The sequence below is a fragment of the Streptomyces sp. So13.3 genome (assembly GCF_005860785.2).
In the GTDB taxonomy this organism is placed as follows: domain Bacteria; phylum Actinomycetota; class Actinomycetes; order Streptomycetales; family Streptomycetaceae; genus Actinacidiphila; species Actinacidiphila fildesensis.
Genome location: NZ_CP048835.1, coordinates 3,659,403 through 3,716,023 on the forward strand (window position 1 = coordinate 3,659,403; position 56,621 = coordinate 3,716,023).

Sequence of the window (56,621 nt, forward strand, 5' to 3'; positions counted from 1 at the left end):
GGCCGAGCCGGACACCCCGCAGGCCGAGCATCGGGTTCTGCTCGTGGAGCTTGTGGACGGCCTGCAGCAGGCGCAGATCGTTCTCGTTGGCGTCCTTGCGGGACTCCGCGAGCGCCACCCGCACCGACAGCTCGGTGATGTCGGGCAGGAACTCGTGCAGCGGCGGGTCGAGGAGGCGCACCGTCACCGGCAGGCCGTCCATCGCCTCGAAGAGCTCGATGAAGTCGGCCTTCTGCAGCGGCAGCAAGGCACCCAGTGCCTCGTCGCGCTCGCTGTCGGTGTCGGCGAGGATCAGCCGCTCGACCAGCTCGCGCCGCTCGCCGAGGAACATGTGCTCGGTACGGCACAGGCCGATGCCCTGGGCGCCGAAGCGCCGCGCGCGGTTGGCGTCCTCGGCGTTGTCGGCGTTGGCCCGTACCCGCAGCCGGCGGACCCGGTCGGCGTAGGCCATGATCCGGTGCACGGCCTGGACGAGTTCGTCGGCGTCGTCGGCGCCCGCGTGCATCCGGCCCTCGAAGTACTCGACGACCGGGGACGGGACGACCGGCACCTCACCGAGGTAGACCTTGCCGGAGGAGCCGTCGATGGAGACGACGTCGCCCTCCTCGATGACGATCCCGCCCGGCGCGGTCATCCGGCGCCGCTTGGTGTCGACCTCCAGCTCCTCGGCGCCGCACACACAGGTCTTGCCCATGCCGCGGGCGACGACGGCGGCGTGCGAGGTCTTGCCGCCGCGTGAGGTCAGGATCCCCTCGGCGGCGATCATGCCGTTGAGGTCGTCCGGGTTGGTCTCGCGGCGGATCAGGATGACCTTCTCGCCGGACCGCGACCACTTGACGGCGGTGTACGAGTCGAAGACGGCCTTGCCGACGGCCGCGCCGGGCGAGGCGGCGATGCCCCAGCCGAGCCGCGTGACCTTCGAGTCCTCCTCGAAGCGCGGGAACATCAGCTGCGCGAGCTGCGCTCCGTTGACCCGCTGCAGCGCCTCGGCCTCGTCGATCAGGCCCTGGTCGACGAGCTGGGTGGCGATCCGGAAGGCGGCCGCCGCCGTGCGCTTGCCGACGCGGGTCTGCAGCATCCACAGATGGCCGCGCTCGATGGTGAACTCGATGTCGCACAGGTCCTTGTAGTGCGTTTCGAGCGTCGTCATGATCTGCATGAGCTGGTCGTACGACGCCTTGTCGAGGCCTTCGAGATCGGCGAGCGGCACGGTGTTGCGGATACCCGCGACGACGTCCTCGCCCTGCGCGTTCTGCAGGTAGTCACCGTAGACGCCCTGGTGGCCGGTGGCCGGGTCACGGGTGAAGGCGACGCCGGTGCCCGAGTCGGGGCCGAGGTTGCCGAAGACCATGGAGCAGATGTTGACGGCCGTGCCGAGGTCGCCGGGGATGCGCTCCTGGCGGCGGTAGAGCTTGGCGCGGTCGGTGTTCCACGAGTCGAAGACCGCGCGCACGGCGAGGTCCATCTGCTCACGCGGCTCCTGCGGGAACTCGCGGCCCGTCTCCTTGAGCACGATGCCCTTGAACTCCTCCACGAGCTGCTGGAGGTCGGCCGCGTCGAGCCCGAGGTCGCTCTCGGCGCCCTTGGCGCGCTTGATCTCCTCGAGGGCCTCCTCGAAGAGCTCGCCGTCCACGCCCATGACGGTCTTGCCGAACATCTGCAGCAGCCGGCGGTAGGAGTCCCACGCGAAGCGCTCGTCCCCGGCCTGGGCGGCGAGCCCGGCCACCGAGGCGTCGGACATGCCGATGTTCAGGACGGTGTCCATCATGCCGGGCATGGAGAACTTGGCCCCGGACCGCACGGACACCAGCAGCGGGTTGTCCGGCTGCCCGAGCTTCTTGCCCATCTTCTGCTCGAGGGCGTCGAGGTGCGCACTCACCTCGTCGCGGAGCTCCGCCGGTTCGTGGCCGGAGTCCAGGTAGACCTTGCACGCCTCGGTCGTGATGACGAAGCCCGGAGGGACGGGCAGACCGAGGTTGGTCATCTCGGCGAGGTTCGCACCTTTTCCGCCGAGCAGGTCCTTGAGTTCCTTGTTGCCCTCAGTGAAGTCGTAGACGAACTTCTGCGATACCTGTTCCGACACGGGACTCGACTCCTCGTGAGGTCCCCCCGGACAGGGTCTGGGGGAGGGATGCCCTGACGGCGGGGAGCGTACCCATTCCCAAGGCTTTGCAGCACGTCCATCACCACATCAGACGGCCGTAACCACCCGTCTGCCACTAGATCGAAAGTAACGCGCCCCGGTGATCCACACCGGATTCCGTTCACTTGTCGAATCGACGACCGCGCAGCGTGGTGCGATCACCCATCAGAGATCACCCTGCGTGAGAAATCGTTGATCAAGTGGAGAAGCCGGGATGGCACTGAGTGCCATCCTTTGGAGAGATGCAGTCAGGCATCCGCGCTCATTTGAGCGCAACCCCCATCAAACGTGGCGTGAATCACGCGGTCCCGGAGGCCCCGCTGGACGCCCCATCTCACCTTTCGGACGTCCGAGGACGGCGAGGACGTCCGGCGAGGACGTCAGCCGCCCGACGTGTCCAGTTCGGCTTCCGGGCTGACGGCGGCGCAGTCGTACGGGTCGTTCAGCCAGCCGTCCGGGAGGACGACGCGGTTGTTGCCCGCGGTGCGGCCGCGCGGGCCCTCGGCGCTCTCGGGCCAGGGCTGGTCGAGGTCCACGGCGGCCAGGTGCTCGTCCAGCTCGGCGAGGGAGGAAGAGACGGCGAGGCTGCGGCGCAGCTGGGAGCCGACCGAGAAGCCCTTGGTGTACCAGGCGACGTGCTTGCGGAAGTCGATCACTCCGCGCTCCTCGTCGCCGATCCACTCGCCGAGCAGCTCGGCGTGCCGCCGCATGACGACGGCGACCTCCTTGAAGGTCGGCCGGGCCTGGGCGTCCCCGCCCTCCATGGCGCTGACCAGGTCGCCGAAGATCCAGGGGCGGCCGAGGCAGCCGCGGCCGACCACGACGCCGTCGGCGCCGGTCTCGCGCATCATGCGCAGCGCGTCGTCGGCGCGCCAGATGTCGCCGTTGCCGAGCACCGGGATCTCCGGGACGTGCTCCTTGAGGCGGGCGATGGCGTCCCAGTCGGCGGTGCCGCCGTAGTGCTGTGCGGCGGTGCGGCCGTGCAGGGCGACCGCGGTGACGCCCTCCTCGACCGCGATCCGGCCCGCGTCGAGGTACGTCAGGTGGTCGTCGTCGATGCCCTTGCGCATCTTGATGGTGACCGGCAGGTCGCCCGCGTTGCCGACCGCCTCGCGCAGGATGGAGCGCAGCAGGTTCCGCTTGTACGGGAGGGCCGAGCCGCCGCCCTTGCGGGTCACCTTGGGGACCGGGCAGCCGAAGTTGAGGTCGATGTGGTCGGCCAGGCCCTCGTCCGCGATCATGCGGACGGCCTTGCCGACGGTCACCGGGTCGACGCCGTAGAGCTGGATGGAGCGCGGCTTCTCGGTCGCGTCGAAGCGGATCAGCCGCAGCGTCTTGGAGTCCCGCTCGACGAGGGCGCGGGTGGTGATCATCTCGCTGACGAACAACCCCTTGCCGCCGGAGAACTCACGGCACAGCGTGCGGAAGGGCGCGTTGGTGATGCCGGCCATGGGGGCGAGCACCACGGGCGGCCACACCGTGTGCGGGCCGATCTGAAGTGGCATGGTGGCGTCAGCGGTCATGGCCCCATTGTCGCGTACGCCGGACGGGGATTTCGATGTACCGTTCACGTATATGTGTGCCCTTGGCCACGAGGGCGGAGAACGGCCGATCCCAGGAGGCCCAAGTGCCGGAACTGAGCCCCCGGCGCCGCATGCTCGTGCTGGCGATCTGCTGCATGAGCCTGCTCATGGTCAGCCTCGACAACACCATCCTCAATGTGGCGCTGCCCTCCCTGCAGAAGGAACTGCACGCCTCGGTCTCCGGTCTGCAGTGGACGATCGACGCGTACACGCTGGTGCTGGCCTCGCTGCTGATGCTGGCCGGCTCGACGGCCGACCGGATCGGCCGCCGCCGGGTCTTCCAGACCGGTCTGGTGCTCTTCACCGCGGGCTCGGTGCTCTGCAGCCTGGCGCCCAGCCTCAACTGGCTGGTCGTCTTCCGGATGGTGCAGGCGGTCGGCGGCTCGATGCTCAACCCCGTCGCGATGTCGATCATCACCAACACCTTCACCGACCCCCGGGAGCGCGCCCGCGCGATCGGGGTGTGGGGCGGCGTCGTCGGCGTCAGCATGGCGGCGGGCCCGGTGCTCGGCGGACTGCTCGTGCAGACCGTCGGCTGGCGTTCCATCTTCTGGATCAACCTCCCGGTCGGACTGCTCGCGCTGGCCCTGACCGCCCGCTACGTGCCCGAGTCGCGCGCCCCCAAGCCGCGCCGGGTGGACCCGGTCGGCCAGCTGTTCGTCATCGCCCTGCTCGGCTCCCTGACGTACGCGATCATCGAGGCGCCGGACGCGGGCTGGACGTCGGCGCTGATCCTCGGCTGCCTGGCGGTCGCCATCGGCTCGCTCGCCGGGCTGCTCAGCTACGAGCGGCGCCGCGTGGACCCGCTGATCGAGCTCGGCTTCTTCCGTAGCGCGCCCTTCAGCGGCGCGACGGTCATAGCGGTGAGCGCGTTCGCGGCGCTCGGCGGCTTCCTCTTCCTCAACACCCTGTACCTGCAGAACACCCGCGGTCTCTCCGCCCTCGACGCCGGGCTCTACATGCTGCCGATGGCCGTCATGTGCCTGGTCTTCGCCCCGCTGTCCGGGCGGCTGGTCGGCAACCGGGGGCCACGGCTGTCGCTGGTGCTCGCGGGTACGGCGATGACGATCAGCGGTGTGATGTTCGCGGCCCTGGACGCCGAGTCCTCCAACACACTGCTGTTCACCTCGTACGTCCTCTTCGGCATCGGGTTCGGTCTGGTCAACGCGCCGATCACCAACACCGCCGTGTCCGGGATGCCGCGCTCGCAGGCCGGGGTGGCCGCCGCCGTCGCCTCCACCAGCCGCCAGGTCGGGCAGTCGCTCGGGGTCGCCGTGATCGGCGCCGCCATCGCCGCCGGGCTGCACACCACCGCCTGGTGGATCATCGCGGGCTGCGGCGCCGTCGTCCTGCTCCTCGGCACGCTGACCACCGGCCGCTGGGCCGCCGGGACCGCGGAACGGGCCGCGGCGCGGTTCCGGGAACCGGCGCCCCTGACCGTCGGGACCGAAGCGGTCACGAACTCCTGACTACGACCGGCCCGCCGACGCGAGAACGGGCCGCGCGTCACTCGCGGCAGGGCCGCACAGCTCGTACAGCCGCTGCAGCCGGGTACGCGTCACCTCGTCCGCCGGGGTGTACGTCACGAGCCGCGGCCCGGAGCGCGGGCCGAGCCACAGATGGGTGAAGTCGAAGGTGAGCAGCCCGACCTGCGGGTTCAGATAGCGCTTGGAGCGGTTGTCCGGCTGGAGCACCTCATGGCGGTCCCACGCCTCGCAGAACTCCGGTGACGCCTGCTGGAGGCGCTTGAGGAGCGACTTCCAGGCCGGCTCCGCCAGGTGCTCGGCCATCGCCGACCGGAATTTGGCGGCCATCAGCCGGATCACCTCTTCCCGGTCGATCAGCGCCTCGCGCCAGGCCGGGTCGGTGAAGGCGAGCCACATGATGTTGCGGTCCTCGAAGGGCCGCGCGTCCAGATCGTCGACCAGCCGCCCGTAGGTGCGGTTGTACGCGATCACGTCGTGCCGGCTGTTGGCGACGAAGGCGGGCAGCGGTTCCAGCTGCTCCAGCATCAGACGGATCTGGTCCGACATGCCGGGGCAGTCCGCGAAGGGGCTGGGGTCGGCGACCCCGGCGAGGGTGAACAGGTGCACGCGCTCGTTCGGATCGAGCATCAGGGCGCGGGCGATCGCGTCCGCGACCTGCGCGGACACCTGGATGTCCCGGGCCTGCTCCAGCCACGTGTACCAGGTGACGCCGACCGCGGCGAGCCCCGCGACCTCCTCGCGGCGCAGCCCGGGCGTGCGGCGCCGCCGCCCCGCCGGCAGTCCGACCTGCTCGGGAGCGATGCGCTCGCGGCGGCTGCGCAGGAACGAGGCGAGCTCGCGCCGCTTGATGTCGGCGTCCGACTCGTGCTGCGCGGGGGGCGTCGTCGTAGGCATGCTTCCAGCATGCCGGATCGCGGAGCCAGTTGCGTGGTGGTTCTTATACCTGGATAAACGCTCTCTGGTACCACCCTGAAAACCGGCGCATGGTTGCTCACGTGACCCCAATGGAACGTACTCCCGTCCTCCCCTCCCGCGCCCTGGTCCTGCCCCGGGTGACGCGCATCGGCACTCCCCCGGCCACCACGGGCCCCGCCGCTCCGGCCGGTCCTGTACTGACCGCACTCGGCCTGTTCACCGTGCTGCTCGGCGCGGCCCTGCCACTGATCGACTTCTTCATCGTCAACGTCGCGCTGCCGACCATCGACCGCGACCTCGCCGCCGGACCGGCCCTGCTGGAGCTGGTGGTGGCCGGCTACGGCACCGCGTACGCCGTGCTCCTGGTGCTCGGCGGGCGGCTCGGCGACATGTTCGGCCGCCGCCGGCTCTTCCTCGCCGGGATGGCCGCCTTCGGCCTGACCTCGCTGGCCTGCGGCCTCGCGCCGGACGCCTGGACGCTGGTCGGCGCCCGGGTGGCGCAGGGCGCCGCGGCCGCGCTGATGCTCCCCCAGGTGCTCGCCACCATCCAGTCCTCCACCGCAGGACCGCGGCGCGCCCGCGCGCTCAGCCTGTACGGCGCCACGGCCGGCCTGTCGATGGTCGCCGGGCAGATCCTCGGCGGCGTCCTGGTGGCCGCCGACATCGCGGGCACCGGATGGCGCGCGGTGTTCCTGGTGAACGTGCCGGTCGCCCTGATCGGCCTGGTCCTGGCGGCCCGCACCATCCCCGAGACCCGCTCCGAGCGCCCCACCCCGATCGACGTCCCGGGCACCGTCCTGCTGGCCGTCTCCCTGGTGACGCTGCTGGCGCCGCTGACCGAGGGCCGCGCCTCCGGCTGGCCGCTGTGGACCTGGATCTCGCTCGCCGCCTTCCCGTTCGCGGCCTACGCCTTCTACGCGGTCGAGCGCCGCGCGGACCGGCAGGGCCGCACCCCGCTGGTGCCGCCGAGCCTCTTCCAACTGCCCGGCATCCGGCGCGGACTGCCGCTCGTCGTCCCGTTCTCCATCGGCTTCGGCGGCTTCATGCTGGTGATGGCGGTGGCCCTGCAGCAGGGCCTGGCCTTCGGCCCGGTCGCGGCCGGCATGGCGATGGCGCCGCTCGCCGTCACGTTCTTCGCCGCCTCCCTGATGGGCCCGCGCCTGGTCGCGCGGTACGGCAGCCGGGTGGTCACGGTCGGCGGCCTGATCCAGGCACTCGGCCTCCTCCTCCTGGTCGCCGCGGCCCTGCACGACTGGCGGCACCTGAACGGCCTCTCCCTCGCCCCGGGCATGGCGGTGGCCGGCTTCGGCCAGGGCCTGCAGCTCCCGGTGCTCTTCCGCATCGTCCTCGCGGAGGTGCCCGCCGAGCGCGCGGGCGTCGGCAGCGGCGTCATGGTCACCACCCAGCAGTCCGCCCTCGCCCTCGGCGTGGCGACGCTCGGCACCCTCTTCCTCGCCCTGATCCCGTCGGCCGGCATGCGGAACGCCCTGGTCATCACCCTGCTCGTGCAGCTCGGCGCGATCGCCCTGACGATCCTGCTCAGCCTGCGACTCCCGCGCCATGTCTCCTAAACTGAATGACAAATATTGAAATCTGTCACTCCATATGCCATGCTTCAGTCACCCCCTCGTCCAAGGAGCACCCCGTGCTGAAGCGCACCCTCGGAACCACCGGCCCCTCCGTCTCCGCCCTCGGCCTCGGCGCCATGGGCATGTCGGCCCTCTACGGCGTCAGTGACGACGCCGAGTCGACCGCCACCATCCACGCCGCACTCGACGCCGGCGTCACCCTCATCGACACCGGTGACTTCTACGGCATGGGCCACAACGAACTCCTCATCCGTGACGCCCTGCGCAGCAGCTCCCAGGGCCGCGACCAGGCCGTCATCAGCGTCAAGTTCGGCGCGCTGCGCGACATCGACGGCGGCTGGTCCGGCTACGACGGCCGGCCCGCCGCCGTGAAGAACTTCCTCGCCTACTCGCTCAACCGCCTCGGCACCGACCACATCGACATCTACCGGATCGCCCGCGTCGACCCCGACGTACCGATCGAGGAGACCGTCGGCGCCATCGCCGACCAGGTCCAGGCAGGCCACGTCCGCCACATCGGCCTCTCCGAGGTCGGCGCGGACGCCCTGCGCCGGGCCGCGGCCACCGCTCCGATCTCGGACCTGCAGATCGAGTACTCGCTCTTCTCCCGCGGCATCGAGGCCGACATCCTGCCGACCGCCCGCGAACTGGGCATCGGCGTCACGGCCTACGGCGTCCTCTCCCGAGGACTGCTCAGCGGCCACTGGACCCGCGAGCGCTCCGCCCGGAGCAGCGCCACCGGCGACTTCCGCGGCATGAGCCCGCGCTTCTCCGGCGACAACCTGGACCGCAACCTCGACCTCGTCGAGGCGCTCCGCAAGATCGCCGGGGCCAAGGGCGTCACCGTCGCGCAGGCCGCGATCGGCTGGGTGCTGGCGCAGGGCCCCGACATCGTCCCCCTCGTCGGCGCGCGCCGCCGCGACCGCCTCACCGAGGCGCTCGGCGCCCTCGACGTCACCTTCGACGCGGCCGACCTCGCGGCCATCGAGGCCGCGGTCCCTGCGGGAGCGGCAGCGGGCGCGCGCTACCCGCAGGCACAGATGGCCCACCTCGACAGCGAGAAGTAGCCCTCCCGCCTCCGGCGGTGGTGCGGTGACCTCGGCGCCAGCAGCGCCGTTGCGCCTGCGGCGGGCATCCCCACCCTCCCCCAACCTTCGGCCGGGGGTGCCCCCACCACCGCCGTCACGAATCCACGCCACAGACACCACCCGCACCCCCGCAAGTACGTCGGCCCCTGCCACACCATTGCGCCTGCGGCGGACTTCGGGCGCCGGGCCGGACGGACCTGTTGTGACGTGAGGGGGACGGGGCCGCAGGGGGAGGGGTCCGAAATGCTGCCGTGTATTTGTGAGCCGCCAGGCTCGTAAATATACGATTTCGGACCCCTCCCCCGGAGGGCCCGGTCCCCGCACCCCCCACACTGGGGACGTAGCACCCCGTACCGAAAGGCCCCCCATGCCGCCCCCGCCCCGGACGCTCACCACCGACCGCATCCTCGAAGCCACCGAGGACGTGCTCCGCCGCTACGGCCCCGCCAAGGCCACCGTCGTGGACGTCGCGCGGGCCCTGGGCGTCAGTCACGGGACCGTCTACCGGCACTTCGCCAGCAAGGCCGCCCTCCGCGAGGCCGTCACCCAGCGCTGGCTGGACCAGTCGCACGCCACGCTCGCCGCCATCACCACCGCCCCGCACCCCGCGCCCGAACGGCTGCGCCAGTGGCTGACGGAGCTGTTCGCGGCGAAGCGCCGCAAGGCCGGCGGCGACCCGGAGCTGTTCGCGACGTACCTGGCACTCGCGAGCGAGGCCAGCGCCGTGGTCGCCCAGCACGTCGAGGACCTCGTGGGCCAACTCTCAACCATCGTCAGCGGCGGCCTCGCACGCGGCGAATTCTTCCTCCCCGAGTCCACCGACCCCTCCACCATCGCCCGCGCCATCTGGGACGCCACCGGCCGCTTCCACGACCCGGTGTACGCGGCCGAGTGGTCGCAGCCCGGCATCGATACCGCCTTCGACGCGGTCTGCGACCTCCTGCTGACCGGACTCCGCCCTCAGGACGCTCCCGGAACCTCCGGTACCCCACCCACATAGTCGACATCCACCGACCCCGACCCCGCCGTCGCGTCGATGATCCGCGGCGACGTGCTCTCCTCCAGCCCCGCCGCATACTCCCGCGACCCGCTCCCGCTGCGCCCGACCACCTGGTAGTGGGAACCCGGCGGGACGCCGATCGTCACGGCGCCCGAGCCCACCTTCGCCGTCACCTTGTCCGGGGCCGAGGTGAACGCCAGGTCCAGCGAACCGGAGTTCGCCCCCACGTCCGCCGTCCGGGAGGAGAGCCCGGTGCCCTCGAGCGCGCCCGATCCGGTGCGGGCCCAGATGGTGCCGCCGACGTCGGTCAGGGTCGTGGACCCTGAGGTGCTCGTCAGGTCCAGGCGGCCGGTGGTGCCGCGCACGTCCGTGGATCCCGAGGTGCCCACGACCTGGATCTCGATCTCCGGCGGGACGTCGAACTCCAGCTTCACCGAGCAGTCCAGGCCGGTCAGCGACCACCAGCCGGGGCACTCCGCCTGCACCTTCAGCACGCTGCCGTCCCACACCTTCCTGACCTGCGGCTTCGTCGTCGACCAGATCAGCGTCTGGCGGACCCGCACCTGACCGGCAGGACCGGGCCGCACCGTCACCGACGCGTTGCCCGCGTCCACCTGCAACCGCTGGACCCGCCCTCCCCCGGGCGGGACCTCGAGCGACTCCGTCGGTCCGGGCCGGTGCCCGCCGAAGTACGCCCAGGTCTCCACGGCCATCGGCGACACGATGAACAGCGCGCTGATCACCGCGACCACCAACCAAGCCGCACGATGCTTGCGGGGCTTCCGGGGATTCGAAGGGCTCCCCTCCGGGACCGTCACGCCCCCTCCAGGAACCGCAGCACAGCAAGCACCCGCCGGTGATCCCCGTCCGCCACCGGCAGATCGAGTTTCGCGAAGATGTTGTTGATGTGCTTGGCGACCGCGCTCTCGCTGACCACCAGTTGCTCGGCGATGCCCGCGTTGGAGCGCCCCTCCGCCATCAGCGAGAGCACTTCGCGCTCGCGCGGCGTCAGCCGCTCCAGCGGGTCGGAGTTGCGGCGCAGCAGAAGCTGCGCGACGACCTGCGGGTCGAGCGCGGTGCCGCCGTTCGCGACGCGGCGCAGCGCGTCGATGAACTCCTCGACGTCCGCGACCCGTTGCTTGAGCAGGTAGCCGATACCGCCGCCGTGGGACGACAGCAGGTCGGCCGCGTACCGCTCCTCGACGAACTGGGAGAGCAGCAGGACCGCGGTGTCCGGCCACTGCCGGCGGATCATCAGGGCGGCCCGTACGCCCTCGTCGGTGAAGCCGGGCGGCATCCTGACGTCCACCAGTGCCAGTTGCGGCCGGTGCTCGTCGACGGCCGTCAGCAGGGCCTCGGCGTCGCCCACTTCGGCGGCGACCTCGAAGCCCGCGGTCTCCAGGACCTTGACCAGTCCGATGCGCAACAGGATCGAGTCCTCGGCGATTACAGCCCGCACGGCAACTCCACAGTGATGATGGTCGGGCCCCCGGCGGGGCTGCTGATTCCGATGGATCCGTCGACGGAGCCGACGCGCTGCGCGAGCCCGGCCAGGCCGGTACCGCCCGCCACGTCCGCGCCGCCGATCCCGTCGTCGGTGACGGTCACCCGCAGCACGTCCCCGCGGCACCGCACCTCGACGTCCACCCGCTCCGCGCGGGCGTGCTTGGCGACGTTCGCGAGCGCCTCGGAGACCACGAAGTACGCGACGGCCTCCACGGTGGGCGACGCCCGCCGCTCCATGTCCACCTTCAGATGGACGGGCAGCGGCGCCCGCGCGGCGACACCCGACAGTGCCGCGTCCAGGCCCCGGTCGTCCAGGACGGCCGGATGCAGCCCGCGCACCAGGTTGCTGAGTTCCTCGATGGCTTCCTTCGCCTCGCGGTGCGCCTCGTCGATCACCCGGCGCGCCTCGGGCGGCAGGTCCTTGAGGGTGGCGCGGGCCAGGCCGAGGTTCATCGCGAGGGAGACCAGCCGCTGCTGCGCGCCGTCGTGCAGATCGCGTTCGATCCGGCGGCGTTCGGCGTCCGCGGCGTCCACCACTCCCGCCCGGCTCTCGGCGAGGTCCTCGACGCGGCGCCGCAGTTCCCCGGCCCGGTTGGGCCCCAGCAGCGCGGCGGCGGCCGAGGTGTCGAGCCGGGTGACGGCGGCGGCCAGGAAGGGCGCCACGAGCAGCAGGACGACCCCGGCGGCGGTGACGAGCGTGTACCGCTCGGTCCAGCCGGGCAGCCGGTCCTCGGCCGGCAGCGCCCACACCCAGGAGAAGACCAGCGCGCCGAAGATCCCCGCGACCCAGGAGCAGACGACGAGCACCGCTCCGGCCGCCGCCAGCGGGGCGGCCAGCAGGTGGTAGCCCAACTGCCGCCAGGTCGCCTCCGAGCGCAGCCACCGCCAGGCGCCGCGCGGGGTGTACCAGGGGCTCGCCCGCGGCACCCGGGGGACGGTCAGCCCCAGCAGCGACCAGAACCGGCTGCGCTGCAGCATCGTCAGCGGGCCGCACACCAGGGGCAGCGCGGGCAGCAGGATCACCGACCGCCAGTCCGTCACGAGGTCGAAGATCAGCAGCGCGCTCACCCCGGCCAGCGGCACGCCCGCCGTGACGAACGCCGTGTTCCGCCATGCCCAGGCCGACCACGGGGCGTATGCGGCGGCCTGCTGGAGTGCACGCCGCAGCGGCCCTGTTGATGCCATGCGCTCACCGTAGAGCCCCAGGTGGGGTGGTGTGCATCCCGTAGGGGTCCGTTCTCGGGGTATGGCCAGCACCACCACAGGTCGGTCCCGGGCGTTACTGACCTGCGCGGGTCCGGCGACGAGGCTGGTTCCCGTACCCGACCGCCGGGTCCGGAAGGAGTTCACCACCATGTCCGTCCTGGAGATGCCGGCCACCCGGATCCGTCCGACCGCCACCGTGCACGGCGGCACCGGCGCCGAGATCATCGAGTTGTACGCCGTCCCGGAGCCGGAGCCGCGCCGCCCCAGACCGCTCGGCTACGTCCTGATCGCGCTCGGACTGGCCCTGGTCCCCTGGCTGTTCATCCTCGCGACCTCGCTCCCGGACACCGCGCAGGCGTCCCACTGGTCGACCGCCTGGGTGGGCCTGGACGCCCTGGAGGCCGTCGGCCTCATCGGCACCGGCCTGCTCCTGCGCCGCCGCGACCACCGCCGCGGTCTCGCGGCGGCCGCCACCGCGATGCTGCTGGTCGTCGACGCCTGGTTCGACGTCACGACGGCCGCCCCTGGAGCAGATATCGCATCCGCGCTCCTGATGGCGGCCTGCCTCGAACTGCCGCTGGCCGCGCTGTGCGCGGCACTGGCCGTACGGGCGTCCGCACGCACGAACTCCCCCAGCTGACGCTGGGGCTCAGTTCATGCGTCCGCACACGCAAACGCAAACGCCGGCGGGGCTGGAATTTCCAGCCCCGCCGGCGTTTGCGGCGAACCTTGTGCAACCCGCCCTAGCAGCCGAGCAGTCGGCCACCCAGGTACGACTGGATCTGGTCCAGCGACACGCGCTCCTGCTTCATGGTGTCGCGCTCGCGCACCGTCACCGCGTTGTCGTCGAGGGTGTCGAAGTCGACGGTGACGCAGAACGGCGTACCGATCTCGTCCTGACGACGGTAGCGGCGGCCGATGGCACCCGCGTCGTCGAACTCGATGTTCCAGTTCTTCCGCAGGTCGGTCGCCAGGCCCTTGGCCTTCGGCGAGAGCTGCGGGTTGCGGGACAGCGGCAGGACGGCGACCTTGACCGGCGCCAGGCGCGGGTCGAGGCGCATGACCGTGCGCTTCTCCATGACGCCCTTGGCGTTGGGCGCCTCGTCCTCGTTGTACGCGTCGAGCATGAAGGCGAGCATGGCGCGGTTCACGCCCGCCGCCGGCTCGATGACGTACGGGAACCAGCGCTCGCCGGCCTCCTGGTCGAAGTACGAGAGGTCCTGGCCGGAGGCCTCGGAGTGCGCCTTGAGGTCGAAGTCGGTGCGGTTGGCCACACCCTCCAGCTCGGAGAACTCGTTGCCGCCGAAGTTGAAGCGGTACTCGATGTCAGTGGTGCGCTTCGAGTAGTGGGACAGCTTCTCCTTGGCGTGCTCGAACCAGCGCATGTTGTCCGGGTTGAGGCCCAGGCCGGTGTACCAGTTCCAGCGCTGCTCCATCCAGTACTCGTGCCACTGCTCGTCCTCGCCCGGCTTGACGAAGAACTCCATCTCCATCTGCTCGAACTCACGGGTCCTGAAGATGAAGTTGCCGGGCGTGATCTCGTTGCGGAAGCTCTTGCCGGTCTGGGCGATACCGAACGGCGGCTTCTTGCGCGAGGTCGTCTGCACCTGGGCGAAGTTGGTGAAGATGCCCTGGGCGGTCTCCGGCCGCAGGTACGCGACGGAGCCCGCGTCCTGGGTCGGGCCGAGGTGCGTCTGCAGCATGCCGGAGAACTGCTTGGGCTCCGTGAAGGCGCCCTTGTTGCCGCAGTTCGGGCAGTTGATGTCGGCGAGACCGTTGGCCGGCGGACGGCCGTGCTTGGACTCGTACGCCTCCTCCAGGTGGTCCGCGCGGTAGCGCTTGTGACAGGAGGTGCACTCGGTCAGCGGGTCCGAGAACGTCGCGACGTGGCCGGACGCCTCCCAGACCTCGCGCGCCAGGATGACCGACGAGTCGAGTCCGACAACGTCGTCGCGCGAGGTGACCATGGAGCGCCACCACTGGCGCTTGATGTTCTCCTTGAGCTCGACGCCGAGCGGCCCGTAGTCCCAGGCGGCCCGCGAGCCGCCGTAGATCTCACTGCACGGGAATACGAAGCCTCGGCGCTTGCTCAGGCTGACGATGGTGTCGATCTTGTCGGCGGCCACGGTGCTCTCTTCAGTACGACGAAGCGGTCAGTTGCCCCAGGTTACCGGCGGGCCCTGTCCCCATATCAAATCGGTTCCGGCGGAACTCCAGGGATCGAGGGCAATTGACAATCGTTTCCACTTCAGATGAAAATGAGTGTCATGAACAAACGCCACCGTCTGATACCCGCCGCCGTCGCCGGAACCGCCGCCCTGGGCCTGCTCACACTGAGTGCCTGCTCGGCTTCGGACGCCGCGGACGGCGTGGGGAGCAGCGGGAAACTGAAGGTCACGGCGTCCTTCTACCCCATGGAATTCCTGGCGAAGGAGATCGGCGGCGACCACGTCGCCGTGACGGCGCTCACCAAGCCGGGCGTCGAGCCGCACGATCTGGAGCTCACCCCGCGGCAGACCGCCGCCCTCGGCAAGGCCGACGTGATCGTCTATCTCAAGGGCCTGCAGCCCGCCGTCGACGAGGCCGTCAAGCAGTCCGGTGTGAAGAACACCGCCGACGCCGCCTCGCTGACCACGCTCGAGGAGCACGGCACCGAGGTCGACGGCCATGCGCACACCACCGGCGACAACCACTCCGGCGAGGGCGAGGGCGAGGGCGAGGCCGGCGCTGACCCGCACATCTGGCTCGACCCGGTGAAGTACGCCGAGGTCGCCAAGGGCGTCAACGCCACGCTCGCCAAGGCCGACCCGGACAACGCCGCCACGTACCAGAAGAACACGGACGTGCTGGTCAAGAAGTTGGACGCGCTGAACAACCAGTTCAAGGACGGTCTCAAGAACCGCGCCTCCGACACCTTCATCACCACCCACGCGGCCTTCGGCTACCTCGCCGAGCGCTACGGCCTGGTCGAGGAGGCCATCGGCGGCATCGACCCCGAGGCCGAGCCCAGCGGCGCCCGCATCAAGGCTCTGCAGCAGCTCTCCGCGAAGCACCACGTCTCGACGGTCTTCTTCGAGACGCTCGCCAGCAACGCCACCGCCAAGACCCTGGCCGGCGACCTGAAGCTGAAGACCGATGTACTGGACCCCCTCGAGGGCATCACCGACAAGTCCAAGGGCACCGACTACTTCGAGGTCCAGCAGAGCAACCTCAAGGCTCTGCAGACGGCACTCGGCAGCAAGTGAAGGACGCGATGACCGAGCAGATGACGGAGCACCTGGTGAAGGAGGCAGGCATGACGGAGGCGGACAGGGAGCCGGTCCCGGTCATATCCCTGCGCGGGGCGACGGCCTCGCTCGGATCCCGGCCCGTACTGCGCGGGGTGGACCTGGCGGTCGGCCGCGGCGAGGTCGTCGCGCTGCTCGGCGCGAACGGCTCGGGCAAATCGACGGCGGTCCGCGCCGTCGTCGGCCAGGTGCCGCTCAGCGAGGGCCGTCTCGAGCTGTTCGGCACCCCGCTCAAGCGCTTCCGCGACTGGGCCAGGATCGGCTACGTCCCGCAGCGCACCACCGCCGCGAGCGGCGTGCCGGCGACCGTCCGCGAGGTCGTCTCCGCCGGCCGGCTGGCCCGTACCCGGCTGCGGCCGCTCGGCCGGGCCGACCGCGCGGCGGTCGACCGGGCGCTGGAGCTGGTCGGTATGGCCGACCGCGCCAGGGACTCCGTCAACGCGCTGTCCGGCGGGCAGCACCAGCGGGTGCTCATCGCCCGCGCGCTGGCCGTGGAGCCCGAACTGCTGATCATGGACGAGCCGATGGCGGGCGTGGACGTCGCCAGCCAGGAGATCCTGGCCGGCACCCTGCGCGAGCAGGTCGCGGGCGGCGCCACCGTGCTGCTCGTCCTGCACGAGCTCGGGCCGCTGGAGCCGCTGATCGACCGCGCGGTGGTACTGCGGGACGGCTGCGTCGTCCACGACGGACCGCCGCCGCGCGCCGTCGGCCAGCACGCGCTGCCCGGCCACGACCATGTGCACCCGCACGCCGCACACGACGCCGAACCGATCAGGACGGGGCTGCTGAGCTGATGGACATCCTCGACTACGCCTTCATGCAGCGGGCCCTGATCGCGGCCGTCCTGGTCGGCATCACCGCCCCCGCCATCGGCATCTACCTCGTCCAGCGCCGCCAGGCGCTGATGGGCGACGGCATCGGCCATGTCGCGATGACCGGCGTCGGCCTGGGCTTCCTGCTCAACGCCAGCCCGATCTGGATGGCCACCGCCGTGGCCGTCGTCGGCTCCGTCGCCATCGAGCTGATCCGCTGGTACGGCAAGACGCACGGCGACATCGCTCTAGCGATGCTGTTCTACGGCGGCATGGCCGGCGGCGTGATGCTGATGAGCATGTCCGACACGGGCTCCAACGCGAACCTCGTCACGTACCTCTTCGGCTCGCTCAACACCGTCTCACCGCAGGACGTCACGACCATCTGCGTGCTCGCCGCGTTCGTGGTGCTCGTCACAGTCGGGCTGCGCCGGCAGCTCTTCGCGATCTGCCAGGACGAGGAGTTCGCCCGCGTCACGGGGCTGCCGGTCCGGCTGCTGAACCTGCTCGTGGCGGTCACCGCCGCCGTCACCGTCACCGTCGCGATGCGCGTCGTCGGCCTGCTGCTCGTCAGCGCCCTCATGGTCGTCCCGGTCGCCGCGGCCCAGCAGCTCTCCCGCAGCTTCGCGATGACGTTCGCCCTGGCCGTCCTCATCGGTGTGACGGTGTCGCTCTCCGGAGCCGTCACGTCGTTCTACGTGGACGTTCCGTCGGGACCGACGATCGTTCTGCTGGCCATCGCCATCTTCATCGCCCTGGCCCTGCTCGCCGGTCCGCTCGCAAGAAAACGGGCCCGAGGTTCCGCTGCCGCCGCGGAACGGTGCACCCTGGAGGTACCCGCCGCGCGCGTCCCCCAGGACGACGTTCGGGTTTAGGCCCTGTGGCCTGACACAATGACGACCGACCGGACATCTGGACGGTGACGGTGACGACCGAGAAGGAGGCGTCGGTGACGACCACCAAGCCCCCCGTGCAGGGCCGATCGACCCGGCAGCGCGCTGCCGTCGCCGCCGCGCTCGACGAGGTCGAGGAATTCCGCAGCGCCCAGGACCTCCACGACCTTCTCAAGCACCGCGGCGACTCCGTCGGCCTCACCACCGTCTACCGCACGCTGCAGTCCCTCGCCGACGCCGGCGAGGTCGACGTGCTGCGCACGGACGACGGCGAGTCCGTCTACCGCCGCTGCTCCGACGGCCACCACCACCACCTCGTCTGCCGCATGTGCGGCAAGGCCGTCGAGGTCGAGGGCCCGGCCGTCGAGAAGTGGGCCGAGGCCATCGCCACCGACCACGGCTTCGTCAACGTCGCCCACACGGTGGAGATCTTCGGCACCTGCGCCGAGTGCGCCACCGCGGCTCCCCCGAAGGACGCCTGACCGCTGCGCGGTCCCGCACGTCATAGCAAAGCCGATGGTCCGCCGCGGGTAGGCGGCGGACCATCGGCTTTCGTGCTCAGCCGCGCTTATCGGCGTCCGGGACGAGGTCGTTCGGGAGGGCGCCGCCGAAGCGGCGGTCGCGGGAGGCGAATTCGTGGCAGGCGCGCCAGAGGTCGCGGCGGTCGAAGTCGGGCCACAGGACGTCCTGGAAGACCATCTCGGCGTAGGCGGTCTGCCAGAGCAGGAAGTTGGAGGTGCGCTGCTCGCCGGAGGGGCGGATGAAGAGGTCCACGTCCGGCATGTCCGGGTAGTACAGGTACTTCGCGAAGGTCTTCTCGTTGACCTTGGAGGGGTCGAGCTTGCCGGCCTTCACGTCCGCCGCCATGGCGGCGGCCGCGTCCGCGATCTCCGCTCGGCCGCCGTAGTTGACGCAGAAGTACAGCGTCATGGCGTCGTTGTCCTTCGTCTGCTCCTGGGCGACCTGGAGCTCCTGGACGACGGACTTCCACAGCTTGGGCATCCGGCCCACCCAGCGGATGCGGATGCCGAGCTCGTCCATCTCGTCGCGGCGGCGGCGGATGACGTCCCGGTTGAAGTTCATCAGGAAGCGCACCTCGTCGGGCGAGCGCTTCCAGTTCTCGGTCGAGAAGGCGTACAGGGAGAGGTTCTTGACGCCCAGCTCGATGCTGCCCTTGAGGACGTCGAGGACGACGGACTCGCCGACCTTGTGGCCCTCGGTGCGCGGCAGGCCGCGCTCCTTCGCCCAGCGGCCGTTGCCGTCCATGACGATGGCGACGTGCTGCGGCACCAGCTCCCCCGGGATCTTCGGGGGCACCGCACCGGACGGGTGTGGGTCCGGAGTCCGGTACTCCGGTCGGGAACGGCCCAGAATCCCGCGACGTGCCATGCGCGTTGCCTCTCCTACATCTCGGTACTGCGTACTGCTCGGTCCACCGCGCGCTGCCGCGCGCTACTTCTCGACGAACTTCAGCGACCGCAGCCCACGCTCCAGGTGCCACTGCAGATACGCCGCGACCAGCCCGCTGCCCTCCCGGCAGAAGTGCGGCTCGCAGGCGTCCGCCGTCTCCCAGTCCCCGCCCAGCAGCGCGCCGAGCAGTTCCAGGGACTCCCGTGAGGGTACGACGCTTCCCGGCACACGGCACTCGGCGCAGACGACTCCTCCCGCCCCTACCGAAAAGAACCGATTCGGCCCGTCCATACCGCATTTGGCACAGTTGTCGAAGCTCGGCGCATAGCCGTTCACGGCCAGTGAGCGCAGCAGGAACGCGTCGAGGATCAGCCGTGGCTGGTGCTCGCCCGCCGCCAGGGTGCGCAGCGCGCCGACGAGGAGCAGGTACTGCTGGACGGCCGGTTCGCCCTCGTGGTCGGTGAACCGTTCCGCCGTCTCCAGCATCGCCGTGCCGGCGGTGTAGCGGTCGTAGTCGGCCGCGATGGCGCTACCGTACGGAGCGATCGTCTCACCCTGTGTGCACAACGGCAGCCCGCGTCCGACGAGTTCCCCGCCCCGCGCGAACAACTGCACGTCGACATGGCTGAACGGTTCCAGCCGCGCCCCGAACTTCGATTTCGTGCGGCGGACCCCACGGGCCACCGCCCGCACCCGCCCGTGTCTGCGGGTGAGCAGCGTGATGATCCGGTCCGCCTCACCCAGCTTCTGGGTGCGCAGCACGATGCCGTCGTCGCGGAACAGACTCATACGGCCCATTGTCCCGTACGGGAAGGGGCCTCCGGGCACCCTGGCCCGTGCAGCGACCGCTGTGCCCCGGTACGGGCTCCGAGCGGCTCGTACCGGGGCGCAGCAGGACGGTCAGACGAACAGGACAGAGCGCAGCTTCAGCCGCTCGGAGCCGTGGCCGGTGAAGGGCCGCAGCCGGTAGGAGTCACCCTCGCAGCCGGGGTCGGTGAAGACGACGGCGGTGGCGTCGGTGCGGTTCAGCGGAGAGTGCGCGGGCGAGCTCGACGACGGGTCGGCGACCTCGGGGAGGGTGATGCACTCCCGGTTCGGCGGGTTGTCCAGGGTGGCCGACTGTGGGCTGCCGTCCAGGCCGGAGTACGTGTAGACGAAGGTCCCGTCGGCCGCGTCCGCCGGGGCGGACAGGGTCAGGACGAGGGCGAGGGCGCCGAGGGACGCGGCGACCGAATGACGAATGCGCATGGGGACAGGCTCCTGTGAGAAGGCGTACTGGACGCCTGAGCCCTTCCGTCGATGCGCCGGCGTTGCACCTCACCGACCTGCGGAAACGATTCACTGTCACCCGGACGGCCGCGCCCGGGGGCGCGCCGCCCGGCATCCGGAGGCTGTGTCAGGACGGTGCGCCCGCGGCCTCGGCGAGGAGCCGGTCGGTGTCCCCCGCGGGCAGCGACAGACAGCGGCCGACCGCGACCAGCGCCTCCCGCTCGGCGGGAAGGTAGGGACCGTCGGCGAGGGCGATCCGCGCGCCCTGCAGCAGGATCCGTTCTCGCCCCTGGGGCGCGAGGTGCGCGGAGAGCGGCTCCAGGGCCTCGTGGAGCTCGATGGAGAGCCAACTGCCGCAGCCGTCGAGGGCGTCGGCGAAGGAGTCGGGGCCGAGGGCGTCGGCGGCGCCGGGGAACCGGCCCGCGTCGGCGACGATCGCCGCCAGCAGTCCGAGGAGCTGGTCCTCCGTGCAGTCGGCGAAGCCGGCGGCGCGCACCGCGCGCACGGCTTCCTCCCGGGCCGGCCGGCCCGTGGCCCCGCCCGCCGTCAGCACGGCGAGTGCGACGGTGTGGACGGCGTCGCGCAGCATCGCGGAGAACCGGGCCGTCGTGGGGTGGTCGAGCGTCTCGGCACCGAAGTGCCCGTGGCAGCCGCTGCATTCGATGACGACACCGGCCGGTCCCCGCGTCAGCAGGGGAACGTTGAGCACGGTGAGGCGCCGCGTGCCGCTGCGCCGGTGATAAGCACGGTCGCCACCGCAGTCGGGGCAGAAGAACTCGCCGTCGTCCTCGGTGTGCCATGCGGTGCGCACACCCCAGAAGCACAGCCCTCGCAGCTGAACCACGTTGCACCCTCCGGCGTTTCGTCCCGGTACGCACCGATCCGGCACGCACATGTGCGTAACGCCTCGGCAACGGTGCCGTTACTGCTGCCGTGATGTTAGCCACACCAATGACGCGCAGTCAGTACCGCGTAAGGGGGGATTTCCGGATCGGCCGCCTCCGCACGGAGTCGTAGCAGGTCACAGCGGGTCGGCCCGGGAAGAGGATTGACGTGATCTCGCTGTTGGCCGGCACCCCTGCGGCCGGTGGGCACAGGACAGGGGTTTCCGGGCGTACCGGGCACGTTCCGGGGTCCGTTCCGCCCAGGTCCCCGGACGCGCCAACGGCCGCGGCGGGCCTGTGAAGGCCGCCGCGGCCGTTGCCGTAGGAGTTCGTCCGCGAGCCGGCCGGACGGGCTCAGGAACGGATGTACTCACCCGAAGGCGTCACTCAGCGGGCCGCCCGGTTGACGGCCGAGACGACCGCCTTCAGGGAGGCGCGCGTGGTGTTGGGGTCGATGCCGATGCCCCACAGCACCTTGCCGTCGATCGCGCACTCGATGTACGACGCCGCCCGGGCGCTCGCGCCCTCGCTCAGCGTGTGCTCGGTGTAGTCCAGCAGCCGCGCGTCGATGCCCACCGAGGACAGTGCGTCGAAGAACGCGGAGATCGGACCGTTGCCGCGACCGTTGAGCACCGTCGCGACACCGTCCACGACGGCTTCCACGGTCAGCGCGTCGCCGCCGTCGGTCGTGGTCTCGGCCTGGGCGGAGCGCAGTTCGATGCGGCCCCAGGCGTTCTCCGTCGTCGGCAGGTACTCGTCGCGGAAGGACGCCCAGATCTCGGCGGGCGTGATCTCGCCGCCCACGTCGTCGGTCCTGGTCTGAATGATCTTGGAGAACTCGATCTGCATCCGGCGCGGCAGGTCCAGCTTGTGGTCGTTCTTCAGGACGTACGCGATACCGCCCTTGCCGGACTGCGAGTTGACCCGGATGACGGCCTCGTAGGAGCGGCCGACGTCCTTCGGGTCGATCGGCAGGTACGGGACCGCCCACGGGATCTCGTCGACGGTCTTGCCGGCGGCGGCCGCGTCGGCCTCCATCGCCTCGAAGCCCTTCTTGATGGCGTCCTGGTGGGAGCCGGAGAAGGACGTGTAGACCAGGTCGCCCGCGTACGGGTGGCGCGGGTGGATCTCCATCTGGTTGCAGTACTCGGTGGTGCGGCGGATCTCGTCGATCTGCGAGAAGTCGATCTCCGGGTCCACGCCCTGGCTGAACAGGTTCATGCCCAGGGTGACCAGGTCGACGTTGCCGGTGCGCTCGCCCTGCCCGAACAGGCAGCCCTCGATCCGGTCCGCACCCGCCATGATCGCCAGCTCGGCGGCGGCCACCGCGGTGCCCCGGTCGTTGTGCGGGTGCACCGACAGGCACACGTTCTCGCGGCGCGACAGGTTGCGCGACATCCACTCGAAGCGGTCGGCGTGCGTGCTGGCGGCGGAGCGCTCGACGGTCGCCGGCAGGTTCAGGATGATCTCGCGGCCGGCCTCCGGCTGCCAGACGTCCATGACGCCCTCGCAGACCTCCAGGGCGAAGTCCAGCTCGGTGTCGGTGAAGATCTCCGGGCTGTACTGGTAGCCGAAGACCGTGTCGGAGCCCAGGATCTTCTCCGCGTACTCCATGACCAGCCGCGTGCCGTCCACGGCGATGGCCTTGACCTGCTCCTTGGTGCCGCGGAAGACCACCCGGCGGAAGACCGGCGCGGTCGCGTTGTACAGGTGCACGGTGGCCTGGCGGGCGCCGACCAGCGACTCGACGGTCCGCTCGATCAGCTCCTCGCGGGCCTGCGTCAGGACGGAGATCGTCACGTCCTCGGGGATCGCGCCCTCTTCGATGATGGAGCGCACGAACGCGAAGTCGGTCTCGCCGGACGACGGGAAACCGACCTCGATCTCCTTGTAGCCCATCTTCACCAGCAGATCGAACATCGCCCGCTTGCGCGCCGGGGACATCGGGTCGATCAGGGCCTGGTTGCCGTCCCGCAGGTCCGTGGAGAGCCAGCGCGGCGCCTTGGTGATCCGCGCGTTCGGCCAGGTGCGGTCGGCGATGTCGACGGCGTCGTAGGGCGCGTACTTGTGGATCGGCATCGAGGTGGGGCGCTGGCGCACGCTCGCCGCCGTGATGGGCGTGGGGCGGCCTACGGAATTCGCGGGGTTCTGGGACATCTGCGGTGGGCTCCTCATGGGTCCGGCTCCAGTACGGCCGACGGCGATGCGCACGCCAGAACTCCGCGGGGAGGGGGTCGGCCTACGACTACAGGCCCTCGCCGCGGCAGCTAAGGAGAAGCAGCCCGAAACGCATGATGTGGACGACCATAGCCGAGCCCGCTCGGAAATCGCACCCGAAGCGCGCTCCCTCTCAGTATGCAAGACGAGTGGTTTTGTCCAGTAAAACCATGATCTTCCGTCCCTTTTCAGTAATCATCGTTGCAAGCAGTGACAGTCCCGTCGCCACGTGCCACATTGCCGCCATGGACGCGACACCTACTTTCTGCACGATCATTCCTCCGCACGTCCTCGACAAGATGGCCACGTCCGAGGACCGCGCACTCTCCGATCTCGGCCGCCGCACCCTGGAACGGGATGCCTACGAGCGCACTCACCGCCGGCTGACCACCGTCATCGGCGCTCCTTCCATCGCCGGCGCGATCGTCTCCGAACAGCCGAAACGCACGATCTTCGACGCCAAGCACCAGACGGCGCTCCCGGGCCGGAAGTGCCGCGGCGAGGCCGACAAGGACAGCAAGGACCAGACCGTCAACCGCGCGCACGCGGGTCTCGGCGCCACCTTCGAGCTGTACCTCAAGGCGTACGGGCGGCACTCGATCGACGACCAGGGCCTGCCGCTCAACGCGACCGTGCACTACAGCCAGGGGTACAACAACGCCTTCTGGAACGGTGAGCAGATGGTGTTCGGGGACGGCGACGGCGAGATCTTCCTCGACTTCACCCTGCCGATCGACGTGATCGGCCACGAGCTGACCCACGGCGTGACCCAGTACACGGCGAACCTGACCTACTTCGGCCAGTCGGGCGCGCTCAACGAGTCGATGTCCGACGTGTTCGGCTCGCTCATCAAGCAGTACTCGCTGCAGCAGACGGCCGATACGGCCGACTGGCTCATCGGCGCCGGACTGCTCGGCCCGAACATCCACGGTGACGCGCTGCGCTCGATGAGGGCGCCGGGCACGGCCTACGACGACCCCCAGCTCGGCAAGGACCCGCAGCCCGGCAGCATGGACCAGTATGTGACGACCGGCCGTGACAACGGCGGCGTGCACATCAACTCCGGCATCCCCAACCACGCCTTCTACCTGGTGGCCGAGTCCCTCGGCGGGTATGCCTGGGAGAAGGCCGGGCAGATCTGGTACGACGTGCTGACCGGCGGGGAGATCTCCACGAAGGCGACGTTCGCCGAGTTCGCCCGGCTGACCGTCTCCGCCGCTCAGGCGCGGTTCGGGGAAGGTGAGGCGCACCAGGCCGTACTGAAGGCGTGGTCGCAGGTCGGCGTCCCGACGTCGACGGGCAATGGCGCGGACCTCCCGCGCTAGACCTGACGGCCGGACGGCACGTGGGGTCACGAGGGCTGAGGAGCACCGTGCGCATTGAAGTCATCCGTTCCGGCGGCTTCGCCGGAATCGAGCGTCGGGCCGTGCTGGACACCACCGGCCGGCCCGATGCCGCTCATCTGCACGGTGTGGCCCTCGAGGCCGTCGAGCAGGGCGGTTCCGCGCCGGACCGCGGGGTGCCGGACGGTTTCCACTACGAGATCACCGTCGACGGCCGCACCGTCCACTGCGCGGACCCGCACCTGACGGACGCGCAGCGCGATCTGATCCAGACGGTGCTCAAGGAAGGTGCGTGACGGGTGGCCCCGAACGCCGGCCGGCGTTCGGGGCCACGACCGTCAGAACCCGAGCTTGCGCAGCTGCTTCGGGTCGCGCTGCCAGTCCTTGGCGATCTTCACATGCAGATCGAGGAAGACCGGCGTGCCGAGCAGCGCCTCGATGTGCTTGCGCGACTTGGTGCCGACGTCCTTGAGGCGGGCGCCCTTGGGGCCGATGATGATGCCCTTCTGGCTGGACCGCTCGATGTAGATGTTGGCGTGGATGTCGAGCAGCGGCTTGTCCTTCGGCCGGTCCTCGCGCGGGATCATCTCCTCGACGACGACCGCGATGGAGTGCGGCAGCTCGTCCCGTACGCCTTCGAGCGCGGCCTCGCGGATCAGTTCCGCGACCATGATCTGCTCGGGCTCGTCGGTGAGGTCGCCGTCCGCGTAGAGCTGCGGGCCCTCCGGGAGCAGCGGGATGATCAGGTCGGCGAGCAGGCCGACCTGGACATCCGCGACGGCCGAGACGGGGATGATCTCCGCCCACTCGATGCCCAGCTCGCGGCCGAGCTCCGCGATCGCGAGCAGCTGCTCACGGAGCACCTTGTCGTCGACCAGGTCCGTCTTGGTGACGATCGCGATCTTGGGGGTCTTGCGGACCCCGGCGAGTTCCTTGGCGATGTACTTGTCACCGGGGCCGAGCTTCTGGTCGGCCGGCACACAGAAACCGATCACGTCGACCTCGGCCCAGGTCGAGCGGACCACGTCGTTGAGCCGCTCGCCCAGCAGCGTGCGCGGCTTGTGCAGTCCAGGGGTGTCGACGAGGATCAACTGCGCGTCAGGGCGGTGCACGATGCCGCGCACCGTGTGCCGGGTGGTCTGCGGCCGGCTTGAGGTGATGGCGACCTTGATGCCGACGAGAGCGTTCGTGAGGGTCGACTTGCCCGCGTTGGGGCGGCCGACGAAGCATGCGAAGCCGGACCGGTGGACGGCCTCGGAGGACTGGGGACTGGCGCTCATGCGGCCCATTCTCCCCGATCGCGGCGGGCCCGGGTCACACCGGCACCCGTGAACCCGGGCGGCGGCCGGATGTGAGCTGCCGGAAACTCCTCCGCAACACGAAACACGGCGGAAACACGTCTGCCCACATCCGGAAACCGCCGACCGTGAGGCTCGGGTCCATCCACCGCCGTGCACCACCCCCGCCGCCCCGGGAAGGGAAGTCCTCGTGCCGTATCTGTCGGCCGGAATCGACTCCGGAGACACCGCCTGGCTGCTCGCCGCCACCGCGCTCGTCCTGCTGATGACACCGGGCCTGGCCCTCTTCTACGGCGGAATGGTCCGCACGAAGAGCGTCCTCAACATGCTCATGATGAGCTTCGTGTCGATCGCGCTGGTGACGGTGGTCTGGCTGGTCGCGGGCTATTCGCTCGCCTTCGGCCCGGACGCCGGCGGCCTCGGGCTGATCGGCGGCCTGGACCATCTGGGCATGCACGACATCGGCCCGACGAGCGTCACGGGCCATGTCCCGACGCTGCTGTTCGCCACGTTCCAGCTGACCTTCGCCGTCGTCACGGCCGCACTGATCAGCGGCGCCATCGCCGACCGCGCGAAGTTCGGCGCCTGGGTGGCGTTCGTGCTCGTCTGGACGCTTCTCGTATACGTCCCGGTGGCCCACTGGGTCTTCGGCACCGGTGGCTGGATCGTGGCGAAACTGGGCGCACTGGACTTCGCGGGCGGCACCGTCGTCGAGGTCTGCTCCGGCGCTTCGGGACTGGCGCTGGCGCTGGTCCTCGGCCCGCGGCTCGGCTTCCGCAAGGAGGCCATGCGGCCGCACAACCTTCCGCTGGTGGTGCTCGGCGCCGGGCTGCTCTGGTTCGGCTGGTTCGGCTTCAACGCGGGCTCGGCACTCGGCGCGAACGGCCTGGCCGCGGCCGCGTTCCTCAACACCCAGGTCGCGGGCTGCGCAGGCCTGCTCGGCTGGCTGATCGTGGAGAAGCGCCGCGACGGCCACGCCACGACGCTGGGTGCCGCGTCCGGTGCGGTGGCCGGCCTGGTCGCGATCACCCCGGCCTGCGGGTCGGTGGACCTGATGGGGGCGCTGGTCGTGGGCCTGGCCGCCGGGGTGCTCTGCTCGTTCGCCGTCAGCTGGAAGTTCCGGCTCGGCTACGACGACTCCCTCGACGTGGTCGGGGTGCACCTCATCGGCGGCATCGTCGGAACCCTGCTCATCGGCTTCCTCGCCACCGCCACCATGACCGGCGGCCCCGAGGGCCTGTTCTACGGCGGCGGCCTCGGCCAGCTCGGCAGGCAGGCCGTCGCGGTGGCGGCCGTCGGGGCGTACGCGTTCACCGTCACGTACGGGATCGGGAAGGTCATCGACCGGCTGATGGGCTTCCGGGTCTCGGCGGAGGACGAACTCACCGGCCTCGACCTGACCGTGCACGCGGAGTCGGCATACGATCACGGCGTCGTCTCGCAGGGCGCCCCGCACGTGCACGCCTCGGCTCTCGCCCAGGCCCTTGCCCACGCCAAGAACAGGAGCTCCGCCGAATGAAGCTGGTCACCGGCGTCATCAAGCCGTTCAAGCTGGACGAGGTGAAGACGGCGCTCCTGGAGCTCGGCGTCCACGGCCTCACCGTCACCGAGGCCAGCGGCTACGGGCGCCAGCGCGGCCACACAGAGGTCTACCGGGGGGCCGAGTACCGCGTCGACCTGGTGCCGAAGGTCCGGATCGAGGTCCTGGTGGAGGACGCCGACGCCGAGGCCGTCATCGAGGCGGTCGTGAACGCCGCCCGCACCGGCAAGATCGGCGACGGCAAGGTCTGGTCGGTGCCGGTCGAGACGGCGGTACGGGTCCGCACGGGCGAGCGCGGACCCGACGCGCTCTGAGCGCTGTGCGTCCGGGGGTTTCGGTCAGCCCGCGGAGACCGTGACGCGCAGCGTCCCGTCGGGGCCCGCCAGGTGCACCGGGGTCTCCGGTCCGCCGAGGTCGCGGACGGCGGCCCGGTCGGCGCCGGCCGGGGTCTCGGCGGCGGTGACGACGGCCGCCGCCTCCAGGGACTGCGCGCCGCTGGCGACCGCCATGGCGACGGCGGTCTGCAGGGCGCTGAGCTTCAGCGAGTCCAGCGCGACGGTGCCGGCGACGTACGTACGGCCGGTCTCGTCGCGTACGGCCGCGCCCTCGGGCACGCCGTTGCGGGCCCGGGCGGACCGCGCCAGGGTGATGATCTTCAGGTCCTCGGGCCCCAGCGGGGTCGCATCGCTCATACCGGCGAGCATAAAGCGCCCGCGAGGACGGTGTCCGAGGCGGCGGTCCAACCCGGTGCGCAAGACGGCCTAATGGGCCACCTGATCACGCTATAAGCGTCTTTTAGCCTTATTGCTGATGTTCGGTCATGTTCGGATTACTTCTTCCGCTCCCGGCGATACGTTCCCGGTGGCCGCCGAGGACACCGCCGGCGGCCACCGGCAGCACGAGGGGCCCACGGGCCCATGGGGCACATAGGAGGGGACCGACCTATGACCGGACCTGCTGTTCAACCGTTCGGCTCGCTGGGAGCCACCACCGCCCGCGTGACAGGCGACCCGCACGTCGGACCCGTGGTCGACGAGACCTGGGAGTTCGAGGGCGGCACCGCCTGGGTGTTCTACGCCGAGGGCCACACGGAACTGGTGAAGCCCGTCATCCTGAGCGACGGCTTCTCGATGGGGCCGAGCAATCTCTTCCTCTTCTGGGAAGGGCTGGACCACGGCGAGTACCCGTTCGTCCGCGAACTGGGCGCCCGCGGCTATGACTTGATCATCCTCGGCTACGCCGAGCGGTCCGCGTCGATCCTGAAGAACGCGGAGGTCGCGATCTCCTGTATCAACCGCGCGAAGGACCAGCGCGCGAACAAGAGCGACCTCATGACGGTCGGCGGGTTCAGCATGGGCGGGCTCGTCACCCGGTTCGCCCTCGCCAAGATGGAGCACGAGGGCAGCAACCACGAGGTCGGCACCTACATCTCCTACGACAGCCCGCACCGGGGCGCCTGGATCCCGCTGAGCCTCCAGGGACTGGCGCACTTCCTGGCGCCGATCAGCGACGGCATGCAGAACATGATCAACAGCGAGGCCGCCACCGAACTCATGTGGCGGCACAAGGCGAGCATCGCCGCGGAGCCCATCCAGCACCAGAACCGTACGGACTTCCTCGCGAAGCTGGCGGAGTACGGATGGTGGCCGACCGGCCCCCTCAACCCGAACGGGATCCGCAAGATCGGCGTCGCCAACGGCTCCGGTACCGGCACCCCCAACGACGTCCCGGCCGGTGAGCTGGCGCTGGAGATCACCGGCGGCCTCTTCAAGAACACCGCCCTGTACCTCCAGGACGACACCGAGAACCAACTCGTGGCCTACCTCAAGCTGTTCCTCCAGACCGCCAAGGAGGTCCACACCTCAGGGCTGCCCGAAATGGACGGAGCTCCCGGCGGAACCCTCGAATCCTTCGGCATCGCCGCCGACGAACTCAACGGCGCCGACCAGCCCGCCACCGCCCACTACCGCTCGATCGCCTTCGTCCCGGCCGTCAGCGCCGTCGCCATCCGCGACATCGACACCCACGAGGACCTCTACGCCGACATCAGCGCGATCCCGTCCCAGGAAAGCGAGCTCGACGCGTTCCTGTGCGCCTCCCAGAACGAGGAACACACCCTCATGACGGAGGAACTGGGCAGCTGGATCATCGACCAGCTGGAACTCAACAAGTAGCCCTCCGGGGGGAGGGGTTGGGGGCTCGCCCGATGGGCGGGCCCCCTCTCGTGTGTTCGTGTACGTGTGCGGGTGCGGGGGGGTGGGTGGCTGGGGTTCGAGCGATGCGGAGTGCTCTTCTGCGTCGCTTCGCGCCTTGACCGGGCGGAGGGGGAGGCCCCGGCGCTGCGCGCCTGCCAGTGAGCCGACCCGCTGCGCGGCCCGGTGATGCGAAGCGAACCGGTCCGCTTCGCTCCCCTGGCCGAGTGGTGGGTGGTCGGGGCCGGAGGTGCCCTGACGGTGGCGGGTTCTGGCCGTGGCCGGGCTCCGGCCCACTCTCCCCGCCGAAATATGGGGCGAGTGTGACGAGAGATGACCCATGGGGTTCAGGGGGCGCCTTCGGGCCCGATGTGGATCACCGTGTGTGGCCGGAGGACTGCTCAGGCGACATCCAGGCGCACGGGGTGATCCCTTGCGGCCGCATGGGGCTCAAGGCGTCAGGATTCGCCCCCATCCGGGGAGCGCAGCGGACCGGCCCCACTCCGCACCCGGGGAGCGCAGCGGACCGGATTCACTGCACAACACCGGGCCGCGCAGCGGGGCGGCTCACTGGCAGGCGCGCAGCGCCGGGGCCTCCCCCTCCGCCCGGTCAAGGTGCGCAGCGCCGCAGAAGGGCACTTCGCACCGCCTGAACCTCAACCACGCTCCAACGGGCGCGGCTCCCAGCCGAGTTGGGCACAGAGCGTTCCGTGCAGGAGGTCGGGGTCGACGAGCCGGCGGTCGGGCCGAGGCGCGCAGCGCCAGCTCAGGGGCCAGGTGAGACCGGCGAGGGCGGGGATGCCGACGTAGGCGTCGCGGCCGCCTGATCCCAGACGGGTGGTCCCCGGTGGCCAGCTGCGCCCCGCGGAACTCCCGGGCGCAACCAGGAAGTACATCCACCGGCACCCCGCCGACTCCTCGATCACCGGCCCCGGTTCACCGTTCGTGAGAGCTTCGAGCCGCGTCGCCAGTTCCTCGCCGACCTCTTCCGCGACGCGGACGGCGTCGAAGAAGACGCCGGCCTTGCGAAGCCGGTGCCCGGAGACCGGCAGCCAGGGGTGCAGGACGTTCACTCGGTTACTTTCTGTATTCATACGTCCACTGTCGGCACGCACAGCTAGCCTGAACAGGACCGGAACCTCGACAGAGGCTGGGTGGGGGTTCGGGTCGAACTCCCGTGGAGACGTGTGGAATCGAGCTGACGGGTGTGGGGTGGCGAGAATGGGTCAGAGCGCTGGATCCTCGGGGACCGCACGGTACTTCGCCGAGCTATTGCGTACGTTCCGCAAGTCGCGCGGCCTCACGCAGGCCCAGCTGGGCGAGCTGGTTCATGTCTCCGACTCGTACGTCAGCGCCGTCGAGACGTGCGAGCGCATCCCGTCGCCTGAGTTCATCGCGGCGGCTGATGAGGCGCTGGAGGCGGGTGGACTTCTGGCGATCGCTACTGAGCACCTGGCTCATGACCGGTATCCGGCCTACTTCAAGGACTTCGCCAAGTTGGAAGCGGAGGCTATGAGCATCTCCTCGTACAGCACCCACGTGCTCCACGGATTGCTGCAGATCGAGGAGTACGCCCGGGCTGTGATCAGCAGCGAGTTCCCGCCGCTGGATGAAGAGGAGATCAACCGGCTGGTAGACGCACGCGGGGCGCGCAAGGGGCTGTTCGTCCGCAAGCCCACCGCGTTGCTCAGCTTCGTCATCGAGGAGTCCGTGCTGCGGCGCCAGGTGGGCGAGCGCAACATGATGTATGCCCAGTGCGAGCACCTGCTTAGTTGCGCAAGCATGCGTAACGTCACCATCCAGGTGATGCCGCTGGCTCGTGGAAATCACGCCGGGCTGGACGGCCCCATGACTCTGATCGAAACCCCGGGACACAAGCAATTGGTCTACCTCGAAGTGCAGGGCAACAGTCAGATCCTTGCACCCGCCGATGAGGTGGCCCGGTTCTCCCAGCGGTATGCGATGATCCGAACTCAGGCCCTGGGACTTGAGGAATCCGTGGCCCTGATAAAGGAGTTGGCGTCACAGCTATGAGCGACCTGATGTGGTTCAAGTCCAGCTGCAGCGGTTCCAACGGCGGCGACTGCGTAGAAGTCGCCTACGACTGGCGCAAGTCCACCCACTCCGGTAGCAGCGGCGGCGAGTGCGTGGAGGTAGCCATCCACCCCACCACCGTTCACATCCGCGACTCCAAGGACCCGCATGGACCGGCCCTCGCCGTCCCCGCCGCCTCCTGGGCCGCCTTCGTCGTCTTCGCCGCCGCTCAGCCCAGCTGACCTGAGCCTCGGGGGTTACGTGTTACTCCAGTCGGCTGCTGCGAACAACACCACGCTCTACACGATGTTCGGCGCCATCACGGCGGCGCTCATCGCGGGGGCCGGGCTGCTCTATCAGATACGCCGCACGCGGGCGTTGGAGCGGGACAAGGCCACGTGGGCGGCCGAGCTGGAAGCGCAGAAGGTGCAGCACCAGCTCGATGTCGATCTGGAGGTGAAGCGCCGGACGTGGGACCACGAGGTGGAGACGGCCGAGCGGGAGCGGCGGCGCGCCGAGGCGGAGGCCGAGCGGGAGCGGGAGCGGGCCGCGCTGCTGGAGGCGACGCTCCATCGGGAGGTGGAGCTCGGGGCGGCCGAGTACTGCGAGAAGCTGGCGCACGAGCTGTCGATGCTGCGCATTCTCGACCTGTCACGGCCGTTGGACCTGAAGAAGCTGTACGTCCAGGTGCGGGTGCAGGAGCAGGAGCCGCTGCGGTATCTGTACGACGATGAGCTCCTGACCGCGATCGAGCTGGAAGATCTGGCGTCTGCCGTCGTCGACCAGGAAGGGATCGAGGCGCCCAAGAAGCCTCCGAGGCCCGATCGGGCCTCCCCCGCCACCCTCGCGCCGATGGAGGCGCTGCAGCGGCATCAGCGCATCGTTGTCGTGGGGGATCCCGGTGCCGGCAAGACCACCATGGTGCGGCATCTGGCGTTCGGGATCGCGACCCGGCGCGGGATACCGGGGCTGCCCGACCTGCCCGCCTACGTGGAGCTGAACCACTTCATCGGCAGCGGCCACACCAGCCTGCTCGACTACCTGGCCGAATTCTGGGCCGATCGGTACGGGTTCGCGGGCTCCCGGGCCCACATGGAGGCGAAGCTCACCGACGGGACAGCCGCGCTCCTGCTCGACGGGCTCGACGAGGTGCTGGGCGGGGGTTCCACCGAGGAGGCGACGGCGGCGTACAACCGCGTGGCCAACGAGGTGAACCGGCTGGCGGCCCGGTTCCCGAAGGCGCCCATGGTCGTCACCTGTCGGCGGCACGGCTGGCGCAGCGGGCTGGTGCAGTTCCAGGTGATGGAGGCGCTGGACTTCGAGTGGGCGCAGATCAAGACGTTCATCGCGAACTGGTTCGGTCCGAAGGACGTTCGCTCCGACGGTCTGGTGCAGGCGCTGTCCGGCAACTCCCGGCTGCAGACCCTCGCCGCGAACCCGCTGCTGCTCAGCCTGATCGCCATCGTGTACGAGCGGGATCTCGAACTTCCGGAGCGACGGGCGGCGTTGTACCGCCGGTGCGTGGAGGTGATGCTCCGCGAGTGGGACTCCCACCGGCAGATCTCCCGGTACAGCCGCTTCACGACCGACAACAAGCAGGATCTCCTCAAGCAGATCGCCTGGCACTACCACCAGCTGGGCCAGCGCTATTTCGCCGAGGACGATCTGCTGGCGCTCATCGCGCAGTATCTGCCGACGATCGATCTCCCGCCGGGCGACAACCGCGCCATCCTCGACGAGATCGCCGCCCAGTACGGCCTGCTCAAGGCCCAGGCGCACGGCTGGTACGGGTTTCTGCATCTGACGCTCCAGGAGCACTTCACCGCCACCGCCCTGTGGGAGCGGGGTCCCGAAGGGATCGAGGTGGCCACGGCGAGGCGCTACGACCCGTGGTGGGAGGAGGTCGTCCTGCTGCTCGCGGGATCGCTGCCGGATGCCACTCCCCTGCTGCTCGGGCTGCTGCAGCTGCCGGCGGACGGCTCCGGGCGCGAGGACGACGTGCTCAGCCTGCCGGACGACGATCTGTTCCACACGGATCTGCTGATGGCCGCGCGGTGTCTCACCGGAAGCCCGCGCATCGCCGACACCCGGCTCCGGCAGCAGATCGTGCGGTCGCTCTGGCGGTTGCTGGAGGAGACGCCGTACGAGCAGGACCGGGAGCGGGCGGCGCAGGTACTGGTGGGGTTGCTCGGTTCCGGACGCCAACTGCCGGAGATCATCGACTACATCGCCGACGATCAGCACTCCGAGGACGTGCGGATCGCCCTCGTCGACGCGCTGGGTGCCCTCGGTGGGCGCGGGGCCGGTGAGCGGCTGCTGGGGCTCTTCACCCTTCGTTCCGAACTGCCCGGTGAGGTGAGAGAGCACTTCATCAGAGCCCTGGGGAAACTGCGGGTCGGGCAGGCGGTTCCCGCGCTTCTTCAGGAGCTCTCGAAACTGCAGAACTCCCGTCCTTCGTCGGACATGGACACGATCGCCAGAACGCATCACCTGGCGGCGATCGCCGAGGCGCTGGGCGCTACCGGTGGCCCTGCCGACACTCTTCTCCTCCTTCTGGAGCAGGAGGCAGGATCAGAGTGGTTCGGCACCCTCGTACGAGCCGTGGGTGACGCGCTGGCGCAGCTCGATGATCCTTCGGTGCCGGATCTCCTGCTGCGGTTCGCGGACCGCAACGGCGGCTGGGACCTCGGCGGTGGTTCGAGCCTGGCCGGGACGTATCTGAACGTTGCCGGAGAACCGGGCTTCCGATCCCTCCTGGACCTCGTCCGAGCCGGCGACGCCACCGGGTGGGAAGCCGTCCTCATCATGGTGAGCCTGGCGGAGTTCAGCACGCGGGGGCACGGCAGGGCCTGGCGGGAGGACTTCCTGGCCCTCGCCGTCGACGACAGCAGGCCCTGGCAGATCCGCTGGCTTGCCATGCACTGTCTGGACCACCTTCCGGGCAGCGTCGATGAACTGGAGTTCCTCACCGCGCACCCGAGCCGGAACGTGGCAGTCTCCGCCGCGGTCACGTTGGCGGCCTGGGGAGCACCGGGCCATCTCCACCTGGTCCAGGAGGCGATCGTGAAGCATCGCCTCAGGCCGTTCATCCCTCTCAGGTCCCGCGATATCCGTAGGAGCATTGGGATCGCGTCCGTGAGGGGCCGTCTGATGCAGGTACTCGCACCGTACAACGACGTCGCGTTCTCGCGCCGGCTCACCCGGGCCGCCATCCGGGCCGGAATTGATTCGTCCTCCATGCAATGGCTGTGGGAGATCGATCCGGAGGCCGCATTCGACAACTGCCTGCGCCGGGGCAATCGATTCAGCCTGCTGTCCGACAAGATCTACGCGGTGCTCAAGGTTCCCCGGTCGTGCGTAGCGGACGCGCTGGAGACGATCCGGCACGTCAACGCTCAGCCGACCGTCGACGGGGACATCGGGACGCGGACCCTGTTGCGGATGATCTCCGTCGTGGCCGACGATGCGGAGACCGTTGCCCGCCTGCTGGCTTTCGTCACCACAGAGATCCGGGACCCACGCCACCTACCTCCGGACTACGGGCTCCACACCAGCCAGCACGCCGTCCGCGAAGCCCTCTACGCCGTCAGCCGCCGCGCCCGCGTGCGGGTCCTCAAGGACGGGACCATCGTCGCGATCACCTCGGCCTGACGAACGGCAGAGCTATTCGCTCCCGTTCACCGCAGCCGCCGGCCCGCCGTTCGACCCCGCCGTAGCCCCGATCGGCTCCACCAACACCGTGCCGATGCGGTTGCGGCGGCCTGCCTGGGTTTCTGCGGTGAGACGCAGAGCGGTCGGCTGGGCCGGGGTGTAGGCGCCGTCCTGCGGGAGTTCGACGAAGGCGGAGGCGCCGGGGATCGGGACGCGGCCGAGGGACTTGGCAAGGAGGCCGCCGACGGTCTCGACGTCGTCGTCGTCGAGTTCGACGCCGTAGAGGTCGCCGAGGTCGCCGATGTCGAGGCGGGCGGTGACGCGGTAGGAGCCGCCGCCGAGGTCCTCGACGGGCGGGACCTCGCGATCGTACTCGTCGGTGATCTCACCGACGATCTCCTCGAGGATGTCCTCGATGGTGACGATGCCGGCCGTGCCGCCGTATTCGTCGATGACGACGGCGACGTGGTTGCGCTCCTGCTGCATCTCGCGCAGCAGGTCGCCCGCGTTCTTGGTGTCGGGGACGAAGGTGGCGGGCCGCATGACGGACGAGACGAGGTCGTTCTCGGCGTCGCGGTTGATGTGCACCCGGCGGGCGAGGTCCTTGAGGTAGACGACACCGACGATGTCGTCCTCGCTCTCGCCGGTGACCGGGATGCGGGAGAAACCGCTGCGCAGCGCGAGCGTCATGGCCTGGCGGATGGTCTTGAAGCGCTCGATCATCACCAGGTCGGTGCGGGGCACCATGACCTCGCGGACGATGGTGTCGCCGAGTTCGAAGACGGAGTGCACCATGCGGCGCTCGTCGTCCTCGATGAGGGACTCGGACTCGGCGAGGTCGACCATCGCGCGCAGTTCGGCCTCACTCGCGAACGGGCCGCGCTTGAAGCCCTTGCCGGGGGTGAGGGCGTTGCCGAGGAGGATCAGCAGGCCGGGGATGGGGCCCATGATGCGGGCCAGCGGCAGCAGGACGTAGGAGGCCGCCGTGGCCGTGTTGAGCGGGTGCTGGCGGCCGATGGTGCGCGGGGAGACGCCGACCGCGACGTAGCTGACCAGCACCATGATGCCGATGGCGACGCCGAGGACCTGCCACGTCCGGTCGAAATGCCGGTCGCAGACGACCGTCACCAGGACGGCCGCCGCCATCTCGCAGCCGACCCGGACGAGCAGCGCCACGTTGAGGTAGCGGGTGGGGTCGGAGGCGACGGCCATGAGCTTGTCGGCGCCGCGCCGGCCGGTGCGGACGGACTCCTCGGCGCGGAAACGCGAGGTGCGGGCGATACCGGCCTCGGCGCAAGCGGCGAGCCAGGCGACGACAACGAGCAGTACGGCGGAGAGGACCATCGCCGTCAGTGGGTGGTGGTCGGGGCCGGGGAGGGGCCCTCGATGCCGCGCTCGGTGCGCCAGCCGTCGAGGATGGCCTTCTGGAGGCCGAACATCTCGGCCTTCTGGTCGGCTTCCTCGTGGTCGTATCCGAGCAGGTGCAGCACCCCGTGGACGGTGAGGAGCTGGAGCTCCTCGTCCATGGAGTGCTGCGTCTCCGCTTCCTCGCCCTGCTTCTTCGCGACTTCGGGGCAGAGCACGATGTCGCCGAGGAGGCCCTGCGGGGGCTCCTCGTCGTCCTTCCCGGGGCGCAGTTCGTCCATCGGGAAGGACATGACGTCGGTCGGACCGGGGAGGTCCATCCACTGGATGTGCAGCTGCTCCATGGCGGCCGCGTCCACGACGATCACCGACAGTTCGGCGAGCGGGTGGATCCGCATGCGCTGGAGGGCGTAGCGGGCGATGTCGAGGACCGCCTGCTCGTCCATCTCCCAGCCTGACTCGTTGTTGACGTCGATCGCCATGGTGCGGTGCGACTACTCTCGGTTAGGGGGTACGGGCTTTGCCGCCGTTTGCGGCACTTCGCCCGGCGTTCCCGTCGTCGAAACGCTCGTACGCATCGACGATGCGCCCCACCAGCTTATGACGCACGACGTCGGTGCTCGTCAGGCGCGAGAAGTGGACGTCCTCTACGCCCTCCAGAATGTCCTGCACCTGTCGCAGACCGCTCTTCGTGCCGTTCGGCAGGTCGACCTGGGTGACGTCGCCCGTGATGACCATCTTCGATTCGAAGCCGAGCCGGGTCAGGAACATCTTCATCTGCTCGGCGCTGGTGTTCTGCGCCTCGTCGAGAATGATGAACGCGTCGTTCAGGGTGCGGCCGCGCATGTACGCCAGGGGGGCGACCTCGATCGTCCCGGCGGCCATCAGGCGCGGGATGGTGTCGGGGTCGATCATGTCGTGCAGCGCGTCGACGAGCGGGCGCAGATACGGGTCGATCTTCTCGAAGAGCGTGCCGGGCAGGAAGCCGAGGCGCTCACCGGCCTCGACGGCCGGGCGGGTGAGGATGATCCGGCTGACCTGCTTGGCCTGCAGGGCCTGGATGGCCTTGGCCATGGCCAGGTAGGTCTTGCCGGTGCCCGCGGGGCCGATGCCGAAGACGATGGTGTTCTTGTCGATGGCGTCGACGTAACGCTTCTGGTTGAGCGTCATGGGGCGGATGGTGCGGCCGCGGTTGGACAGGATGCTCTGCGTGAGCACCTGTGCCGGGGTCTCCCCCGCCGGGTCGGCCGCGTTGCCGTTGGCACGCAGCATCGCGATGGACCTCTCCACTCCGTCTTCCGTCATCGGCTGGCCGGTGCGGAGCACCAGCAACATCTCGTCGAACAGCCGCTGGATGAGGGCGACGTCCTTGGGCTTCCCGGTCGCGCTGATCTCGTTGCCCCGGACGTGGATGTCGACGGCCGGGAAGGCCGTTTCGATCACACGGAGGAGGGCGTCTCCCGATCCCAGGACCGTCACCATGGGGTGCTTGGCCGGAACGACGAAGTGGGCGCGTGCCTGCGGCTGGTGCTGTGTCGGTGTCTGAGTCATGGGCCGGCTCGGAGCCTGGGAAACCCACCTTCTGATGACGACATGCCCGGTGAGGGCCTTGGAACACCAAGGGTACGTCGGTGACCCTTCTGGCCCGAGGGGTTTTACGCCGGGGTTTCGCGACCGGTTCCGTGACTGGTTCCGTGACCAGTTCTGTGACGGGTGGGGTTTAACGCGGGCGGGCTCTGCCCCGGGCCCGTCCCGGGCTCAGCGCCTGCCCTTCCCCGCCGGTCCCGCCGGGCGCCGGAAGCCGATGGTCGGTACCGCCCGGGGCAACGGGCCGGGCCGGGTGCCGGACGGCAGCAGCGCGTCGAGGAACGCGTACCGGCGCATCACGTCCTGGTCCTGCTCGTCGAAGGATTTGGCGTGCTGCCACCAGGCGGCGATCTCGATCCAGCCGGGGGCCGACAGCGAGCCGCCGAATTCCTGGACGGACAGGGACGCCGACAGGCAGGCGAAGGCGAGCCGGTCGGTGAGCGGCCAGCCGGCGAGGGAGCCGGTGACGAAAGCGGCGACGAAGACATCGCCCGCGCCCGTCGGGTCCAGCGCCTCGATCAGCAGGGCCGGGACCTCGGCGGTCTCGCCGGTCGCGGAGTCCACCGCGTACGCGCCCTCGGAGCCGAGCGTGACGACGGCCAGCGGCACCAGCTCGGCGAGCTTGCGGGCGGCGGCGCGCGGGCACTCGGTGCGGGTGTAGTGCATGGCCTCGGTGGCGTTCGGCAGGAAGGCCGCGCAGTGCTCCAGGTCCGCGAGGTCGGCCGGATCCCAGCGGCCGGAGTCGTCCCAGCCCACATCGGCGAAGATCCGGCTGCCGTGCCGGGCCGCGTGCCCGATCCACTCCTGGCCGGGGCCGCCGGGCTCCAGGGAGGCCACGCAGGCGCGGGCCGCGGGCGGGCACTCGGGGGCGGGTTCCTCGGGCGGCGGCGCCTCGTGGCCGTGCGAGACCATCGTGCGCTCGCCCTCGTAGGCCATGGAGACCGTGACCGGCGAGTGCCAGCCGGGGATCCGGCGGGACAACGTGAGATCGATGCCCTCCCCCGCCGCCAGGCTGTCCCAGCAGTAGTCGCCGTACATGTCGTCGCCGAAGGCCGCGGCCAGCTTGGTGCGCAGGCCGAGCCGGGCCAGGGCGGTGGCCATGTTGGCGATGCCGCCGGGGCTGGAGCCCATGCCGCGCGCCCACGACTCCGTGCCCCGCACCGGCGCGCTGTCCAGGCCGGTGAAGATGATGTCCAGGAAGACGGTCCCGGTCAGGTACACATCGGATGCCGGGTCTCCGGGAGAGCGGACCCCGGCCAGCGGATCGAATACGGGCTGGTCGTCCATGAACAACACTCTGCACGATGAGACGGACAGTGGAGGTCACAGACGCATGAGACTCGTGATTCTCGGTGGCGGCGGTTTCCGCGTGCCCCTGGTGTACCGGGCGCTGCTCGCGGACGCGGGTGCCCCCGGCGCCTGCCGTGAGCTGGTGCTGCACGACACGGATCCGGTGCGGCTGCGGGTCATGGCGTCCGTGCTGGCCGCCCAGGCGGCCGGGGTGCCGGGCGCTCCGGCGGTCCGGATCGCCCAGGACCTGGACGACGCGCTGCGCGGCGCCGATTTCGTCTTCTCCGCCATCCGGGTCGGCGGCACGGCCGGCCGGGTGTGCGACGAGCGGGTGCCGCTCGCGGAGGGCGTGCTCGGGCAGGAGACCGTCGGCGCGGGCGGGGTGCTGTACGGGCTGCGGACGCTGCCGGTCGCGGTCGCCATCGCGGAACGGGTGAAGGCGCTGGCGCCCGACGCCTGGGTCATCAACTTCACCAACCCGGCCGGGATGGTGACCGAGGCCATGGCACGGGTGCTGGGCGGGCGGGTGATCGGCATCTGCGACTCCCCGGTCGGGCTCGTACGCCGCGCCGCGCGCGCCGCGGGCGCCGACCCGGACTCCCCCACGTTCCGCTACGACTACGTGGGCCTCAACCACTTGGGGTGGCTGCGCCGGATGTCGGACGGCGGCCCCGACCTGCTGCCGGGTCTGCTCGCCGATCCCGGGGCGCTGGACTCGTTCGAGGAGGGCAAGCTCTTCGGGGCACCGTGGCTGGCCGCGCTGGGGGCGCTGCCCAACGAGTATCTGCACTACTACTACTTCGAGCGGGAGGCACTGGCGGCGGTGCGGTCGGCCGAGGCGACCCGCGGGGAGTTCCTGGACCGGCAGCAGGGCGCGTTCTTCGCCTCGGCAGCCGCTGCCGCGGACCGGCCGGCCGACGCGTACACCCTCTGGGACCGGACGCGGCTGGAGCGCGAGGAGACGTACATGGCGGAGAACCGCGCCGCCACCGGCGGCTGGCAGCGCGATCCCCACGACCTGGACGGCGGCGGCTACGACCGGGTCGCGCTGGCCCTGATGCGGGCCATCGCGCGCGACGAGCGGACCACGTTGATCCTCAACGTGCCGAACGGGACGACCGTCCCCGCGCTCGACGCGGAGGCGATCATCGAAGTGCCCTGCGAGGTGGGCGCCTTCGGTGCCCGGCCACTGCCGGTCGCGGCGCCCACCGAGCACCAGGCCGGGCTGATGCTCACCCTCAAGGCCGTCGAACGGTCGGCGATCGAGGCCGCCGCCTCGGGCTCCCGGGCGGCGGCCCTGCGGGCGCTGGCGCTGCATCCGCTGGTCGACTCCGTCGCGGTCGCGGGCCGCATCCTGGACGCCGGGCTGCCGCGGTAGCCCGGCGATACTCGGTGGGACGTGCTCCGGCCGGCCCGTGGGTGGGGCCGGCCGGTGCGTCAGGCCGTCTCGCCTGTCAGGCCGTCTCGTCTGTCAGGCGGGTCAGGCGGGTCAGGCGGGTCAGGCGGGTCAGGCGGGTCAGGCCAGCTTGCGGCAGAGCAGGGCATCCGGGGTCCGGCGAGAGCCGACGCGGCCGGTGTAGGCGATACCGGCCGCGTACTCGTCGGTGGCGCACTGCCCCTTGTAGTTCCCGGACGCGAACTCGCCGCCGGGACCGCCGGCCGGGCGGTTGTCGCCCCGGTCGAACCACACGGTGCGGCCGGCGGTGCCCAGCGCGGCACGCGCCGGGACGCACAGGGCCGCCGAGACGGCGGCACCGCGGACGCTGTAGCCGTCGAGGAACTGTCCCGCCGGGCATTCGAGCTTGGTGTAGCCGCCCGCCCAGTCGCCACTGCGGACGTAGCTCTCGTCGCGGACGACCGTGTACTCGGGGCCTGCCGACCGCAGGTCACCGGCGCCGGTGTCGGTGCACAGACCGCGGTTCCCGGTGTGCGCCAGGCCGATCAGCCGCTGCCCGTCGGGGCACGTGGCCTTGCGGGCTCCGGAGTCCCAGTCGGGCCCGCCGCGCATCCGCAGGGACCGGACGGCGTCGGCGTTGTCCAGGTCGAGCATGTTCCAGCGGGCCGGTACCGCCACCTGCCCGGTCCGGGAGGGAGCGGTGATCAGGTGGTTCCAGGCGGCGGACCGCCAGTCGGGGCCGTCGAGGATTCCCGAGCGGTGCCCGGCCGCGTCGTAGCGCACGAGCGCGTAGGCGTCGCCCTGGCCGTTCCCGCTCCAGCCGACCACCGGCCAGTACGAGAAGTCGGTGTCGTTGGTGGCGAGGAAGTCGGTGAAGTTGGCGAACCAGGCGCGCGCCTTGGGGTCGTTCTCCTCGGTGCCGGTGCCGAACTCGCTCACCCACAGCGGCGCCGTGAAGTGCTGCCCCTCGGTGGTGATGAAGAACGCCTGCTGCTGCAGCACCGCGAACAGCTGGCCGCGGGTCATGTCCTGGTAGCGTCCGCGACGAAGCGGGTCAGCCGCTCGGCGTGCTCCGCCGAGAGCAGATAGAGCCCGGGGGACGACCACCAAGCGGTACCCGGAGGGGTCGGCCGAGGGGTGGACCACGTCGACGCCGACGCCGAGGTCGAGGTCGAAGAGGATCCACGCGGCCGACCCCGACAACTACATCACCTACACCGACCCCGGGGACGCCGGCACCGCAACAGCATGATCTGGCAGGCCGGCGGCTTTCCCTTCAAGGTCACCGGGACCACCGGGGTGACGGCCGACCTCAAGGGCGACCCCGGGGCCCGGAAGTGGGCGGACACCCATGGCTCGCTGCACGACGTCAGAACACCACGACCGAGCGCAGCACGTCGCCCTCGTGCATCCGCGCGAACGCCTTCTCGATGTCGCCGAGCCCGATCGTCTCGGTCACGAAGGCGCCCAGGTCGAGGCGGCCCTGCAGATGGAGGTCGATCAGCATCGGGAAGTCCCGCGACGGCAGGCAGTCCCCGTACCAGGACGACTTGAGTGCGCCGCCGCGCCCGAAGACGTCCAGCAGCGGCAGCTCCAGCTTCATTTCGGGCGTGGGCACACCCACCAGCACGACGGTGCCCGCCAGGTCACGGGCGTAGAACGCCTGCTGGTACGTCTCAGGGTGGCCGACCGCCTCGATGACGACATCCGCGCCATTGCCGCCGGTCAGCTCCCGGATCGCCTCGACCGGGTCGGTGGAGCGGGAGTTGACGGTGTGGGTGGCGCCCATCCGCCGCGCCGTCTCCAGCTTCCGGTCGTCGATGTCGACGGCGATGATCCGGCCGGCGCCCGCGAGCCGCGACCCGGCGATGGCCGCGTCCCCGACGCCGCCGCAGCCGATGACGGCGACGGAGTCGCCCCGTCCGACCCCGCCGGTGTTGATCGCGGCGCCGATCCCCGCCATCACACCGCAGCCGAGCAGCCCGGCCACCGCCGGGGAGACCGCCGGGTCCACCTTCGTACACTGCCCCGCCGCGACCAGGGTCTTCTCGGCGAACGCGCCGATGCCGAGAGCTGGGGACAACACTGTTCCGTCCTCCAGCGTCATCTTCCGGCTCGCGTTGTGCGTGTTGAAGCAGTACTGGGGACGGCCGCGCAGACAGGCGCGGCACTGGCCGCACACCGCACGCCAGTTGAGGACGACGAAGTCGCCGGGTGCGACCTCCGTCACCCCCTCGCCGACCGACTCCACGATGCCGGAGGCCTCATGGCCGAGCAGGAACGGGAACTCGTCGTTGATCCCGCCCTGCTTGTAGTGCAGATCGGTATGACACACCCCGCAGGCCTGTACCTGGACCACGGCCTCGCCGGGCCCCGGATCCGGCACCAGGATCGTCTCGACGCGAACGGGTTCGTTCTTACCAGGCGCGATTACTCCGCGTACGTGCTGAGTCATGGATTCACCGTACGCCCGGACGGCCGCACCACGCAGGCACCGTGCCGCATCCGCCGGATCCCCGCGCGTAGACCATCCTTGACCAGCCATGATCATGGGTCTAGGTTCGCGGAATCACCCGACGTGCACATGACGTGAAGGAGCACCGCCATGCCCCGGACCCGAGCCCTGGCGCTCACCGCCGCGACCCTTGCGGTCGGCGCCACCCTCTACGGAATCGGCGGCGCCTCCGCCGGCAACTCGGTGCCGCGCAGCGACAAGCAGATCCCCAACCTCACCAACGTCGTCACCGAGATCAAGGCGTACTACGGCGACACCGTGGACGCCGCCGGTGAGCACAACGCGTCGCCGCAGAGCAGCTACGCGCAGCAGGTCGCGGGCATCGAGAGCAAGGCGAAGGACTACCTCAAGGACACCCTGCGGCACGAGGGTCATGGAAACGGGAACAGCTACGGGAACGGGCACGGCGCCAAGCCCGCGATCGTCCTCGACGTCGACGACACGACGCTGCTCACGTACAACTACGAGCTGGAGGTGGGCTTCAACTACACGCCCGCCACCAACGACACATACATCCGCACCAAGAACATGGCGCCGGTCTTCGGCATGCCGGACCTGGTCAACTGGGCCTCGGACCACGGCATCACGGTCTTCTTCCTGACCGGCCGCCCCGAGGCGCAGCGTGACCCGTCCACCGCCAACCTCGCCGTCGCGGGCTACAAGCCGGCCGCCGACGCCGCGCACTTCTTCCTGAAGAACAAGACGAGCCCGCCGGCCTACCTGCCGTGCGGTGCGACCTGCACGACGGTCGAGTACAAGGCGGGCACCCGCAAGCACATCGAGTCGCTCGGCTACAACATCGTCGCCAACTTCGGCGACCAGTACAGCGACCTCGAGGGCGGCTACGGGGACAAGACCTTCAAGCTCCCCAACCCCATGTACTTCCTGCCGTAGGCGCCCTGCTGCAAGCGCCGTGCCCTAGGCGCACCGTCCGGCCCGGCCGCGGCTCCGAGGGGCCGCCGGCCGGGCCGACGTCATCAGTCGAAGACGTACGCCTCGACCTCGGCGAGGTAGCGCGCCCGCAGGGCCTCGTCCCCGTCGAGGAAAGCCGCCTCGAAGGAGTTGCGGGCCAGCCCGCGCACCGTCTCGTCGTCCAGGCCGAGCGCGGCACGGACCGCCTCGTAGTTGTCCTCGGCGTACCCGCCGAAGTACGCGGGGTCGTCGGAGTTGACGGTCGCCAGCAGACCCGCGTCGAGCATCGCGCGCAGCGGGTGGTCCTCGATGCGGTCGATGCAGCGCAGCCGGACGTTGGAGAGCGGGCACAGCGTGAGCGGGATGCGGTCGCGGACGAGCCGGGCGACCAGCTCCGGGTCCTCCAGGGAGCGCAGGCCGTGGTCGACGCGCTCGACGCCGAGCACGTCCAGGGCCTCCCAGATGTACGCCGGCGGGCCCTCCTCGCCCGCGTGGGCGACGCGGCGCAGCCCTTCGGCGGCGGCCCGCTCGTAGACCTCGCGGAACTTCGACGGCGGGTTGCCGACCTCGGCGGAGTCCAGCCCGACGGCGGAGATCCGGGACAGGTACGGCTTGGCCGACTCGAAGGTGTCCAGCGCGGACTGCGCGGACTCGTCGCGCAGGAAACACATGATCAACTGGGTGCTGATGCCGTGCCGTTCCCGCCCGGCGTCCAGCGCGCGGGACAGCCCCTCGACGACGGTGCCGATGTCGACGCCGCGCGCGGTGTGCGCCTGCGGGTCGAAGAAGATCTCGGCGTGCCGTACGCCCTGTTCCGCGGCGCGCGCGAGATAGGCGTCGGCCAGGTCGGCGAAGTCCTCCTCGGTGCGCAGGACGGCCATCAGCGCGTAGTACAGGTCCAGGAAGGACTGCAGGTCCGTGAAGGAGTAGGCGCGGCGGAGCTCGTCGGCGTCGGCGTACGGCAGCGAGATCCCGCCGCGCGCGGCGAGCGCGAAGGCCAGTTCCGGCTCCAGGGTGCCTTCGATGTGGAGGTGCAGTTCAGCCTTGGGAATGGGCACGGGGGAATCACTTCACAGTCGGTACGGCAGCGAGGGGTCGTACAACGGTACAGGTCAGCGCGGTGCCGGCCGCGCGCGCCGCTGTCCGGGGCAGCGCTTTCGGCCGGTGGCGGGGCGTCGGCCGGTTGCGGGGCGTCAGCCGGTGGCGGGGCGTCGGCCGGTTGCGAGCGTCAGCCGGGGCAGGAGCTGCTGCCACCCAGAGCGGCCATGGCGAGGCCGACCTGCGTGGGCGTCAGGGCGGGCTCGGGCAGCGGGTGGGCGCGCTCGGCGCGGAAGCCGTCGAGCAGCAGCGCGAGATGACGCCGCCAGGCGCGCGGCGCGACCTCCCGGGTGGCCTGGGTGATCCGCGCCTGCGACCAGATGAGGAAGGCCAGGTCCTCGGGCGTGAGATCGGGGCGTACGGCGCCGGCCCGCTGGGCCCGGTGCAGGATGTCGCGGCTGAGCTCGAAGGTGCGCAGCCGCAGCCGTTCCACCTCGGGTGACGACGGCAGCCGCATGGACGCCAGGTCGTTGAACCCCCGGTCGCCGGCCTGCAGCGCGCACATGTCCTCCAGATACCCGGAGAACCCTTCCCAGGGATCCTCGGCGGCGGCCCCGCGCTCGGCCGCCGCCAGCCACTCGGCGAGCTTCTCGGCGAAGATCGCCTCGATGACGTCGAGCCGGGTCGGGAAGTGCCGGTAGAGGGTGCCGATGGCGACCCCGGCGCGCTTGGCGATCGACTCCAGCGGCGCGTCGATGCCGTCCTGCGCGAAGGCGGTGCGGGCGACCGCGATCAGTGCGTCGCGGTTGCGCTGCGCGTCGCGCCGCAGGACACGCTTCGGGCAGCGAGAGCGGTCGGAGTCGGACATGTCCGCCAGTCTACCGAACCGGAGGCATGCCTCAGGTTCGGTGGTACGGTATTCAACCTGAGGGAACATGAGGGTTGCCTCAGGTTCGTCCCCACATCCCGGAAAGAGTCCCCGCCATGAACACCGTTCTCTGGGTCCTGCAGGGCGTTCTCGCCGCCGCCTTCCTCGCGTCCGGACTGATGAAGGTCACTCAGCCCAAGGAGAAGCTCGCCGGCACGATGAAGTTCGTGAACGACTACTCGGCCGGGATGGTCAAGCTCATCGGCGCGGCCGAGGTCCTCGGGGCGATCGGCCTGATCCTCCCGGCCGCGACGGACATAGCGCCGATCCTCACCCCGATCGCCGCCGCCGGCCTCGCGGTGACGATGGCGGGCGCCGCGAACTACCACCTCCGCAAGAAGGACGCGGCGAAGGAGGTCCTCCCGTCGGTCGTTCTGCTGGTCCTCGCCGTGGTGATCGCATGGGGCCGCTTCGGGCCGTACTCCTTCTGACCCGGCCCTCGCGTCACACCCTTACGTCGCCGTGATCTTGAGGGTGTGGACGATCTGGTCGGCCGCCGCCGTCATCAGGTCGGCGAGGCCGGGCGCCGTCCAGGAGACGAGGACCATGACCGCGCTCTCGATCCCGGGCGGCCGCACGCCGTAGGTGACCGTCTCCATCAGGGAGCGCTCCGCTCTGCCCGGTCCCCCGGCCGGCCAGCCCCTGGCGGATGCGGACGGCCGGTCCCGCCGGAAGCACGGCCCGCTCCACCTCCGGCTCCTGGAAGTCACCGGTCGCGAAGACCTCGGTGATCCAGTCCAGCGTGATCGACGGCACCTTGTCGTCGGGGTGGACAACATCCACCTCCAGCACCGCGAGCGCCTCCTCGAACCCCTCCGGATACAGCCCGAACGCGAACACCGGCTCCCGCCCCCGGCTGTCGGCGGCCCGCTCCCGCAGGTCGTACATGAGCGCGTCGGCGTCGACCTCCGCCGGCGCCGCCGCGAGCTTCCCGGCCTGCTCCAGCGCCCACGCGCCGAGGTCGATGCCCGGCTCCAGGGGCAGCGGGATCCAGTCCTCGGGACATTCGATACCGACGTTCCACGTGTCGTCGTTCACTGGCTCATGCGCTCCACTTCAGGGACAGCGCCACGGCGTCGAAGAGATCCGCCATCGCGTCGGCGATCGGGTCGAGGGGCGTGGAGAACGACAGCAGCAGATACGCCTCCGAGCCCGGCACCGGCACGTGATAGTCCACGGACGTGACCGGCAGCGCGCCGCCGGACGGATCGTCCGCCGCCGGAACCGTCCGGGCCCTGGTCCGCACCGACGAACCGGCCGGCAGGTCCTCGACCGTCACCTGGTACCCGTCAGGACCACCCCGCTCCGCCAGAAACCCGGCCAGGTCGTCCACCGGCACCCCCGACCCCAGGCTCTCCTGCGGCACCAGCGTGACCAGCAGCGACGCCGGAACCGTCAGCGCACCGGCCGACTGCAGGCTCATGTACAGCTCGATCCCGCCGTTCCGGTACGCCTCCAGCGCCCGGCCGCGCAGCTCGTCGCGCACCTGCTGCTTGATGATCGGCGCATCGTCGATCCCTCGGAACTGCCGCTCCACGAGCGCGTCGACCGCGCCCTCCCGCCGCTCCGGATCGAGGTCGATCCGGAACCAGCCGTCCGGGAGCAGGAGTTGGTAGTCACTCGGCGAATCGGCCGGTGTCATGAACGTGGCTCCTGTCGAGAAGTGTTGTCCGGTGCCTGGCCCTGGGCCGGGCGGTCGAGTCGCAGGCGGCTGCGCAGGCTGTGGGCGGCGAGGGGGACGAGGGTCCCGCAGAGGGCGAGCGAACCGAGCGCCGTGCCCGCCGCACCGGCAGAGGGGTGCCCGCCGATCATCCGGGCGCACCCCAGCAGCGAGAGCAGCGCCATACCGAGCACCGGCCAGGTGCCCCCGCCGCCGAGCACGGTGGCCGGGAACCGCGAGGCCTGACGAGCGGTGGCCGCTGGCAGGGTCGTCATCAGACCGACATCCGCCTGGCCCACCGGGCTTGCGGGCCACCGCTCCTTCTTGCCCTGTACACGGTCATTGACGCCGCGTCCGGTGGAGCTCCGCAGCTGTGTCCAGCGCGCCTCGCCTTCCGGCCCGCCGAACCACGGTTCCCAGGGCAGAACGGCACGGATTTCTCCGCCGGGTCCCTGGAACTCGACGCCCAGCGGTGTCCCGTTCGCGCTCTCCAGCACCCGGACCAGTGCGGCCACCCTGTGCGGACCCGAGCGCGCCAGCCAACGCTCGCGCCCGAGGCTGTCCACCAGGACGATGTCGCGTTCCTGCACCCGGACCGCCGCCGTTGCGCAGAACCGTACGCTCGCACCCGAGCCGGGCAGCGGGTCGGGGGCGATCCGCGACTCGACGGGAGGGACATCGGCGCGGCGCTCACGCAGCCGGGCCTGCAGCCGTGCGGCGAGGTTCAGCACCGGCATCACCAGCGCAGCGGCCGCCGTCACGACCCACAGTTCCCGCGGCGGATTCCCGACCGGGAAGATCGCGACGGCAAAGGCCAGGAACCAGACGGCCATCACCGCCCCCCGGCCGAGGGTGTTCCACCGGGGAAGCAGACGGCCAGGGTTCGCATACGTGGCGTTCCCGGCCCCGGACCGGGCAACCAGCTCGTCCTCGCGGTCGCGCACCGTACGCACCGGAATACCGGCGTCCTTCAACAGCGGGGCGAGTCCGGTCAGTTCCAGGATCCGGAAGTCACGGTCCGGGCGGACTCCGCTCAGCACCGGGGACTCCGGAAGCCACGGCTCCACATCGATGCGCAGCACGCGCCTGCCGTCGCCGTCCTGGAGCTCCACGAAACCCCAGGTGCCGGGACGCGGCGGCACCGTCATGCTGCCGTCGATCCACGGCCCGACCGCGTCCACATGGACGGCGCGTTCGATGCCGCCCGGGCCGGTCGCGTAGCGGCGCTCACGCCCGTCCCGGGTACGGACCACCAGTTCGCGTCCGTCCCGGTGGATCCGGGCATTGCGGACAATGTCCAGGCCCGGATGCCGCCGGGCCGACGGCCGCAGCGCCGGCTCCGCGATGCCCGCGGTCCCGTTCCCGACAGGTACCAGCTGCGGATCAGTCACCGATCTCCCTGACTGTGGAGTCCTTCAGTCCCAGCGCGTCACCGGCGCCGGCCTTGTCCGCCGCGTCGATGCCCGAGGCGATGCCGGTCGCACCGATCCATATCCTGGTCTGGGTCTTGAAGACGTCCGCCCCCGCGTGGACCGCGCCGTTGGCGATGTTGCCGACGTTGGCGCGGGCCAGGTTGGCCGCGTCCGTGGCGAGTCCCGTGTCGCCCACTGCGGCGCGTACGCCGGTCCAGGTGTTGCCGTGGAACAGCTGGGGAACGTCGCGGAAGGCCTTGAGGTCCTTGACGCTCTGCCAGCTCTCCTTGGCGATCTTGACGGGATTGACCGCGTCACCGACGCGGCCCCAGCCGGGGAACCAGCCCTTCGGCGCGTTCTTCATGGCGTTCGCGGCGTCCTTGCCGCGGGCGGCTCCGCCGGACTCGCGGTTGGCGATCTTCCAGGCCTTGGCCACCTGTTTCTGGTACGCCTTGGTGCCCTTCTTCAGACCGTTCGCGACCGCGCTCTCCATGATCGATTTGTAGCGGGCCGAGCGCGCCAGCGCCCGCGTCCCCGCCGACGCGCCGCGCGCGCCCGCGATCGCGCCGCGGCCGATGCCGAAGGTGGCGAGGCCCACGACGTCGAGGGCGACATCGAACCAGTTGCCGTCGCCGGACAGCGCCAGCAGGACGTGCGCGACGAGCGAGACGAGCGTGGCGACCAGGGCGATCGTGCCGAGGATGCCCGCGAGGGCCTGGCCGATGATGGGGATCCAGCCGACGAGGAGCGAGAGCGTGCCGCAGATCGTGGCGACCCAGCCCGCGATGTCGGCGATCTTCCCGATGATGTCGGCGTGCTCGTGGACCCAGCCCTTGAACTTGTCCCAGCGGCTGTCCTTCAGGCCGTCGTGGTCGATGGCGTGGCGGATCGCGTCGGCTGCCGCCTTCGCGGCGTGGTCGCGGATGTCCTTCGCCCGCTGCAGGTCCTTCTTGGCCTCGCCGATCGCGCCCGCGGCGGCGTCCTGCTTGGCCTTGAGCTTGACGGCCGTCGGGTCGTCCTTGGGGGTGTCGGCGGGCTGTTGGGAGATCGCCCGCTGCGCACCGGAGTGCTCGGTGTCGGCGTCCTGGGCGTCGCGCAGGGCCTTGTCGGCGATCTTCTGCGCACGGTGCAGCTCGCGCGCGTACGGGCCGCCGGTCACGCCGTCGCCGGCGTCCTCCCCGAGGGCCTTGGCCGCCTCGTCGTAGCGGTGGAACGCCTTGCGGAGCTTGTCCGACGCCTTCGACGCCTGGTCGCGGAACTCGTCCGCGGCCTTGCCCTTCCAGGCCTCGACGGAGGCGAGCGCCTTGATCTCGCGGGCCTCGCGCTCGATCGACTCCGCCGTCTTCCGCAGCTCCCGGCCCAGCCGGGCCACCGTGTCCGGGTCCCCCGGGACCGGGTCACCGTGCTCGCCGAGGACTTCCCAGCCGTACGAGGGGCGGGTCATTTCTTGTCCTCCCCGCGCAGCGCCTTGGCGAGTTCGGAGTCCACCTGGTCGTATGTGTCCGCCGCCTGTTCGGTGATCTTGGCGAGCTTCTCCAGTTCCTCCGTCAGCTTCGTCCGGTGGACCTTCCAGTTGCTGCCGAAGTCATGGAAGACATCCGTGAGGAGGTCGGAGCCGATCTCCGCCCGGCCGTAGCCGTCCGCCGGGTTCGCGTGCTTGTCGAACTCGTCGTGGACGCGCTTGAGCGCGGCCGAGCACTGCCGTATCCGTAGCGTGTCCGCAGCAAGATCCGGTTCCCCCATGGCTGTCCTCCGCTGACCTCGAGCTGGAAAAGACTTGTACAAGTCTTGGGCAAGATCGAAGCAGGGTATCAACGCAGCGCCAAAGGGGCAGCAACGAAGCATCAAGGGAGCGGCATTCAGCGGCGCTTCGGCACCGGGACGCGCATCAGGTCCTCCGCCACGGTCAGTTCACCCTCGAAACCGGCCTCGCGGGCCTGGCGGCCGAAGAGGGCGGGGTCGGTGTAGCGCTGGGAGAAGTGGGTGAGGACGAGGTGGCGGACGCCGGCTTCTGCGGCCACCTGGGCGGCCTGGCCCGCGGTGAGGTGGCCGTGGTCACGGGCGAGGTGTTCGTCCTCGTTGAGGAACGTGGACTCGATGACGAGGAGATCGCAGCCCTCGGCGAGGGCGTGAACGCCGTCGCAGAGGCGGGTGTCCATGATGAACGCGAAACGCTGTCCGGTACGGACCTCGCTCACCTCGTCGAGGGTCACCCCGTCGAGCACCCCGTCGCGCTGCAGCCGGCCCACGTCCGGGCCGGTGATGCCGTGTGCGGCGAGGCGCGCGGGGATCAGACGGCGGCCGTCGGGTTCGACGAGGCGGTAGCCGTAACTCTCCACGGGGTGCGAGAGCTTGGCCGCGGACAGGGTGAAGGCCTCCGTGGTGGCCAGCACGCCGTCCGCGGCGACCGGCTCCTCGGTGATGACGGCCGTCTCGCGGTAGGCCGTCGAGTAGCGCAGCCGCTCGAAGAAGTGCTGCCCGCTCGCGGGGTAGTGGGCCGCGATCGGGTGCGGGACGCGGTCCAGGTTGATCCGCTGGATCACCCCGGCCAGGCCGAGCGAGTGGTCACCGTGGAAGTGCGTGACGCAGATCCGGGTCAGGTCGTGCGCGGCGACGCCCGCCAGCAGCATCTGGCGCTGGGTGCCCTCCCCCGGGTCGAAGAGGATGCCCTCGCTGTCCCAGCGCAGCAGATAGCCGTTGTGGTTGCGGAGCCGGGTGGGGACCTGGCTGGCGGTGCCGAGCACCACGAATTCACGGATGGACAAGGCGGTTATCCGGGGGGCCACTCAAGGCCGCGCCCACCGAGGACATGCGCGTGCGCGTGGAACACGGTCTGGCCGGCGCCCGCACCGGTGTTGAAGACGATCCGGTAGCCGCGGTCGACGGTCTTCTCCGCCGCCGCCACCTCGCCCGCCTCGCGCAGCACGTCGACGGCGGCCTGCGGGTCGCCGGCCGCGAGCGCGGCGGCGTCCGCGTAGTGCACCTTGGGGATCACCAGCACATGCGTGGGGGCCTGCGGATTGATGTCGCGGAACGCCACCGTCGTGTCGGTCTCGCGGACGATCGTCGCCGGGATGTCCCCGGCCGCGATCTTGCAGAACAGGCAGTCCGCCTGAGGTTCTCCCGCCACGGGTGCTTCTCCCTCTTCGCTCGTTGCAACGTTGGTCGTCGAAAGGCGCATCGTATCGGCCGGGCCCCGCCCGGCACGGTCAGGACGGGCCCTACGGCATGGGCGGCGGTGTCTTGGCCGGGTGCTCCGCGAGGGACGCCAGGGCCAGGTCGACGGCGGTGTCGAGCTGCGGGTCGGTGCCCGCGGCCCAGTCCTGCGGGCGCTGCAGCACCTCGACGTCCGGGTCGACGCCGTGGTTCTCGACGTCCCAGCCGTAGCCCTCGAACCAGAAGGCGTACTTGGGCTGGGTGACGGCCGTGCCGTCCACCAGGTCGTACCGGCTGTCGATGCCGACCACGCCGCCCCAGGTGCGGGTGCCGACGACCGGGCCGATGTTCAGGGCCTTGATGGCGGCGTTGACGATGTCCCCGTCCGAGCCGGAGAACTCGTTGGCGACGGCGACGACCGGCCCGCGCGGCGCGTCCAGCGGGTAGCTCTGCGGGCGCAGGCCGCGCGGAAGGTCCCAGCCGACGATGCGGCGCGCGAGCTTCTCGATGACGAGCTGCGACGTGTGCCCGCCGCGGTTCTCGCGGACGTCCACGACCAGGCCCTCGCGGGCGACCTCGACCCGCAGATCGCGGTGCAGCTGCGCCCAGCCGAAGCCGACCATGTCCGGGACGTGCAGATAGCCGAGCCGGCCCCCGGAGCGCTCGTGGACGTGGGCCCGGCGGCCCGCGACCCAGTCGTGGTACCGCAGCGGCTCCTCGTCGGCGAGCGGTACGACCACGACGTACCGGACCGGGCCGCCGTCCGCCGGGGCGACGGTCAGCTCGACGGGCTTGCCCGCCGTGCCGGTCAGCAGCGGGCCGGGGCCGGCGACCGGGTCGACGGCGTGTCCGTCGACCGCCAGCAGGCTGTCGCCGGCGCGCACCGCGACCCCGGGTGCGGCGAGCGGGGAGCGGGCCTGCGGGTCCGAGGACTCGCCGGGCAGCACCCGGACGAACTGCCAGCGGCCGTCCTCCGCGCGGGCGATGTCCGCGCCGAGCAGGCCCTGCCGGGTCAGTGCGTCCCGGTGGCCGCCGGGCGGGGTGACGTAGGCGTGCGAGGTGCCGAGTTCCCCCTGCACCTCCCACATCAGGTCCATGAGGTCGTCATGGGTGGCGGCACGCTCCAGGACGGGCTTGTAGCGCTCGCCGACCGCGTTCCAGTCGACGCCGCTCATGTCGGCACGCCAGAAGTTGTCGCGCATCAGCCGGTGCGCCTCGGCGTACATCTGCCGCCACTCGTCCTGCGGCCGTACGGTCACCCGGATCCGCGACAGGTCGACGGTGATGTTCGCGTCCGAGTCGTCGTCGCCCGTCGACTTGCTGTCGGCGGGTACGACGCGCAGCCGGCCGTTCGCGGCCAGCAGCACCTTGGTGCCGTCACCGGTGACCGCGAAGTCCTCGGCGTCGTCGGCGAGTTCCTCGACGCGCAGCTGCTTGAGGTCGTAGCGCTCCAGGACGCTGCCGGGCGGCTGCGCCTCGGGCGTGGCCAGGGCGGTGCCGAGGGTGCCGACCAGCGGGTGGCGCAGCCACAGCAGGCCGTTCTTGGCGGCGGTCAGCGAGGTGTAGCGGCCGGCTTCGACGGGGAACGCGACGATGCGGTCGGCGATGCCCTCGAAGTCGACGCGGGTGGCCGGGACCCGGGGGCGGTCCTCGCCGTCGGTCCCCCGGCCGTCCTTGCCCGCGCTGTCGCCGTCGCCCTCGGACTTGTCGTCCTTGGCCTCGTCGTCCGGCTCCTCGACCGGGCGGCCGTGCCGCTGCGGGCCGAAGGGCGACGGGGTGGTGGCGGCCAGCGTGATCAGGTGCGGGCGGCAGGCGTTGGGGAAGGACAGGTCGAAGACATGGGCGTCGTAGACCGGGTCGAAGGCCCGCTCGGACAGGAACGCGAGGTGCTTTCCGTCCGGGGTGAACGCGGGCGCGTAGTCGTTGAAGCGCAGCGGGGTCGCGTCGGCGACGGACAGGTCCGACGTCGCGGCGATCCTGAGCTGGCGCAGCGGGTCGGGGCCCGGGTGCGACCAGGCGAGCCAGGCCGAGTCCGGCGAGAACGCCAGACCGGTCACATCGCCCGCGTCGCTGGCCGCGACCTCGCGCACCTCGCCGGTCTGCGTCTCGACGAGCAGCACCCGGCCGTCGTGCGAGGCGACGGCGATCCGGTGCCCGTCCGGCGACACCTCGAGCTCCAGGACGCGGCCGAGGCGGCCGGCCGCCAGCCGGCGGGGCGCGACGCCGGGCGCCAGACCGGCCGCAGGGGAGAGTTCGAGGGCGTCCTCGCCCTCCGCGTCGGTGACCCAGACGACCTGCTGGTCGCCCTCGCCGCCGAAGGTGCGCGGCAGCCGCGTCCGAACCCCCGGCTCCGCGGCGAGCGCGCGCGCCGGGCCGCCCCGGTGGGTGACCCAGTGGGTGGTGCCGCGGACCTCGACGGCGCTGCCGCGTCCGGTGTGGTCGGGGCGGGCGTCCCCGAGGTGGTGCGAAGCGCGGACCGGGTGCGGCTGCAGGTCGGTGCGCTGGCCGCCGAGGCGGACCGCGAGCGGGCGCGGCGTGGCCGACTCGAGGTCGTCGAGCAGGTGGAGTTCACCGGCGGAGCTGTAGACGACGCGGGTGCCGTCGGTCGCGGCCTGCCGGGCGTAGAAGCCGTCGAGGGGGGTGTGCCGGCGCAGGTCCGAGCCGTCCGGGAGGCTGGAGTAGAGCGCGCCGGTGCCTTCGTGGTCGGAGAGGAACGCAACGCGCCCCCGACCTTCGGCCGGGGGTACCCGCATCTCGCTTCGCTCGCCGACCCAGAGCGGGGATTCGAGGTTGCCGTCGAGGTCCGCGTGCAGCCGCTCGAAGTCGCCGCCGCCCGTCAGGTCGATCCACAGCTTGCCCGCCGTGCCGCCCCGGTAGCGCTTCCAGGCCGCGGCCTCGCGGCCCATCGTCGCCGACTGCAGCAGCACCGCGCCCCCGGGCCCGTAGGCCAGATCGCCGACCGGTCCGTACGGCAGCGTGCGCGCGGGGCCGCCGTCCAGCGGCAGCGCCCGAGCCCAGGTGCGGCGCAGCGAGGGCTGGCCCTGCGTGCTGATCGCGACGACCTCGCCGTCCGGCGTCCAGCCGCGCACCGAGGTCTTCGCGCTGCCCCAGTGCGTCAGCCGCCGTGACGGGCCGCCGTCGACGGGTGCCACGTGCACCTCGGGCGCTCCGTCGCGGGTGGAGGTCCAGGCGACCGTCGTTCCGTCCGGCGAGATGCGCGGATGGTCGACCGGCATGTTGTCGGCGCTGACGCGCCAGGCACGCCCGCCGTCGAGCGGCGCCACCCAGACGTCGTCCTCGGCGACAAAAGCGACCAACTCACCGTTTACATGCGGATACCGGAGGTACGAAGGCTGTGTCACTCCGCCACATTAACCATGATCGAGGACGCGAACGAGCGCTTTGTCTTCAGCTTCTGGCGGATGCGGCGGAGGTTTTGCCGGACGGGCCGGACGTCGCCGAGCAGTCGCCCAGTCCGTTCACGTCGAAGACCGTACGCTTGCCGACCTGCGCGGTAAGCCTGCCGCGCACACAGCGGCCGTCGAGTTGCTCGGTCACCCGGCCGGTGACGGTGATCTTCTGCTTGTCGGTGGTCTCGCCCTGGCAGTCCACGGACGCGACGCCCTTGACCGGTGCGCCGGACGCCCGGGGGCTCGCCGTGCCGGAGGCGGTCGTGGCGCCGTCCACGGAGGCGTGGCACGACATCCACTGCACATTGATCCCGTGGTCCTTCAGGGCTCGGGTGCCCAGCTGGTCCGTGGTGATCGACACCGCCGAGGCGGTCATCCCACTCGCCGGATCGCACGCCACCACTCCGCCGAACGCGGCCAGTGCGAGGCCTCCGGCCACTCCCCACTGCTGTAAACGCTTCATACCGGCAGGGTCCCGCCGTCCTGCGCGGCGCACATCGCCCACACGACGTAGAACGCCCCTTACGGGACCGGGATTTCGCCACACATCCGGCAGTCTTCGGCGTTCTTCGAGCGTCCTTCGATCCCGTCGACCGGACCGGTCA

53 protein-coding genes (2 of these 53 cut by a window edge) are annotated in these 56,621 nt (G+C 70.6%); 20 read left to right on the forward strand and 33 right to left on the reverse strand.

Annotated features, from left to right (window positions below; all coding sequences use genetic code 11):
• On the reverse strand, positions 1–2,083 hold the 5' portion of the coding sequence (ppdK, locus tag C8250_RS16580; protein ID WP_138353217.1) for a pyruvate, phosphate dikinase. It extends 629 nt beyond the left edge of the window; 2,083 of the gene's 2,712 nt are visible here — the first part of the coding sequence; its start codon is at positions 2,081–2,083; its stop codon lies off the left edge, out of view.
• A gap of 440 nt (positions 2,084–2,523) precedes the next feature.
• Positions 2,524–3,666, reverse strand: coding sequence for a tRNA dihydrouridine synthase DusB (dusB, locus tag C8250_RS16585; RefSeq protein WP_138353216.1), 1,143 nt, complete (start codon positions 3,664–3,666; stop codon positions 2,524–2,526).
• 104 nt (positions 3,667–3,770) lie between these two features.
• Between dusB and C8250_RS16590 the strand changes: the two genes are divergently transcribed.
• A complete protein-coding gene (locus tag C8250_RS16590; RefSeq protein WP_138353215.1) occupies positions 3,771–5,195 on the forward strand; it encodes an MFS transporter in 1,425 nt (474 codons plus the stop codon).
• Here C8250_RS16590 and C8250_RS16595 read toward each other — a convergent pair whose 3' ends face one another.
• The gene (locus C8250_RS16595) at positions 5,196–6,107 is read right to left on the reverse strand and encodes a helix-turn-helix transcriptional regulator (protein WP_138353214.1); all 912 of its coding nucleotides are present in this window, start codon (positions 6,105–6,107) and stop codon (positions 5,196–5,198) included. It abuts the gene before it with no gap.
• 110 nt (positions 6,108–6,217) lie between these two features.
• Here C8250_RS16595 and C8250_RS16600 point away from each other — a divergent pair, with 110 nt between their 5' ends.
• The 3 genes from C8250_RS16600 (at position 6,218) to C8250_RS16610 (ending at position 9,805) form a co-directional block, all read left to right on the forward strand.
• On the forward strand, positions 6,218–7,699 hold the full coding sequence (locus C8250_RS16600) for an MFS transporter (protein WP_244809821.1): 1,482 nt from the start codon (positions 6,218–6,220) through the stop codon (positions 7,697–7,699).
• A gap of 74 nt (positions 7,700–7,773) precedes the next feature.
• The gene (locus C8250_RS16605; RefSeq protein ID WP_138353212.1) at positions 7,774–8,784 is read left to right on the forward strand and encodes an aldo/keto reductase; all 1,011 of its coding nucleotides are present in this window, start codon (positions 7,774–7,776) and stop codon (positions 8,782–8,784) included.
• 388 nt (positions 8,785–9,172) lie between these two features.
• Positions 9,173–9,805: a TetR family transcriptional regulator gene (locus C8250_RS16610; RefSeq protein ID WP_138353211.1), complete on the forward strand. Its 633-nt coding sequence runs from the start codon at positions 9,173–9,175 to the stop codon at positions 9,803–9,805.
• Here C8250_RS16610 and C8250_RS16615 read toward each other — a convergent pair.
• The 3 genes from C8250_RS16615 to C8250_RS16625 form a co-directional block, all read right to left on the reverse strand.
• Entirely contained in the window at positions 9,766–10,548 is a 783-nt protein-coding gene (locus C8250_RS16615) for a DUF4097 family beta strand repeat-containing protein (protein WP_138353210.1), read from the reverse strand. The genes C8250_RS16610 and C8250_RS16615 overlap by 40 nt on opposite strands.
• Before the next feature lie 71 nt (positions 10,549–10,619).
• Positions 10,620–11,264, reverse strand: coding sequence for a response regulator transcription factor (locus tag C8250_RS16620; RefSeq protein WP_138353209.1), 645 nt, complete (start codon positions 11,262–11,264; stop codon positions 10,620–10,622).
• Positions 11,252–12,496, reverse strand: coding sequence for a sensor histidine kinase (locus C8250_RS16625; RefSeq protein WP_138353208.1), 1,245 nt, complete (start codon positions 12,494–12,496; stop codon positions 11,252–11,254). The genes C8250_RS16620 and C8250_RS16625 overlap by 13 nt, the downstream gene beginning before the upstream one ends.
• Positions 12,497–12,665: 169 nt before the next feature.
• Between C8250_RS16625 and C8250_RS43540 the strand changes: the two genes are divergently transcribed.
• Positions 12,666–13,157: a hypothetical protein gene (locus tag C8250_RS43540; RefSeq protein WP_138353207.1), complete on the forward strand. Its 492-nt coding sequence runs from the start codon at positions 12,666–12,668 to the stop codon at positions 13,155–13,157.
• Positions 13,158–13,260: 103 nt separating this feature from the next.
• Here C8250_RS43540 and C8250_RS16635 read toward each other — a convergent pair whose 3' ends face one another.
• Positions 13,261–14,643: a glycine--tRNA ligase gene (locus tag C8250_RS16635; protein WP_138353206.1), complete on the reverse strand. Its 1,383-nt coding sequence runs from the start codon at positions 14,641–14,643 to the stop codon at positions 13,261–13,263.
• Positions 14,644–14,784: 141 nt separating this feature from the next.
• Between C8250_RS16635 and C8250_RS16640 the strand changes: the two genes are divergently transcribed.
• The 4 genes from C8250_RS16640 to C8250_RS16655 all read left to right on the forward strand — a co-directional run bounded on the left by C8250_RS16640 (position 14,785) and on the right by C8250_RS16655 (position 17,991).
• On the forward strand, positions 14,785–15,762 hold the full coding sequence (locus C8250_RS16640) for a metal ABC transporter substrate-binding protein (protein ID WP_138353205.1): 978 nt from the start codon (positions 14,785–14,787) through the stop codon (positions 15,760–15,762).
• A gap of 50 nt (positions 15,763–15,812) precedes the next feature.
• Positions 15,813–16,598, forward strand: coding sequence for a metal ABC transporter ATP-binding protein (locus C8250_RS16645; protein ID WP_138353258.1), 786 nt, complete (start codon positions 15,813–15,815; stop codon positions 16,596–16,598).
• Positions 16,598–17,491 carry a metal ABC transporter permease gene (locus tag C8250_RS16650; RefSeq protein WP_138353204.1) on the forward strand — a complete coding sequence of 298 codons (894 nt, stop codon included), beginning with the start codon at positions 16,598–16,600 and terminating at the stop codon, positions 17,489–17,491. The genes C8250_RS16645 and C8250_RS16650 overlap by 1 nt, the downstream gene beginning before the upstream one ends.
• Positions 17,492–17,565: 74 nt before the next feature.
• Complete coding sequence (locus tag C8250_RS16655) at positions 17,566–17,991, forward strand: transcriptional repressor (RefSeq protein WP_138353203.1); 426 nt, start codon at positions 17,566–17,568, stop codon at positions 17,989–17,991.
• 76 nt (positions 17,992–18,067) lie between these two features.
• Here C8250_RS16655 and C8250_RS16660 read toward each other — a convergent pair whose 3' ends face one another.
• From C8250_RS16660 to leuA, 5 genes are all read right to left on the reverse strand, one after another.
• A complete protein-coding gene (locus C8250_RS16660; protein ID WP_138353202.1) occupies positions 18,068–18,898 on the reverse strand; it encodes an isoprenyl transferase in 831 nt (276 codons plus the stop codon).
• Positions 18,899–18,961: 63 nt separating this feature from the next.
• Positions 18,962–19,708, reverse strand: a complete 747-nt coding sequence (recO, locus tag C8250_RS16665; protein ID WP_138353201.1) for a DNA repair protein RecO — start codon at positions 19,706–19,708, stop codon at positions 18,962–18,964.
• A 111-nt stretch (positions 19,709–19,819) separates the two neighbouring features.
• On the reverse strand, positions 19,820–20,167 hold the full coding sequence (locus tag C8250_RS16670; RefSeq protein WP_138353200.1) for a hypothetical protein: 348 nt from the start codon (positions 20,165–20,167) through the stop codon (positions 19,820–19,822).
• A 148-nt stretch (positions 20,168–20,315) separates the two neighbouring features.
• Positions 20,316–21,032, reverse strand: coding sequence for a TerB family tellurite resistance protein (locus C8250_RS16675; RefSeq protein WP_244809165.1), 717 nt, complete (start codon positions 21,030–21,032; stop codon positions 20,316–20,318).
• Positions 21,033–21,459: 427 nt separating this feature from the next.
• Positions 21,460–23,247, reverse strand: a complete 1,788-nt coding sequence (gene leuA, locus C8250_RS16680) for a 2-isopropylmalate synthase (protein ID WP_138353198.1) — start codon at positions 23,245–23,247, stop codon at positions 21,460–21,462.
• 287 nt (positions 23,248–23,534) lie between these two features.
• On the opposite strand from leuA, the gene C8250_RS16685 reads away from it, so the two are divergent.
• Both C8250_RS16685 and C8250_RS16690 read left to right on the forward strand, forming a co-directional pair.
• Positions 23,535–24,614 (forward strand): M4 family metallopeptidase, encoded by a 1,080-nt coding sequence (locus C8250_RS16685; protein WP_138353197.1) that lies wholly within the window; start codon positions 23,535–23,537, stop codon positions 24,612–24,614.
• A 47-nt stretch (positions 24,615–24,661) separates the two neighbouring features.
• Positions 24,662–24,928, forward strand: a complete 267-nt coding sequence (locus C8250_RS16690) for a protealysin inhibitor emfourin (RefSeq protein WP_138353196.1) — start codon at positions 24,662–24,664, stop codon at positions 24,926–24,928.
• A gap of 42 nt (positions 24,929–24,970) precedes the next feature.
• On the opposite strand, the gene era is transcribed toward C8250_RS16690, so the two are convergent.
• Complete coding sequence (era, locus tag C8250_RS16695) at positions 24,971–25,921, reverse strand: GTPase Era (RefSeq protein ID WP_138353195.1); 951 nt, start codon at positions 25,919–25,921, stop codon at positions 24,971–24,973.
• Positions 25,922–26,120: 199 nt separating this feature from the next.
• Here era and C8250_RS16700 point away from each other — a divergent pair, with 199 nt between their 5' ends.
• Together C8250_RS16700 and C8250_RS16705 are read left to right on the forward strand one after the other, a co-directional pair.
• The gene (locus tag C8250_RS16700; protein ID WP_138353194.1) at positions 26,121–27,449 is read left to right on the forward strand and encodes an ammonium transporter; all 1,329 of its coding nucleotides are present in this window, start codon (positions 26,121–26,123) and stop codon (positions 27,447–27,449) included.
• Complete coding sequence (locus tag C8250_RS16705) at positions 27,446–27,784, forward strand: P-II family nitrogen regulator (RefSeq protein ID WP_138353193.1); 339 nt, start codon at positions 27,446–27,448, stop codon at positions 27,782–27,784. Before C8250_RS16700 ends, C8250_RS16705 begins: the two co-directional genes overlap by 4 nt.
• A gap of 24 nt (positions 27,785–27,808) precedes the next feature.
• Here C8250_RS16705 and C8250_RS16710 read toward each other — a convergent pair whose 3' ends face one another.
• On the reverse strand, positions 27,809–28,162 hold the full coding sequence (locus C8250_RS16710; RefSeq protein ID WP_138353192.1) for a cytidine deaminase: 354 nt from the start codon (positions 28,160–28,162) through the stop codon (positions 27,809–27,811).
• Positions 28,163–28,414: 252 nt separating this feature from the next.
• On the opposite strand from C8250_RS16710, the gene C8250_RS16715 reads away from it, so the two are divergent.
• Entirely contained in the window at positions 28,415–29,644 is a 1,230-nt protein-coding gene (locus C8250_RS16715; RefSeq protein ID WP_138353191.1) for a hypothetical protein, read from the forward strand.
• Positions 29,645–30,318: 674 nt separating this feature from the next.
• On the opposite strand, the gene C8250_RS16720 is transcribed toward C8250_RS16715, so the two are convergent.
• Positions 30,319–30,756, reverse strand: a complete 438-nt coding sequence (locus tag C8250_RS16720; protein WP_138353190.1) for a hypothetical protein — start codon at positions 30,754–30,756, stop codon at positions 30,319–30,321.
• A 127-nt stretch (positions 30,757–30,883) separates the two neighbouring features.
• Here C8250_RS16720 and C8250_RS16725 point away from each other — a divergent pair, with 127 nt between their 5' ends.
• The 3 genes from C8250_RS16725 to C8250_RS16735 are packed head-to-tail and all read left to right on the forward strand — an operon-like array spanning position 30,884 to position 35,347.
• Complete coding sequence (locus C8250_RS16725) at positions 30,884–31,696, forward strand: helix-turn-helix transcriptional regulator (RefSeq protein ID WP_138353189.1); 813 nt, start codon at positions 30,884–30,886, stop codon at positions 31,694–31,696.
• Complete coding sequence (locus C8250_RS16730; protein ID WP_138353188.1) at positions 31,693–31,938, forward strand: DUF397 domain-containing protein; 246 nt, start codon at positions 31,693–31,695, stop codon at positions 31,936–31,938. Before C8250_RS16725 ends, C8250_RS16730 begins: the two co-directional genes overlap by 4 nt.
• A 19-nt stretch (positions 31,939–31,957) precedes the next feature.
• Positions 31,958–35,347 (forward strand): NACHT domain-containing protein, encoded by a 3,390-nt coding sequence (locus C8250_RS16735; RefSeq protein WP_187144874.1) that lies wholly within the window; start codon positions 31,958–31,960, stop codon positions 35,345–35,347.
• Between the two features lie 12 nt (positions 35,348–35,359).
• Here the strand turns inward: C8250_RS16735 and C8250_RS16740 are convergent, their stop codons facing one another.
• From C8250_RS16740 to C8250_RS16755, 4 genes are all read right to left on the reverse strand, one after another.
• Positions 35,360–36,691, reverse strand: coding sequence for a hemolysin family protein (locus C8250_RS16740; RefSeq protein ID WP_138353186.1), 1,332 nt, complete (start codon positions 36,689–36,691; stop codon positions 35,360–35,362).
• 5 nt (positions 36,692–36,696) lie between these two features.
• Positions 36,697–37,194 carry an rRNA maturation RNase YbeY gene (gene ybeY / locus C8250_RS16745; protein ID WP_138353185.1) on the reverse strand — a complete coding sequence of 166 codons (498 nt, stop codon included), beginning with the start codon at positions 37,192–37,194 and terminating at the stop codon, positions 36,697–36,699.
• A gap of 22 nt (positions 37,195–37,216) precedes the next feature.
• A complete protein-coding gene (locus C8250_RS16750; protein WP_138353184.1) occupies positions 37,217–38,263 on the reverse strand; it encodes a PhoH family protein in 1,047 nt (348 codons plus the stop codon).
• Positions 38,264–38,470: 207 nt separating this feature from the next.
• The gene (locus tag C8250_RS16755) at positions 38,471–39,586 is read right to left on the reverse strand and encodes a PfkB family carbohydrate kinase (protein ID WP_138353183.1); all 1,116 of its coding nucleotides are present in this window, start codon (positions 39,584–39,586) and stop codon (positions 38,471–38,473) included.
• Between the two features lie 46 nt (positions 39,587–39,632).
• On the opposite strand from C8250_RS16755, the gene C8250_RS16760 reads away from it, so the two are divergent.
• Complete coding sequence (locus C8250_RS16760; protein WP_138353182.1) at positions 39,633–40,967, forward strand: 6-phospho-beta-glucosidase; 1,335 nt, start codon at positions 39,633–39,635, stop codon at positions 40,965–40,967.
• Positions 40,968–41,105: 138 nt separating this feature from the next.
• On the opposite strand, the gene C8250_RS16765 is transcribed toward C8250_RS16760, so the two are convergent.
• Positions 41,106–42,188, reverse strand: coding sequence for a hypothetical protein (locus C8250_RS16765; RefSeq protein WP_138353181.1), 1,083 nt, complete (start codon positions 42,186–42,188; stop codon positions 41,106–41,108).
• A 166-nt stretch (positions 42,189–42,354) separates the two neighbouring features.
• Positions 42,355–43,440 carry an S-(hydroxymethyl)mycothiol dehydrogenase gene (locus C8250_RS16770; RefSeq protein WP_138353180.1) on the reverse strand — a complete coding sequence of 362 codons (1,086 nt, stop codon included), beginning with the start codon at positions 43,438–43,440 and terminating at the stop codon, positions 42,355–42,357.
• 150 nt (positions 43,441–43,590) lie between these two features.
• Between C8250_RS16770 and C8250_RS16775 the strand changes: the two genes are divergently transcribed.
• Positions 43,591–44,394 carry an HAD family acid phosphatase gene (locus tag C8250_RS16775; protein ID WP_138353179.1) on the forward strand — a complete coding sequence of 268 codons (804 nt, stop codon included), beginning with the start codon at positions 43,591–43,593 and terminating at the stop codon, positions 44,392–44,394.
• 83 nt (positions 44,395–44,477) lie between these two features.
• Here the strand turns inward: C8250_RS16775 and C8250_RS16780 are convergent, their stop codons facing one another.
• Positions 44,478–45,470 (reverse strand): adenosine deaminase, encoded by a 993-nt coding sequence (locus tag C8250_RS16780; RefSeq protein ID WP_138353178.1) that lies wholly within the window; start codon positions 45,468–45,470, stop codon positions 44,478–44,480.
• Positions 45,471–45,640: 170 nt separating this feature from the next.
• On the reverse strand, positions 45,641–46,318 hold the full coding sequence (locus C8250_RS16785; RefSeq protein WP_138353177.1) for a TetR/AcrR family transcriptional regulator: 678 nt from the start codon (positions 46,316–46,318) through the stop codon (positions 45,641–45,643).
• Positions 46,319–46,434: 116 nt separating this feature from the next.
• On the opposite strand from C8250_RS16785, the gene C8250_RS16790 reads away from it, so the two are divergent.
• The gene (locus C8250_RS16790; RefSeq protein WP_138353176.1) at positions 46,435–46,809 is read left to right on the forward strand and encodes a DoxX family protein; all 375 of its coding nucleotides are present in this window, start codon (positions 46,435–46,437) and stop codon (positions 46,807–46,809) included.
• Between the two features lie 13 nt (positions 46,810–46,822).
• Here the strand turns inward: C8250_RS16790 and C8250_RS16795 are convergent, their stop codons facing one another.
• The 10 genes from C8250_RS16795 to C8250_RS16840 all read right to left on the reverse strand — a co-directional run.
• The gene (locus tag C8250_RS16795; protein WP_138353175.1) at positions 46,823–47,416 is read right to left on the reverse strand and encodes a hypothetical protein; all 594 of its coding nucleotides are present in this window, start codon (positions 47,414–47,416) and stop codon (positions 46,823–46,825) included.
• Between the two features lie 4 nt (positions 47,417–47,420).
• Entirely contained in the window at positions 47,421–48,020 is a 600-nt protein-coding gene (locus C8250_RS16800; protein ID WP_138353174.1) for a hypothetical protein, read from the reverse strand.
• On the reverse strand, positions 48,017–49,429 hold the full coding sequence (locus tag C8250_RS16805; protein ID WP_138353173.1) for a hypothetical protein: 1,413 nt from the start codon (positions 49,427–49,429) through the stop codon (positions 48,017–48,019). The genes C8250_RS16800 and C8250_RS16805 overlap by 4 nt, the downstream gene beginning before the upstream one ends.
• Positions 49,422–50,894, reverse strand: coding sequence for a putative T7SS-secreted protein (locus C8250_RS16810; RefSeq protein WP_187144875.1), 1,473 nt, complete (start codon positions 50,892–50,894; stop codon positions 49,422–49,424). Before C8250_RS16810 ends, C8250_RS16805 begins: the two co-directional genes overlap by 8 nt.
• Positions 50,891–51,193, reverse strand: coding sequence for a hypothetical protein (locus tag C8250_RS16815; RefSeq protein ID WP_138353172.1), 303 nt, complete (start codon positions 51,191–51,193; stop codon positions 50,891–50,893). Before C8250_RS16815 ends, C8250_RS16810 begins: the two co-directional genes overlap by 4 nt.
• A 116-nt stretch (positions 51,194–51,309) precedes the next feature.
• Positions 51,310–52,215, reverse strand: a complete 906-nt coding sequence (locus C8250_RS16820; protein WP_138353171.1) for a ribonuclease Z — start codon at positions 52,213–52,215, stop codon at positions 51,310–51,312.
• Positions 52,216–52,220: 5 nt separating this feature from the next.
• Entirely contained in the window at positions 52,221–52,580 is a 360-nt protein-coding gene (locus C8250_RS16825; RefSeq protein ID WP_138353170.1) for a histidine triad nucleotide-binding protein, read from the reverse strand.
• 91 nt (positions 52,581–52,671) lie between these two features.
• Entirely contained in the window at positions 52,672–55,968 is a 3,297-nt protein-coding gene (locus tag C8250_RS16830; RefSeq protein WP_138353169.1) for a S41 family peptidase, read from the reverse strand.
• A 46-nt stretch (positions 55,969–56,014) separates the two neighbouring features.
• Complete coding sequence (locus C8250_RS16835) at positions 56,015–56,479, reverse strand: hypothetical protein (protein ID WP_138353168.1); 465 nt, start codon at positions 56,477–56,479, stop codon at positions 56,015–56,017.
• A 139-nt stretch (positions 56,480–56,618) separates the two neighbouring features.
• On the reverse strand, positions 56,619–56,621 hold the final stretch of the coding sequence (locus C8250_RS16840) for a 16S rRNA (uracil(1498)-N(3))-methyltransferase (protein ID WP_138353167.1). It continues 747 nt past the right edge of the window; the window shows 3 of its 750 coding nt (coding positions 748–750); its start codon lies beyond the right edge, outside the window; its stop codon occupies positions 56,619–56,621.

What these genes read in the sequence shown, in the direction of transcription:
- dusB (WP_138353216.1), bottom strand. Translation starts at nt 3,666, where the DNA reads ATGACCGCTGACGCCACCATGCCACTTCAGATCGGCCCGCACACGGTG.
- C8250_RS16595 (WP_138353214.1), bottom strand. Translation starts at nt 6,107, where the DNA reads ATGCCTACGACGACGCCCCCCGCGCAGCACGAGTCGGACGCCGACATC.
- C8250_RS16600 (WP_244809821.1), top strand. Translation starts at nt 6,218, where the DNA reads ATGGAACGTACTCCCGTCCTCCCCTCCCGCGCCCTGGTCCTGCCCCGG.
- C8250_RS16610 (WP_138353211.1), top strand. Translation starts at nt 9,173, where the DNA reads ATGCCGCCCCCGCCCCGGACGCTCACCACCGACCGCATCCTCGAAGCC.
- C8250_RS16625 (WP_138353208.1), bottom strand. Translation starts at nt 12,496, where the DNA reads ATGGCATCAACAGGGCCGCTGCGGCGTGCACTCCAGCAGGCCGCCGCA.
- C8250_RS43540 (WP_138353207.1), top strand. Translation starts at nt 12,666, where the DNA reads ATGTCCGTCCTGGAGATGCCGGCCACCCGGATCCGTCCGACCGCCACC.
- C8250_RS16640 (WP_138353205.1), top strand. Translation starts at nt 14,785, where the DNA reads ATGAACAAACGCCACCGTCTGATACCCGCCGCCGTCGCCGGAACCGCC.
- C8250_RS16645 (WP_138353258.1), top strand. Translation starts at nt 15,813, where the DNA reads ATGACGGAGGCGGACAGGGAGCCGGTCCCGGTCATATCCCTGCGCGGG.
- C8250_RS16650 (WP_138353204.1), top strand. Translation starts at nt 16,598, where the DNA reads ATGGACATCCTCGACTACGCCTTCATGCAGCGGGCCCTGATCGCGGCC.
- C8250_RS16660 (WP_138353202.1), bottom strand. Translation starts at nt 18,898, where the DNA reads ATGGCACGTCGCGGGATTCTGGGCCGTTCCCGACCGGAGTACCGGACT.
- recO (WP_138353201.1), bottom strand. Translation starts at nt 19,708, where the DNA reads ATGAGTCTGTTCCGCGACGACGGCATCGTGCTGCGCACCCAGAAGCTG.
- C8250_RS16670 (WP_138353200.1), bottom strand. Translation starts at nt 20,167, where the DNA reads ATGCGCATTCGTCATTCGGTCGCCGCGTCCCTCGGCGCCCTCGCCCTC.
- leuA (WP_138353198.1), bottom strand. Translation starts at nt 23,247, where the DNA reads ATGAGGAGCCCACCGCAGATGTCCCAGAACCCCGCGAATTCCGTAGGC.
- C8250_RS16685 (WP_138353197.1), top strand. Translation starts at nt 23,535, where the DNA reads ATGGACGCGACACCTACTTTCTGCACGATCATTCCTCCGCACGTCCTC.
- era (WP_138353195.1), bottom strand. Translation starts at nt 25,921, where the DNA reads ATGGGCCGCATGAGCGCCAGTCCCCAGTCCTCCGAGGCCGTCCACCGG.
- C8250_RS16705 (WP_138353193.1), top strand. Translation starts at nt 27,446, where the DNA reads ATGAAGCTGGTCACCGGCGTCATCAAGCCGTTCAAGCTGGACGAGGTG.
- C8250_RS16710 (WP_138353192.1), bottom strand. Translation starts at nt 28,162, where the DNA reads ATGAGCGATGCGACCCCGCTGGGGCCCGAGGACCTGAAGATCATCACC.
- C8250_RS16715 (WP_138353191.1), top strand. Translation starts at nt 28,415, where the DNA reads ATGACCGGACCTGCTGTTCAACCGTTCGGCTCGCTGGGAGCCACCACC.
- C8250_RS16720 (WP_138353190.1), bottom strand. Translation starts at nt 30,756, where the DNA reads ATGAATACAGAAAGTAACCGAGTGAACGTCCTGCACCCCTGGCTGCCG.
- C8250_RS16725 (WP_138353189.1), top strand. Translation starts at nt 30,884, where the DNA reads ATGGGTCAGAGCGCTGGATCCTCGGGGACCGCACGGTACTTCGCCGAG.
- C8250_RS16730 (WP_138353188.1), top strand. Translation starts at nt 31,693, where the DNA reads ATGAGCGACCTGATGTGGTTCAAGTCCAGCTGCAGCGGTTCCAACGGC.
- C8250_RS16740 (WP_138353186.1), bottom strand. Translation starts at nt 36,691, where the DNA reads ATGGTCCTCTCCGCCGTACTGCTCGTTGTCGTCGCCTGGCTCGCCGCT.
- ybeY (WP_138353185.1), bottom strand. Translation starts at nt 37,194, where the DNA reads ATGGCGATCGACGTCAACAACGAGTCAGGCTGGGAGATGGACGAGCAG.
- C8250_RS16750 (WP_138353184.1), bottom strand. Translation starts at nt 38,263, where the DNA reads ATGACTCAGACACCGACACAGCACCAGCCGCAGGCACGCGCCCACTTC.
- C8250_RS16755 (WP_138353183.1), bottom strand. Translation starts at nt 39,586, where the DNA reads ATGGACGACCAGCCCGTATTCGATCCGCTGGCCGGGGTCCGCTCTCCC.
- C8250_RS16760 (WP_138353182.1), top strand. Translation starts at nt 39,633, where the DNA reads ATGAGACTCGTGATTCTCGGTGGCGGCGGTTTCCGCGTGCCCCTGGTG.
- C8250_RS16770 (WP_138353180.1), bottom strand. Translation starts at nt 43,440, where the DNA reads ATGACTCAGCACGTACGCGGAGTAATCGCGCCTGGTAAGAACGAACCC.
- C8250_RS16775 (WP_138353179.1), top strand. Translation starts at nt 43,591, where the DNA reads ATGCCCCGGACCCGAGCCCTGGCGCTCACCGCCGCGACCCTTGCGGTC.
- C8250_RS16785 (WP_138353177.1), bottom strand. Translation starts at nt 46,318, where the DNA reads ATGTCCGACTCCGACCGCTCTCGCTGCCCGAAGCGTGTCCTGCGGCGC.
- C8250_RS16790 (WP_138353176.1), top strand. Translation starts at nt 46,435, where the DNA reads ATGAACACCGTTCTCTGGGTCCTGCAGGGCGTTCTCGCCGCCGCCTTC.
- C8250_RS16800 (WP_138353174.1), bottom strand. Translation starts at nt 48,020, where the DNA reads ATGACACCGGCCGATTCGCCGAGTGACTACCAACTCCTGCTCCCGGAC.
- C8250_RS16810 (WP_187144875.1), bottom strand. Translation starts at nt 50,894, where the DNA reads ATGACCCGCCCCTCGTACGGCTGGGAAGTCCTCGGCGAGCACGGTGAC.
- C8250_RS16815 (WP_138353172.1), bottom strand. Translation starts at nt 51,193, where the DNA reads ATGGGGGAACCGGATCTTGCTGCGGACACGCTACGGATACGGCAGTGC.
- C8250_RS16835 (WP_138353168.1), bottom strand. Translation starts at nt 56,479, where the DNA reads ATGAAGCGTTTACAGCAGTGGGGAGTGGCCGGAGGCCTCGCACTGGCC.